The sequence below is a fragment of the Streptomyces sp. NPDC087901 genome, from assembly GCF_044742205.1.
In the GTDB taxonomy this organism is placed as follows: Bacteria; Actinomycetota; Actinomycetes; order Streptomycetales; family Streptomycetaceae; genus Streptomyces.
On the sequence record NZ_JBIUUC010000005.1, the window covers coordinates 396,590 to 453,210 of the forward strand.

Consider the following 56,621-nt stretch of genomic DNA (forward strand, 5'->3'; position numbering starts at 1 on the left):
TTGTCGATGTGGGTGCCGTCGAGGAGTTCCCGGGTGGTGTCGCCGTCCCACCAGGACAGGAAGTTGGCGCTGGAGGGCTTGCGGCTCGCGACGACGGTGCCCTTGGGGCTGCGCACCCCGTCGGCCGCGGACGACCAGGACTCGGCGCCGGCGCTGCCGGACCAGATGTCGTCGCTGACACCGCGTCCGTTGTCGCCGTTGGCGGGCGTCGACCAGATCAGCTGGCCGGTCTTCGCGTCGGCCATCCAGGACGAGGGTTTCGAACTGTCCTCGTCGACCTTGAACTCCTCGAGACCCGCGCGGGACGGGTCCAGGTCGCCGACGTGCATGGCGTCGCCGTGGCCGTTCTTGGTGGTCCACAGGGCGTTGCCGTTGTCGTCGACGGCCATGGCGCCGTAGACGATCTCGTCCTTGCCGTCCGCGTCGACGTCGGCGACCGACAGCTGGTGGTTGCCCTGGCCGTCGTATCCCTTGCCGGAGTTGGTCGAACTGTTGGTGTCGAAGGTCCAGCGCCGGGTGAACGCTCCGTTCCGCCAGTCCCAGGCGGCGATCACCGTACGCGTGTAGTAGCCGCGGGCCATGATCAGCGAGGGCCGGGAGCCGTCGAGGTAGGCGGTGCCGGCGAGGAAGCGGTCGACGCGGTTGCCGTAGCTGTCGCCCCACGAGGAGACGGTGCCGCGCGCGGGGACGTAGTCGACGGTGCCCATGGCGGCACCCGTCCTGCCGTTGAACATGGTCAGGTACTCGGGTCCGGACAGGACGTAGCCGGATGAGTTGCGGTAGTCGGCCGACGCGCTGCCGATCACCGTGCCCTTGCCGTCCACGCTGCCGTCGGCGGTCTTCATCGCGACCTCGGCCTTGCCGTCGCCGTCGTAGTCGTACACCTGGAACTGGGTGTAGTGCGCGCCCGATCGGATGTTCCGGCCCAGGTCGACACGGAACAGGCGGGTGCCGTCGAGCTTGATCCCGTCGACGATGGTGTTGCCCGTGTAGCCGGACTGGGAGTTGTCCTTGGCGTTGGTGGGCTGCCACTTCAGTACGAAGTCGAGTGCGCCGTCACCGTCGAGGTCGCCGACGGACGCGTCGTTGGCCTCGTAGGTGTAGGCCACGCCGTCGGGGGTCGTGCCGCCGGCGGGCGGGCTGATGGGCACGTCCTTGTAGCCGCTGCGGAACTGCACGGCGTGGACGGAGTCGCTCTGCTCGACGCCGCCGACGATCGCGCGCACCGTGTAGTCCGCCGAGTCGGGGGCCCCGGCATGGAAGTAGTTCGTCGAGCCGGTGACCGGCGAGGCGTTGACCTTGGTGCCCGCCCGGTAGACGTTGAAGGACACGTCGTCGGCGTCGGTGGCGAGCCAGCGCCAGCTGATCAGGTTGCCGGCGTCGGTGTGGACGCTGACGACGCCGCGGTCCAGCGCCTCCGCCTGGCGCAGGGTCGCGGCCTGCGAGGCCTGGCCGGTGGCGACCAGTCCGGCGGCGGCCAGCAGACCCGCCGTGACGGCGCCGATCAGGGTACGGGTGCGGGTGCTGCGGCGTCCGCGGGGGGAACGGGGATGCTCAGGAGCCACGGTGCGTGCCTTCCGGAGTGGGGGTGGGTCGGGTACCTCTCAGTGCCCGCCGGGACCGAAAAGGTTGCCGCCCGTGCGTACCGGATCTGAGGCGGCAGCCCGGAGAAGCGTTCACCCGTATGCCGCGGCGCGGTGGCGGGCCGGGCGGGGTGTGCGCAGGCTGTCCGCAGAGCTGCCGATTCGCAGGGGCGGCGGAGCCAGATGGGGGTACGACGTGCCGGACGCCGGTGCACCGGTCCCAGGGATGCCCCGGGCCGACGAGATGGCGAAGGCGCTCCTGGACACACTGTTCAGCCAGTCCGCTGTGGGACTGCACGTCCTGGACACGGACCTGCGCGTGGAACGCGTCAACGCCCTGTCCGACGCGGTCGCGCCCGAGCGGATCGTGGGACTGTACTTCACCGAGGCGTACCGGCTCCATGACCCCGGGGAGTCGGAAGAACTGCTGCGCGGCGTGCTGGAGAGCGGTGTGCCCGTCCTGAACCATGTGATCCTCGGCCAGCTCATGGGGGCGCCCGGGCCCGACCGCAGTCTGCTGGTCACCGTCCACCGCCTCGACGACCCGGCCGGCCGGCCGCTCGGGCTGCTGGCCGCCGTCGTCGACGTCAACGAACGGGAGAAGTCGCGCGCCCGGGTGGACGCGCTGGCCGCGGTCCGCAGGAATGTGGGCCACTCCCTCGACATGGAGACGATCTGCCAGGGTGTCGTCACGGCACTTATGCCGGAGTTCGCGGACTTGGCCGTGGTCGAGGTGGTCGACGAGGTGCTGCGCGGTTCGAGCGCACCGCTCAGCCCTGTGCGACTCGATGTCCCCCTGCGCCGCGCGGCGCAGGGGGGGTCCGACGGGGACACGGCGGTGGGGGTGATGCGGCAGCTGCCGGCGGGTACGCCGTACGCGCTCGCCGCCGGCGATCTGCGGCCCCGGCTCGTCCAGCTCGGCCCGGGCACCCCGTGGCTGGACTCGGATCCGGTCACCTCGCACATGGTCACGTCGACCGGCGCGCACTCCCTGATCGTGGCGCCGATGAAACTCCACGGGGCCTTCCTCGGCCTGGTGAGCCTGTACCGCTTCCCCGGTTCCGAGCCGTTCGACGAGAGGGACCTCACGCTCGCGCTGACGGCAGCCGCCCATACGGCGCTGAGCATCGAGACCTCGCGGCGTTACGCCCACGACCATGTGATCGCCTCGACCATCCAGCGCAGGCTCCTGCCCCAGCTCAACGGCGACCGGATCGCCGTCGAGACCGCGCATGTGCTGCTTCCGGGACGCAACAGCGGCTGCTGGTTCGACACCATCGGGCTGTCCGGTGCCCGGACCGCGCTGATCATCGGCAACGTCGCCGGGCACGGGCTCCAGACCGCCATCACCATGGGGCAGCTGCGTACCGCTATCCATGCCCTGGCCGGTCTCGACCTGGACCCCGACGAGGTACTGGCCCGCCTCAATGACACGGCCGACCGCCTCGCGCGGGAGCGCCGGTCGCTTCCGCCGGGTGACTCGCTGCACCGCCAGCCGCTGACGGCGACCTGTCTGTACGCGGTCTACGACCCCTTCGCCCGGACCTGCACGGTGGCTCGGGCGGGGCATCCGGCGCCGGTCGCCATCCATCCGGACGGCCGTCCGATCGCCCTCGACGTGCCCGAGGGGCCGCCGCTGTTCTCCGACGACAGCGCACCGTTCGCCACGGCGACGATCACACTCGACGAGGGCAGTGTGCTGGCCTTCCTCACCGGTTCGCTGCTGTCCGGCGACCGGTCTGTGACCAGGGTGCAGGACGCGCTCGCCTATCCGGACCGCCCCCTCCAGGACCTGTGCGACGCCGTCGTCTACAACCAGCCCCCCGACGCCCACCCGGACGGTGCCGCGCTCCTGCTCGCCAGGACAGGTGTCGTCCCGCCCGACCGGGTCGCGACCTGGGAACTGGCCCACGACCGGACCACGCCCGCCATCGCCCGCACCCTGGTCCGCGACCGGCTCGAGGGCTGGAACCTCGACGAGGAGACGATCGAGGCGACCGAGCTGATCGTGAGCGAGCTGATCACCAACGCGGTCCGGTACGGAACTCCGCCGCTGCATCTGCGGCTGCTGCTGGACCGCACCCTCACCTGCGAGGTCCACGACACCAGCCCGGTGGCCCCGCATCTTCGCCATGCCCGCACCGTCGACGAGGGCGGCCGTGGCCTGTTCATCGTCTCCCAGCTCGCCACGCACTGGGGCACCCGGTACGGCACCGACGGGAAGGCCCTGTGGACCGAGCAGGAGATCCCGTCCGACGGCGCTTCCTGACGGGCAGGCACGGGCCTCGGGCGGCTCCGGCTCGCAGCATTGTCCGGGGAGACGGAGCATGAGGGCATGGGCACGGGCATGGGCACGGGCATGGAGACCTTCCGCGAGAAGCCGCACCCCCTGCGTGCCGTCGCGTTCGTGCTGGCCGCCCTGTGCACGCTGGTGATGGCCCTGACCGCGACTGCGCGCAGCACCCTGGTCTCGCCGTCCTTCTATCAGTCGGTGCTCGACGGCCAGGGGGCCTATGACCGGTTGTACGACGAGGTGCTCGTCGACCCCGAGGCGTCGGGCGTCACCAGGGACCTCCTCGCGCGGCTGCCGGTCCCGGAGGCGATCATCACCTCGAACATCAAGGTGGTGCTGCCTCCGGAGAAGGTCCGTGACCTGACCCACCAGCAGATCGACAGCGTGGTCGGCTATCTGCGCGGTGACGTCGACACGCTCCGCCTGACCGTGGATCTGCGGCCGGTCGCCGCCAACCTCGGCGACCTCACCCAGATCTACTTCGGCGATCTCGTGGCCTCGCTGCAGAATCGCGCCGAGCCGGACTTCGCCGCCTTCTCCGCCGATCTCGACCGGGCGCTGGAGGGTCTGGTGGCCGGGCGGATCCCGGACGGTCTGCCGGCGCTGCCGCTCTCCGCCGGGCAGGCCGAGCAGGCGACGGACGCGCTGCTGCGGTCCGTACCGGCGGACAGCCGGGCCGCGCTGCGTCCCGAGGTCTCGGTCGCCCTGGCCGAGGGCGATGTGGCCACGGCGCTGGCGGCGGTGGCCCCCGAAGCGGTGACGGCACGGACCCGGGCCTCGGCGGCCGAACTGCGGGCCACGGTCGGCGAAGGCACCTGGGACGTGACCCAGGCGCTCGCCGCGTCGGGGAACGATCTGGACGCCGTCCACCGGGCGCGCGCGGTGACGCACGAGGGTCTCGGTCTGGTGGAGGCGATCGCGGCCGTGCTGGGCGTGGCCTCCCTCGCCGTGCTGTGGTTCGCGTCCGCGGCCGGTTCCGGCAGGAGGCTGATGGTGATGGGCTGGGCCCTCGCCTCGGGCGCGGTCCTCACCGGACTCGCGGTTCTGATCGCGCGCCTGCTCACCGGCGGACGGGTGGTGACCCCGCCGGACTCCTGGCCGTCGAGCGTGACCGCCCTGGTGGACGACCTCCAGCATGCCGCCTTCGACCGGATCGCCGTCACCGCGCTGACCGCCGCACTGGTCCCGCTGGTGATCGGAGCGCTTCTGGTGGCGGCGGGCTGGGCCGTCCGGACACGGCCCCGGGCCGCGTTCACCGTGCCGCGCGTCCGGGCTCTGGCCGCGGGGGCCGGCTGCGCGGCGATGGCCGGGGTGCTGCTCGTACCCCTGGGCGTGAACCAGCCCGTGCCTCGCGCCTGCCAGGGCAGCGCCCGGCTGTGCGAGATGCGGTATGACGAGGTGGCTTACGTGACGTCGCACAACGCCAACTCGACCACGTACGACCGCTTCATCGGACCGCTGCAGGACCCCGACATCACTGCGCAGCTCGACGCGGGTGCGCGTGCGCTGCAGATCGACACGTACCACTGGGAGACGTCGCAGGAGATCACGGAGCGGCTGGACACCCCCGACTTCTCCCCGGAGCAGCGGCGGCTCATCGCCTCGGCGATCGACCGGCTCAACCCGCCGCGGAAGGGCCTGTGGCTGTGTCACGCCGTGTGCCGGGCGGGGGCGATCGAGCTGGTGCCCACCCTTACCGCGCTGGGCACCTGGATGCGGGAGCATCCGGGCGAGGTGGTCACGCTGATCGTGCAGGACGCGATCAGCGGCGAGGAGACCGAACGGGCCTTCCGGCAGGCCGGACTCGATGACCTGCTCCACACACCGGACCCCGACCCGGACAAGGCATGGCCGACGCTGGGCGAGATGGTCGACAGCGGCCGGCGCCTCGTGGTCTTCGCCGAGAAGGCCGACGGGCCCGCGCCCTGGTACCGCAACTTCTACCGGTACGGGATGGAGACACCGTTCGCCTTCCGCTCCCCCGCCGAGATGAGTTGTGTCCCGTACCGCGGGGACACCGGCAAGCGGCTGTTCCTCTTGAACCACTTCATCACGGTCGCGGGCGGCAGCCGGCTGGACGCGGGAAAGGTCAACGCCCGTGACTGGGTGCTGGACCGGGCTCACCGGTGCGAGCGGGAACGGGGAAGTCCCGTGAACTTCGTCGCCGTCGACTACACGACGATCGGGGATGTGCGCGGGGCGGTGGCGGCGCTCAACGAGGAGCGTGCGGCGGCCGCCGGCACCTCCTGATGCGGACACGGGTGCGGCGCACCACGGCGGTCGGGCCGTGGTGCGCCGCGGTCAGGCCATCGGCGGCCGCCCCGGGTTCAGTGGGCGGGCCGCCGACGGGTCAGCGGTGGCCGCCGTAGTGGTGGCCGCCGTAGCGGTGGCCCCAGGACTTGGAGTCGACCTTGTGGCCGTTGGCGTCCCGCAGGGTCGCCGTGTCGCTGTTGTCCCAGACGTAGCGGCGGAGGTCCTGGTAGACGTCGGTACGGCTGTCGCGGCCGACACCGGTGTGCACACGCACCGAGGAGCGGCCGGGCAGACGCAGGTCGAACCTGTAGGTGCGGTGGCTCTCGTCACGCAGGGTCCAGCCGCGCAGGTTGACCGAGTGGCGGCTCGTGTTGGTGACGGTGACCCACTCGCCGTTCAGGCTCCGGTTCGAGCCGTTGTCCCGGCCGGGGCTGTTGTACTGGATCTTGCCCAGAACAACGGCCGAGCGGGAATCGTGGCCACGGCCGTGGCCGTGGTCGTGGTCGTCTGCGACCGCCGGGAGGGCGGCGGCGGCGACCAGCGCGCCGGAAGCGAGAACAGCAGCGGTGATCCGTCGTGCGGAACGGGACATGAAGACCCCTCAAGTGCAGGCTCGGACCCTGCGGTCCGGGCGTTGTTCGGCCCCGGCGTGGTGCCGGGAAGGCAAACCTTGGCCCCAGTCGCCCGGCGCCCGGACACCACTCCGGCACGTGTTACGAGATGCAGACATTTCCGTCACACGCGGTTGTACGCGACATCCACCGAAACCTCCGGGTACCTGTCAATCGCTGTCCGCTGCACCCACCCGCACGGCACCGGGTTGACGGAAGCCGGCACACCTCCACGCCTCCGCCACACTTCCTCCCCACCTCGGCCACCCGGGCCCCAGGACCCGTAACAGCGGCCGCCCGGCCGGATCTGAACGCCCGTTCCGTTACCCCGGGAAAGCAGCACGGAGGTTCCCTCGAACATCGATCGAAGCCCGTGATTGCGCGGATCCGCCGGGAGTGGTTGAGTGGTACTCAAGGTATGAATCGAGGTTCAGAACATCATGGCCTACCGATCCACCGCCCGTACCGAGGCGACCCGGCTCGCTCACCGGGCGCGACTCCTGGACGCCGCACGGGAGCTGCTCACCGAGGGCGGCTACGCCGCGGCGAGCATCGCCGCGCTCGCCGACCGCGCCGGCGTCGCCACCGGCAGCGTCTACAACCACTTCGCCTCGAAGCAGGAGCTCCTGGCCGCGGTCTTCCGCCATGTCGCCGGTCACGAGCTCGCCGCGGTGCGTGAGGCGGTGGAGGCGGAAAGCGGGGCGGCGCAGCAGGTGCGGGCGCTGGTGGAGGTGTTCTCGTACCGTGCGCTGCGCAGTCCGCGCACGGCGTGGGCGCTGCTGGCCGAGCCCGTCGATCCGCTCGTCGAGCAGGAGCGGCTGACCTACCGGCGCGGCTACCACGCGCTCGCCGAGTCGGTCGTCGCCGCGGGTGTGGCAACAGGTGAACTGCCCGCCCAGAACCCCCGGCTCGCGGCCGCGGCCGTCATCGGCGCGGTCAGCGAGGCGCTGCTCGGCCCGCTCTCCCCCGTCGGCGAACGCACCGACCCGGGCCCGGTCGTGGACGGCATCACGGCGCTGTGCCTCAGGGCCGTCGGGGCCCCCGCCGGCTGACCCGGGCGACCCGCTGCCGCTGCGCGCCGAACGTCCCGAACCCCAGACAGGAGTCCCGCCATGACCACCACCGCAACCCCGGCCGTCCCACACCCCGAGGCCGGCGCACCGCACCGCACGCACGAGGTCACCAACCAGGCGCCGCCTCGCACCGGCCTCGACGAGTACGGCACCAACACGCCCCTCACCGAGGCTGTCGACGCGTACGGTGCGGGGTGGCACGGGCAGGAGCTGCACGGGATCGGCCGGCTGGTCGGCTCGGAGGCGTTCCAGCACAACGCCGAGCTCGCCCACACCTCCCCGCCCGTCCTGCGCACCCACGACCGGTACGGCAACCGGGTCGACGAGATCGACTTCCACCCCGCCTATCACGAGGTCATCGGCGCGGCCGTGGAGCACGGCGCACACACGGCGGGTTGGGCCGATCCCAAGCCGGGAGCCGCCGTCGCACGGGCGGCGACGTTCATGCTGTTCGCCCAGATCGAGCCGGGCCACGCCTGCCCGATGTCGATGTCGCACGCCGTGGTCCCGGTCCTGCAGCGCGATCCCGAGGTCGGCCGGGACTGGCTGCCCGGACTGCTGAGCCGTTCGTACGACCCGCGGCCGCTCGCCCCGGCCGCCAAGCCGGGCCTGACCTTCGGCATGGGGATGACGGAGAAGCAGGGCGGGTCCGACGTCCGCGCCAACACCACCCGGGCCGTGCCGGTAGCCTCCGACGCGGACGGCCGGGCCCACCTTCTGACCGGCCACAAGTGGTTCTTCTCCGCCCCACAGTCGGACGCCTTCCTGGTTCTGGCGCAGGCAGAGGCGGGCCTCACCTGTTTCCTGGTGCCCCGGGTGCTGGCCGACGGGACACGCAACACCGTCCGGGTCCAGCGGCTGAAGAACAAGCTCGGCAACAAGTCGAACGCGTCCAGCGAGGTCGAGTTCGACGACACCTGGGCCGTGCGGGTCGGCGAGCCCGGCCGGGGTGTTCCCACGATCATCGAGATGGTCAACCACACCCGCCTGGACTGCGTGCTCGGCACCACGGCGGGCATGCGCCAGTCGGTGTCCGAGGCGATCTGGCACGCACGCCACCGCAGCGCGTTCGGCGCGCGACTGGCCGACCAGCCGGCGATGACCGCGGTCCTCGCGGACCTCGCACTGGAGACGGAGGCCGCGACCTGGACGTCGATGCGGCTGGCCCACGCGTACGAGGCGGACAGCGGCGAGCAGGAGGCGATGTTCCGGCGGCTGGCGACCGCGGTGTCAAAGTACTGGATCTGCAAGCGGGGCCCGCACCACGCCTACGAGGCGCTGGAGTGCCTGGGCGGCAACGGCTACACGGAGGACTGGCCGCTGGCGCGCCGCTACCGCGAGCAGCCGGTGATGGCCGTGTGGGAGGGCTCGGGCAATGTCATCGCCCTCGACGTGCTGCGTGGGATCGCCCGGACCCCGCAGTCCCTGGAGGCGTTCTGGGCCGAACTGGACGGCATGTCCGGGGCGAGCGCCGTACTGGACGCGCACATCGGCCGGGTGCGGCGGGAGCTCGCCGAGGACCTGCGCGACCCGGTCGCCGCGCAGACCCGGGCCCGGGCCACGGTCGAGGGCATGGCGCTGGCGCTGCAGTCCTCGCTGATGCTGCGTCACGCCCCGGCGCCGATGGCCGAGGCGTTCGTCGAGGCCCGGCTCGGTGAGGGCCGTGGCCACCAGTACGGGATCCTGCCGCGGGGCACGGACGCGGCCGCGGTCGTGGCCCGGCACATCGGCGAGGCCTGAGCCCGCGGCCGCGGGCCGGGGCCGCGTCTGCTGCGCCTTCAGCGCGAAATCGGTGCCCTGCGGGCGCGGGCCGGGGCCGCCCGGTCGATCGCCTCTGCCCGGCCGGCCGTGTCCGTCACGGTCCGGCCGGCCGGGCGGGGTGGTCCGCGGGCCCGGCCCTGCGCCTGCCGGACCAGCCGAGCAGGACCACCGAGCAGACGGCGGCGAACGCGCACCAGGTGGAGATGAACTCCAGACGCCACAGCGCGGCGCAGACCGCGGCCCCGCCCGCGACCAGCACGCCCAGCCATGCCAGCACCCGGTCGCCGGACAGGAGCAGCGATCCGACGGTGGCCAGGAGGTAGCCCGCCACGAGCAGTTCCGGCCGCGGCAGGTCCAGGACGTACCCGAGGGTGTGCCCGCGGATCTGCGCCGTCACCGGCCGGGCCGCCAGGCTGTACGCGAGAGCGGCCGAGGTCGCCGCCCCCGCCGCCAGCGGGACCACGAGCCGGCGCCGCGTGTGCGGCGGGGCGGCGCACATGACGCCCAGCGGCACCCACAGTGCCAGGACCGGCAGGGCGATGACCGCCCAGGCCACGGTGGCCGGACCGGCACCGCCGTCCGACCGCCAGACCACGGACTCGATGATCTGATGGGCCCCCAGGAGCAGCGGCAGCGCCGCCAGCGGAAGGTCCCGGGCCCGGCGGGTCCGGGCCACGCAGGCCGCGCCAATCGCCGCGATCGCCGTACCCGCGACGAGATCGGCGGTCGCACTCCAGCACATGGCGCCACCCAGGGGTTCGTCATATCCGTCGGCCGGTCTCCGCCGCGGCCGCTCCCCCGGTCACGCTACGGCCCGGCCGGGCGGGTGCCGAAGCATGACACTCCCACTTCTTGACCGGTGCATGCCGTTGACGTACCGTCACCGCTGTTCTCATACAAGAACTCGGTTCACCATACGGAACATCAGGAACGTCGTTCCGATGGTCGAGGGATTGCCTACCACCGCACCAACCCACTCATTGGTGCCTGCGGAGGACACCGCAGGCGGTGAAAGGAATACCCGTGCGTACCAGAAATCAGCATGCCAGACGCAGAGGCAGCCGGGCAGCCGCCTCGTTCGTCGCGATCGCCTCGCTCGTTCTCGCGGGACTCACGGCACTCTTCGCGACCGGTTCCGCGACGGCGGCCCCCGCAGCCGGCTCGTACAGCCTGTCGAACGCGGGCAGCGGACTGTGTCTGGAGGTTCCCGGCGCGGGAACCTCCGAAGGCGTCCAGCTCGGACAGCGGTCCTGCAGCGGCGCGGCGAACCAGTCGTGGCAGCTCAAGGCCTCCGGCAGCGGCTACACCCTGACCGCCGCGCACAGCGCCAAGTGTGCCGGGGTCCGCGACGCCTCGACGAGCGCGGGCAAGGCCGTGGAGCAGCAGAGCTGCACCGGCGGAGCCGGCCAGGTGTGGACGCTCGCCCAGGTCAGCGGCGACACGTACCAGGTCGTCAACGCCAACGGCGGCAAGTGCCTGAACGTGAAGGACAGTTCGGCCGCGGCCGGCGCCCTCGTCCAGCAGAACTCCTGTGACTCGGTGACCAGCAAGCGCTGGACGTTCACCGCGGCCGGTTCGACCCCGACCGACCCGCCCACGGATCCGCCGACCGACCCTCCGACCGACCCCGGCTCCCCTCCCGCGTGGCCGACGGCCACCAGCAGCCAGGCCGTGACCTCGACGATGAAGGTCTCCGGCACCTACGACGGCGGTCTGAAGCGCTTCTACGGGAGTGGCGACCTGGGCAGTGACAGCCAGGACGAGGACCAGCCGGCCCTGATCGAGCTTGCGGACGGCGCCACGCTGCAAAACGTCATCCTCGGCTCCCCCGCCGCCGACGGCGTGCACTGCCTGGGCGCCTGCACCCTGAAGAACGTGTGGTGGGAGGACGTGGGCGAGGATGCCGCCACCTTCCTCGGCAGCTCCTCCTCGCTGGTGCGCACGATCGACGGCGGCGGCGCGAAGCTGGCGGACGACAAGGTGTTCCAGCACAACGGGGGAGGCACCCTGATCATCAAGAACTTCCAGGTCAGCGACTTCGGCAAGCTCTACCGCTCCTGCGGCAACTGCTCGACGCAGTACGGCCGGCACGTCCAGGTGCAGAACGTATGGATCACCGCGCCGGGCGACGGTCTCGTGGGGATCAACCCCAACTACGGTGACACCGCCCGCCTCTCCGGCGTGACGATCTACGACGACGGCGACCGGGACATCGACATCTGCACCAAGTACAAGGGTGTGACGAGCGGCGAGCCCACCAAGACGGGCACCGGCCCGGACAGCACGAACTGCCTGTACGCCACCTCCGACATCACCTATGTCGACTGATCACCGGTGACGTACCGGGCCCGCCCGCCCCGGACACCGGGGCGGGCGGGTCCACGACCGTGGCGATGCCCCGCCGGCAGCAGCCGGACCGGTGTCAGGCCGTCGCGTCCGACCAGGCGTACGGCGGCGGCACGGGCCCGTCCCCGGATCCCGCACCTGCCTGCCCCAGCTCGCGGTCGGCCACACTCATCAGCTGACCGGCGACATCGCGCATCGCGCGGCTGGCCGCCAGTTCGTCACCGATGGCGGGCACGTCCGGGTCCTGCGGGCTGCATCGGGCGACCCCGTGGCCGGTGAGTCTCGCCGTGCCGGTGTCCAGCACCGCCTCCGCCTTCGTCGTCCCGTCGTCCTCCGACAGATCGACACGGACCGTCCACTCCATCGTGCGATTCATCGCGCACCTCCCGGGCCGCACCGGCAGGCGGGCGCCCGCCGCCGTACGGGTCCATTCCCAGCATCCACCCAACCGGCCCCGCACGCCCGTTCCGGCTCGGCCTGCGCGGATCCCCTGACCGAAATAGGATGCAGGGACCACGCCCGCAGCCGCCGGGCCGCGGCCCTTGCCCTCCGGGTCACCAGCGTCGGGCTCCCGGACCGACCCGCCACGACGGAACTGTGGCGCAGATGGCCACCACCTGCCCTGCGGAGAGGCCCATGAACCGGCGTCGCCCTCCCCGCCCGGCCAGTGCCGAGGAACTGCTCACCACCCTCCAGCACCTCACGTCGCAGGCGCGCCGGGAGGTCGAGCTGCATCAGGCGCGGGTGGAGCTCGCCGAGGCACTGCAGCGCGGGATGCTCCCCTCGGTCCTGCCCGACCTGCCCGGCCTGCAGACCGCCGCCCGGTACACCCCCGCGCAGAGCGGCCTGGACATCGGCGGTGACTGGTTCGACGGGTTCCTGCTGCCGGACGGCTCACTCGCCTTCGCCATCGGGGACGTGCAGGGACACGACGTCGAGGCGGCGGCCTTCATGGGCCAGATCCGGATCGCGATGCGCGCGCTCGCGACCACTGCCACCGATCCGGGCGAAGTCGTACGCCGGACCAATGACCTGCTGCTGGCCGTGGACTCCGGCCCCCTGGCCACCTGCACCTTCGTCCGGCTCGATCCGCGGACCCGGGAACTCCAGAGTGCCCGTGCCGGTCATGTGGGCGCGGTGTGGGCCACGGCCGACGGGCGCTCCGGCGTCACCGAGGACGAGGGCGGTCTGCCGCTCGGGATCCAGAGCGGTGAGGAGTACCCGGTCACCACCCGGCGGCTCACGACCGGCGGGGCCTTCGTCCTGCTCACCGACGGTGTGATCGAAGGGCCGTCGTACCCCATCGACGAGGGACTGGACGCCGTCGTGCGGCTGGTGAGCTCGCGCGTCGGCGACAGTGCGGACGAGCTGGCCGACGCGATCCTGGGGACGGCGGAGCGTACCGGGCACACGGACGACGCCGCCGTGCTCGTCCTGCGCCACGAGGCATTTCCCGCCGTCTCCGGATGAGGCCGGGGGGACCGGCGCGTGTCACGCGGCCGCCTCTCGTCACAGCCGGTGTCTGATGAGAACCGTGATCCGCAGCGAGAGGCACCGACGCACGGCCGTGGCATTACTGCGCATCCTGGCCGTCGCCGGTGCCTACTACGTGGCCGCGGACCTGGGGCTGCTCCGTAAGGTGACCGTCCACGGGGCGGTGATCACTCCGTTGTGGCCACCGACCGGAATCGCGCTGAGCGCCCTGCTGTACATGGGGCTGCGCGTCTGGCCCGGGATCGCGCTCGGCTCCCTGCTCGTCATCGCCACCCTCAGCGGATCGGTGACGGCGTCCACCGCCCTCGTCGTGGCGGGCAACACGCTCGCGCCCGTCTGCGCCTTCCTGCTGCTGCGCAGAGTCGGCTTCCGCACGGAGCTGGACCGGCTGCGCGACGGTGTCGTCCTGGTCTTCCTCGGCGCGATGGCCGGCATGGTCATCAGCGCGACCACGGGAACCGTCGTGCTGCTGGCCGACGGCAAACTCCCCGACGGGTTCTGGTCGGTCTGGGCGGCATGGTGGGCCGGGGATGTCATGGGCGTCCTCGTCGTCACCCCGCTGCTGCTCGTGCTGCGCAAGGCGCGGATGCCGCGCGCCTCCGACCGGTGGGCGGAGGCGGGGGCGCTGCTGGTCGTCGCGGTGGCGGGCTCGCTGCTGGCCACGCGCAGTTCGCTGTCGATGCTCTACCTGCTGTTCCCGATCCTCATCTGGGCGGCGCTGCGCTTCCAGCTCGCCGGCAGCGCGCCGTGCGCCCTGCTGATGTCCGTCATGGCGATCATCGCGGGCACGGAGCGAGTGGGACCGTTCGCGGACCACACCATCATCGAGGTGATGATCAACCTCACGATCCTGAACGGGGCCGTCGCGCTCACCGCTCTGCTGCTGGCCGCCGTGGTCGCCGAACAGCAGAATGTGCGGCGCCGGATCGAGCAGGCCTGCGAGGAGCTGGCCGATGTGGTGGAACAGCTCGCCCCGGGCAGATCCGCGGCCGCCTGGCCGTCCCGGGCCGGAGAGGAACGCGAGAGCCGCTGATCCCGCAGGAGCGGGGCCGGCCCGGGACGCAGCACGGGTTCACTGGGGCAGTTCCGGCCCAGCAAGCCGACTGGGAGGCGGCCGGAGGTCACCTGGGGAAGTTCAGGTCCAGGAAGTCGTTGCGGAACGTGCCTGCCGGGTCGTAACGGGCCATCAGCTTCTCGAAGTCCTCGTACCGCGCGTACAGGGTGCGCAGGACATCGGGGGCGGTGCCGAAGACCTTGCCCCAGTGCGGGCGGGCACCGAACGGCGCCAGCGCCTCCTCGATCTCCGCGAGCACCGGTGCGACGGCCTCGCCGTCGGGGACCCAGGTGAAGTGGAAGGCCACCGAATCACGGCCGGACGCGGGGCTCAGCCACAGGTCGTCGCCGGCCACGGTACGGATCTCGGAGATCTGCAGCAGGGGGATGATCCGCTCCCGGAGCCGGCCCACGGCCTCGTACGCGGCGGCGGCGTCCTTCCGGGCCACGAAGTACTCGGACTGCAGTTCGTCGCCGTTGCTCGGGGTGAACTCGAGCCGGAAATGCGGCAGGCGCCGGTGCCAGGCGCCGGGGACCCCCTCCTGCCGGGTGCAGTTCCCGGCCGGGACCCCGGGGATCGGGTGCCGCGGACCGTCGGCGAGCCGGGCGCCGAGCCACTCGGCCGGAGCCTGCTGCGGCCCCTCGTGCCCCACCCGCTGCTTGAGCCACACCTGGCCCACCGGCCCCGGCCGCCAGTCGGTGAAGACGCTGACGCTGTACGCGGCCGACATCACCTCGTCGAATCCGCCGGTCAGCACGGACTCGGGCAGGTCCTCGTAGACCCACTGCTGGACGTCGAAAGCAGGCACCAAATCCAGTGTCAGCCGGGTCACCACGCCCAGGGCTCCCATGGACACCACCGCACCGGGGAAGTCCGCGTCGCCGCGCCGCAGGGTGACCGTCCCACCGTCCGCCGTCACCATGTCCAGGGCCCGGACGGCCCCCGCGAGAGAGCGGTTCCCGACGCCCGAACCATGGGTTCCGGTAGCGCAGGCACCGGCCACCGAGATGTGCGGCAGCGAGCCCAGATTGTGCAGCGCGAAGCCGCTCTCGTCGAGCTCACCGGCGAACTCGCCGAAGCGGAGCCCCGCACTGACCGTGACCGCCCGCGCCGCCGGGTCGATGTCGACCGTCCGTGGCAGCCCGGCCACCGAGACGAGGTCTCCGGCGGTGTCGGCGACCGTGTTGAACGAGTGCCGGGTGCCCAGGGCCCGCACCGTGGTGGAGGCGGCGACCGTCTCCTGCAGTTCGGCCTCCGTACGGGGCATGCACAACCGCCTCGCCCCGAACGTGATGTTGCCGGCCCAGTTCGTCTCCGCGGGAGTCACCGTGCGTTCCTCTTTCGCTCGTGGCCGGGCACTGTCCCCGGCACCGCATTCTCCCAGACAGCGGCAGGTACAGCGGAGGCGAGCGGCCCGTAGCGATCAACCCTGGCACCACGCAACGTAGTTGGCGGGTGAAGGTACAAATCCGCACACCATCCGGTTCCGGCAGGACCCAAATACCAACAGCCGACCACAGAACCTGAGATCCGGTACGGAACGGGACGAGTCCCGGATCATCTCGCATGTCTGAACTTCACTGGAACTCCAGCGAAATGGCACGTGTGTGGATATCGTGCACCGAGCGATGGCGCATCCGTCAGTCCACAGGATCGGCGGATGCGTCCCGTTTGTGGCAATGCAACTGTGACTGGGGGGTTCATGGGGCATGTCGAGCTACCCGAATCCGAAATATCAGGACCCGTGGGACTGGCGGGGGCGCCTCGTCCACGGACCGCTTCGCACAGGCCTCGCAGCCAGGAGTTCGACCGGCTGCGGCAGGGCCGGACCGTACAGCGCGACCGTTCCGCCCGGCCTGGGCCGAGAAGAAGACCGGGCCGGTATCTGCCACTCGTCATCGGCTTCGACCTGTTCGGTCTGGGGATTCCCGCCTGGCTCGTCCTGCGCACCGACGGACAGCCCAGGGCCCTGGCCGGCGCGGCCGCAGCCGCGATGGTGTGGTCAGGCGTACGGGCCGCGCGCGGCCGGTACGCGGTGCGGGGCACGGGCCGGCCACCGGGTGCACCGACCGCCACCGGGGACTGGCTGCTGCTCATCGGACTGATGGCGGTGCTCTGGACCGTGGCCGACGGCACCATCGATCCGGCGACGGCCGTCGTGGCGCTGATTCCGGGCCTGCTGACGACGGCGGCGGTCTCCGGAGTGCGGCGGCTGCCGTGGTCCGGTCGGTACCGGACGGTCCGCCGCGTCCTGGTGGTCGGCGAGGCCTCGGGGGTGGACCGGGCGGTGCGGCTGCTCGATTCCCGGGCGGATCACGGCTACCTCGTGGTGGCCGCCGTGCCCGTGGGGACGTCGGCCCTGACCTGCGAGGCTCCGGTGCCGGGGCGGCTCGCGCCCGAGCCCGCCGACGACGACGCCTCGACGGTACTGGGTGCGGCCTTCGCCCACGAAGCGGACATGGCGCTGGTGGTGCCGGGGCCGCAGCTCGCCGAGGAGCGGTTGCGGCGACTGTCCTGGGGGCTGCACGACGGCGGGCTCGACCTGTCCGTGCTGTCACACCTCTCGGAGGTCGCCGACAGCCGGGTCCGCCCCTCGTCGGCGGCCGGGCTGACCCTGCTGCACATCGTGCCGCCGCTGCGGCACGGCCCGCAGCAGGCACTCAAGGCCGCGGTCGACCGCACCGGCGCGGCTCTCGGCCTGATCGCCCTGGCCCCGCTGCTGCTGATGATCGCGGCCGCGGTCCGGCTGACTTCGGCCGGACCGGTCTTCCACCGGCAGATCCGTAAGGGGCAGCACAACCGGCCGTTCACCATGTGGAAGTTCCGCTCGATGGTGGTGGACGCCGAGCAGCACAAGGCGCAGCTGGTGACGTCGAACGAGAACGACGGTCCGATGTTCAAGATGCGCCGGGATCCCCGGGTGACCCGCGTCGGCCGCCTGCTGCGCCGCTCGTCCCTCGACGAGCTGCCCCAGCTCTTCAACGTACTGCGGGGTGACATGTCCCTGGTCGGCCCGCGGCCGCCGTTGCCGGACGAGGTGTCCCGCTACGACGAGCGTGAGCTGAGGCGGCTCGCGGTCAGGCCGGGCCTGACCGGCCTCTGGCAGGTCAGCGGACGGTCCGACCTGTCCTGGCAGGAGACCGTCTCGCTCGATCTGTGGTACGTCGACAACTGGTCGGTGGCCACGGACATGGGACTCATGGCCCGTACGCTGCGCGCCGTCACCGACGGCCGCGGGGCGTACTGAGCACGGGCGGCGTCGGATGAGAGAGACGAGAGCGGGCCGGGTGGGCGGTCGCGCAGTCGCGACGGTCCACCCGGCCGCAGGGTCCGGCCCCGGGAGCGGGTCAGACCTGTGCGCCCTGTCGTTCCAGCCACCAGGCGTAGGTCCGCGCGATTCCGTCGCGCAGCGGGATCTGCGGCTCGAAACCGAGGGAGGAAAGCCGGGACACGTCCAGGAGCTTGCGCGGAGTGCCGTCCGGTTTGGCTGTGTCCCAGTCGACCCCGCCCTGATACGACGTCACTTCCGCGATGGTGGAGGCGAGTTCACGGATCGTCAGGTCCGTGCCGGAGCCGATGTTGACGGGCGCGTCACCGTCGTACCGCTCCAGCAGCAGAACGCAGGCGGCGGCCAGGTCGTCGACGTGCAGGAATTCACGTCGGGGGCTTCCGGAGCCCCAGAGCGTGACGGCCGGGGCGTCGCTCTGCCGCGCCTCGTGGAAGCGGCGGATCAGTGCGGGCAGGACGTGCGAGGTCTCCAGGTCGAAGTTGTCGCCCGGTCCGTAGAGATTGGTCGGCATGGCGCTGATGTACGAGGCGCCGTACTGGCGGCGGTAGGACTGGGTCTGCACGATTCCCGCGATCTTCGCGAGGGCGTAGGCCTCGTTGGTCGGCTCCAGGGGGCCGGTGAGCAGTGCGGTCTCGGGGATGGGCTGCGGGGCCAGTCTGGGATAGATGCAGGACGAGCCGAGGAAGAGCAGCCGCTCGGCCCCGGCGGCGTGCGCGCCTGCGATCACGCTCAGCTGGATGCGCAGGTTGTCCTCGATGAACTGCACGGGATACGTGCTGTTGGCCATGATTCCGCCGACCTTGGCGGCGGCGAGCACCACCGCGTCGGGACGCACATCACGCAGAAAGGACCCGGTCCGCTCGGCGTCGCGCAGGTCGAGGCGGTCGCGCCCGCGGGTGATCACTTCATGGCCGTCGGCGGTCAGTCGGCGCACCAGCGCCGAGCCCACCAGACCGCGGTGGCCGGCGACGAACACACGGGCGCCGGGGCGTAGCAGGGACGGGACGGATTCCTGGGGAGGGCCGGGGAGATCAGTCGTCATGGCTCGGATTGTGCCAGCAGCTGTATGACGCGGTGACGTTTTGCCGCAGATCACTCAAACTCTGAAATTTCGGCGTTGCCCGACCGCCTCTCAGGCGGCCGCAGAAGGGGGAGACATGGCGAAGACCGCGCTCATCACCGGCGTGACCGGACAGGACGGTTCGTACCTGTCCGAACTGCTGCTCCAGAAGGGATACACGGTCCACGGCCTCATACGCCGCTCGTCGAGCTTCAACACCGAGCGGATCGACCACATCTACCAGGGCCCGGAGGAGGAGAACCGCTCGTTCGTGCTGCATCACGCCGATCTCGCCGACGGGGTGGCCCTGGTGAACCTGATGCGCGACATCCGGCCCGACGAGGTCTACAACCTCGGCGCGCAGTCGCACGTCCGGGTCTCCTTCGACGCCCCGCTGTACACGGGTGACGTCACCGGTCTGGGGACGATCCGGCTGCTGGAGGCCGTGCGCGCCAGCGGCATCGACACCCGTGTGTACCAGGCGTCCTCGTCGGAGATGTTCGGCGCCAACCCGCCGCCGCAGAACGAGCAGACCCCCTTCCATCCGCGCAGCCCGTACAGCGTCGCCAAGGTCTACTCGTACTGGGCAACCGTCAACTACCGTGAGGCGTACGGGATGTACGCGGTCAACGGGATCCTGTTCAACCATGAGTCGCCGCGCCGGGGCGAGACCTTCGTGACCCGGAAGATCACCCGCGGGGTGGCCCGGATCAAGGCGGGTCTGCAGACGCATCTGCACCTGGGGAACCTGGACGCGGTGCGCGACTGGGGGTACGCCCCCGAGTACGTCGACGCGATGTGGCGGATGCTCCAGTGCGACACCCCGGACGACTACGTGGTGGCGACCGGCGAGGGGGTCAGCGTCCGGCAGTTCCTGGAGTACGCCTTCGAGCACGCCGGTCTCGACTGGCGCGAACACGTCCGGTACGACGCGAAGTACGAGCGCCCCAGCGAGGTCGACGCGCTGATCGGGGACGCGTCCAAGGCCGCGGAACTGCTGGGCTGGAAGCCCGCCGTGAAGTCGCAGGAACTGGCCCGGATCATGGTCGACGCCGATGTCCGGCAGCTGGCCGACCAGCTCACCGGAGCCGCCGTGCGGGTGGACCGATGAGCTGCCACGGGCGTCTCAGACGCAGCCGCAGCGGTGTGTTCACCGCCGTTCTCGCCCTCACGGCCGGAGTCCTGACAGCTTCCGCGGTCACCGCTCCCCCGGCCGCCGCGCTCACTCCGCCGGTCGGCTTCACCGCCGACAACCTCGCCACGTACCAGACGAACGGCATCGTCTGGTCCCTCGCCGAGGCGAACGGAGTCGTCTACGCGGGCGGCACCTTCAGCAATGTCCGCCCGGCCGGCTCCCCCGCGGGCAGCAACACCACCTCGGCGGTCAACTTCGCGGCGTTCAACGCGGCCACCGGCGCGCCCGCCGGCTGCTCGCTCTCCTTCACGCGCAGCAGCGGCACGGCGACGGTGCGGGCGTTCGCGGTCTCCCCCGACAAGTCCACGCTGTACGTGGGCGGTTACTTCAACGCGGTGAACGGGACCGCCGCCAACGGCCTGGTCGCGGTCAACACCGCCACCTGCACGCCGCGTCCAGGGTTCGCACCCAGCTTCGGGGCGACCGTGCGGGCCCTCGACGTGGCGGCGAACGGCACGGTCTACGCGGGCGGCGACTTCCAGAGCGTCAACGGCCAGACGCGCCGCTTCTTCGGCGCGGTCACGGCCGCCGGTGCGCTGACGGCCTGGAATCCGGACGCCGATGATCCCGGCAGGACGCTCAAGGTCACCCCGGACGGGCAGAGCGTGCTCATCGGCGGGGACTTCGTCACGGTGGGCGGCGCGAACTCGCACGCTCTCGCGGTGACTTCCGCCGGTACGGGCGCGCTGACCCGCGCGTACACCAACAGCTTCATCCCGTCGTCCGCCGTGATCAAGGACATCGTCACCGACACCGCGTCCGGAGGGTGGTACGTGGGCGGCGAGGGTGTCGGCGGCGCCTCGTTCGACGGACGTCTCGCCATGGATCTCACCACGTTCGACCAGCGCTGGCGGGACACCTGCCAGGGCGCCACACAGGCGCTGCGGGTCTACCGGGGGGTGCTGTACGCGGGCAGCCACGTCCACGACTGCTCCACCATGGGAGGTTTCCCCAACCAGGTCCGCAAGCACCTGACCGCGCAGTCCGTCGACGATCCGGCGATGCTCGGCTGGCTGCCGGACACCAATGACGGCATCGGTGAGCCGGTGGGACCGCGGGCACTGACCGTCTCGTCCCGCGACGGACGCGATTTCCTCTGGGTGGGCGGCGAGTTCACCACGGTCAACGGAGTCGCGCAGCAGGCACTCACCCGGTTCGCCGACTCCCCGGACACCGGGGCGCCCTCCGCGCCCGTGGTCAGTCTCTCCGCGCCACGGGCCGGCGCGGTGCGGGTGAGCTGGCGGGCGAGTCTGGACCTGGACGACAGCCGGCTCACCTACCGGGTGTACCGCAACGGCGGATCGACGCCGGTGCACACCACGACCGGCTCCTCGCTGTTCTTCAGCCGGCCGCAGCTGACCTTCACGGACACCGACGTCGTGGCGGGCCGCAGCTACGCGTACCGGATCACCGCGAGCGACGGCACCAACACCAGCGCGCTCTCCGCGAACGCCTCCGTCGTCGCGTCCGGTTCGGCGAGTCCGTACGCGGAGCGTGTGCTCGCCGACGGGGCGGACCTGTACTGGCGTTACGACGAGGCGGGCGGCTCGTTCGCCTCGGACGCCTCGGACAACGCCGACGGCGGCGTGTACATGAACACCCCCTCGTACCGCTCGACCCCGTCCGCCGTGACCGGCTCCACAGCTCTCTCCCTCAACGGCACCGACGAGTACGTCTACAGCGACCGGCTGCACCACTACACCTCACCGACCCCGTACTCCATCGAGACGTGGTTCCGCACTGGCACGACCCGCGGCGGGCGGATCGTCGGGTACGGCAGCAACATCGGCACCGCCCAGGGGCACACCAGCGGGATCTCCGACAAGATCCTCTACCTCACCGACAACGGGCGTCTCGCCTTCGGCGTCCAGGTCGGCAGCTCCAGCAGCCGTCCGACGATCACCTCGGCCGGCTCGTACAACGACAACGTCTGGCACCACGCGGTCGCCACCCAGGGCCCGTCCGGCATGCGCCTGTACGTGGACGGCGTACAGGCCGGCACGAACGCCACCACCGGCAACCGGTCGTACAACGGCTACTGGCGGGTGGGCGGGGACGCCATGACCACCGCCTGGCCGAACCGTCCCACCAGCACCTACTTCGCGGGACAGGTCGACGAGACGGCGGTCTACCCGTCGGCGCTGACCGCCGCTCAGGTGGCCGCACACCACAATCTGGCCGACACCCCGTCCGGGCCCGGCGACACCACGGTCACGCTGGCGCCGACGGAGGACGCTTACGTCAACGGTGTCGCGGCGAACACCACCTACAACGACAGTCAGCTCGCCTCCCGGGGCACCACGCCGTATCTCGGGTACCTCCGCTTCACCCTGCCTGCCGCCCCGGCCGGGCAGGAGCTCAAGAGCGCCCGGCTCACCTTCCGTACCTCGTCGGACTCCACCGCGGGCTCGGCCGACAGCCACACTCTCGTGCCGGTCACCGGCGCGTGGACCGAGTCGGCGGTCACCTACAACACCCGGCCGTCGCTCGCCGCGACGGCGCTGGGGACCATCTCCGGCGCGACCGCCGTCTCCACGGACTACTCGGTGGAGCTGAACGCGCCGGCGCTGGGCGGAGCCCTGGGCTCCGCCTACTCACTCGCCCTCACCAGCAGCGGGACGGACAGTCTCCGCATCTGGTCGAGCGAGGTCGCAACCGCGGCCTACCGGCCGCAGCTCGTTCTCACCTTCGGAGCTGAATGATGAACGAAAGTACGGGGCGCAGACCTGGCGCACGCGGCCGCACGCGTGCCGCGGCCGCCGCGCTCTGCCTGCTCGCCGGGGCCCTGAGCGCCGCCGCTGCCGGGGGCTCCCCGGCAGCGGCCCTCACCCCGCCGGTGTCGATCACCGCGGACGACCTGTCCACCTGGCAGACCAACGGCATCGTCTGGTCGATGGCCGCGTCGGCCGACGGGGTGGTCTACGCGGGCGGCACCTTCTCCACCGTACGGCCGCCGGACGCAGCGGCCGGCACGTCCGAGCAGCCGGCGGTGAACTTCGCCGCGTTCGACGCCGCGACCGGCGCGCCGACCGGCTGCAGCCTGTCGTTCACCCTCTCCTCGGGGACCGCGACCGTGCGGTCCCTCGTACTGTCCCCGGACGGCGACACCCTTTACGCGGGCGGTCAGTTCGGGGCGGTGAACGGGGTCGGGGTCAGCAACATCGCGGCCGTCGACACGGCCACGTGCACCCCCCGCGAGGACTTCAAGGTCGCCGTGTCGGCGACCGTACGGGCGCTCGCCGTCACCGACGACACGGTGTATCTCGGCGGTGACTTCAACAGCGTCGCGGGGCAGACCCGCAACAAGTTCGCCGCCGTGACCACCGGCGCCCAGCTCAAGCCGTTCACCGCGAACACGGACGAGGTCGGCCGGGCCGTGGAGATCACGCCCGACGGTCAGCACGTGGTGATCGGAGGAGACTTCTTCACCGTCAACGGGACGAACTCGCACGCGCTGGCCGTGGTGGACGCGACCACGGGTGCCCTGGACAAGAGCTATCCGGGGTTCATTCCCAACACCTCGACGGTGCAGGACCTCACCTCGGACGCCACCCAGTTCTACACCGCCAACGAGGGCACCGGCGGTGGTGTCTTCGACGGCCGGATCGCGCTCGACCTCGCCACCTTCTCCCAGGTCTGGCGCGACACCTGCCTGGGCGCCACGCAGGCGCTGCTGGTGCACGACGGCGTGCTGTACAGCGGCAGTCACGCCCATGACTGCGCGTCCATGGGTGAATTCCCCGACCAGCCGCGCAAGCACCTGCTGGCCCAGGCGGTCGACGACCCGAAGCTGCTGCCGTGGTTCCCGGACACCAATGACGGCATCGGCGAGCCCGTCGGTCCGCGGGTGATGGCGCAGACGGACAAGGGCGGTCACCACTACCTGTGGGTGGGCGGCGAGTTCACCACCGTCAACGGCGCCGCGCAGCAGGGGCTGACCCGGTTCGCCGACGGCCCCGACACGGGGGCGCCCTGGGTGCCCAACGCCAGTGTCTCCACGGTCCGTACGGGCGAGGTGGACGTGAACTGGCAGACCAGCTTCGACACGGACGACGGGGCGCTGACGTACCGGATCTACAAGGACGGCGCGAGTACTCCCGTCCACACTGTCACGGGGTCCTCGCTGTTCTGGGACCGTCCGCAACTGACGTGGACGGACCAGGACGTGGCACCGGGTGAGACGCACACGTACCGGATCAGTGCGAGCGACGGCACCAACACCAGCGCCAAGTCGCCCGCGGTGACGGCTGTCGTGGCGTCAGCGGCCGAGGCGTACCCCGCCAAGGTGATCGCCGACGGCGCTTCGCTGTACTGGCGCTACGACGAGGCCACCTCGACGTTCGCGGCCGACGCCTCGGGCGGCCTGGACAACGGCTTCCTGCGCAACGCGCCGTCCTACCGCCAGACTCCGGCCGCTATCGCCGGACCGTCGACCGCGATCGGTTTCAACGGCACGGATGAGTACGCCTACAGCAACAGGCCGCATGCCCAGCCGACCACGTTCTCCACGGAGACGTGGATCAAGACCACGACCACCAGGGGAGGGAAGATCATCGGCTTCGGCAATCTGACCATGGAGAACAGCGGAGTGCACGACAAGCAGGTGTACATGCGCAATGACGGACGCCTGATGTTCGGGGTCTACAGCGGTGGCTACCGGACGGTGACCACCTCGGCCGCCTACAACGACGGGGCCTGGCACCATGTGGTGGCCACCCAGGGCTCCGGAGGCATGGCGCTCTACGTGGACGGGCAGCTGCGCGCCTCCAACTTCCTGTACACCGGCAACCGGAACTACCAGGGCTACTGGCGAGTCGGCGGGGACAACCTGGCCGGCTGGCCGAACCGCCCGACGAGCAACTTCTTCGCCGGTCAGATCGACGAGACGGCGGTCTACCCGACCGCGCTGAGCGGTGCGAAGGTAGCCGCCCACTACGCGCTGAGGACAGGTGAATGAGGTATCCGTTCCTGGCCGGCGCCGCCGTCATCGTGATGACGGCGGCGCTGGCCGCCTGCGGCTCGTCCTCCGACGAGAAGGCGGAGAAGACGGCCGCCGCGGGTCCGGCGGCCTCGTCGGGCCCGGAGGCCGGCTCCGGGAGTCCTTCCACCACGGATCCACAGACCTCCTCCGCCACCAGCGAACCCCCGAAGCTGCCTGAGACCGAACTCACCCCGGCCACCGGCTCGTTCACGAAGAAGCAGAAGGAGTACCTCGTCGACCGGGTGCCCAAGGGCATGGACCCGGCCGCCGTGCTCCAGACCGGACAGGAGACCTGCGACCGGCTGACCTATCTCGTCAAGGTGGACCGGGACACGGCCGTCGGCGCGATCGTCACGGGTGAGATCGCCGACGCGAAACCGGCTGTCGCGCACCTGTGCGTCCAGCACCAGGACCTGGTGGAGCGGGCGGCCGGAGGCTACGCCGACGGGACGTACGAGGGCAGGCAACTGCGTCCGGGGCGCTACCGCGACGTCACCCCCGCCAAGACCTGCAGCTGGCAGATCGCCGGGGCGAACGGGAAGGACCTGGCGTCGGGCTCCTCCGACGACGGGAAGCGGACCGCGATCACGATCCCGGCGGCGGCCCGCTCCTTCACCTCCACAGGCTGCTACGCCTGGCTGCTCGAAGGAGACAACGGATGAGCAAGCTGCCCATAGCCGTGGCGATCCCCACGAAGAACGAGGGGCTCAACATCGCCGAGGCGGTGAAGTCGGTCCTCGGCCACTTCGAGGCGGTCGTCGTCGTCGACTCGCACAGCAACGACGACACGGCGAAGATCGCCGCGGAGTGCGGGGCCGAGGTCGTCCTGTACACCTGGGACGGCGGGCACCCCAGGAAGAAGCAGTGGTGCCTGGACCATGTCCGCACGGACCTGGACTGGATCCTGCTGCTCGACGGGGACGAACGGCTGAGCCCCGGGCTGCTGGCGGAACTGCGGCAGGTCTTCGCCGATCCGGCCGCGCCGAGGCCGGCGGCGTACGACATCCCGCTGGGATACTGGTTCTCGGGGAAGCGGCTGCGGCACGGATACACCATCCGCAAGCGCTCGTTGACCGACCGTACCCGCAGTCACTATCCGGAGGTGGGCGACCTCGCCGCGCCCGGCATCGGCGAGGTGGAGGGGCACTACCAGCCGGTGGCGGAGAGTGCGGGGTCCCTCCGCAACCCGATCGAGCACCAGGACCTCGACCCGGTGACCGCCTGGTTCGAGCGGCACAACCGGTACTCGGACTGGGAGGCGTGGCTGGAGCACCATCCCGACGTGAAGGAACAGGTGCGCCGGGTCAAGTCCCGGCAGGGGCAGCTGTTCCACAAGGCGCCGTTCAAGCCGCTGGTGTCCTTCGCGTACATGTACCTGTACCGGCGGGGATTCCTGGACGGGCGGGCGGGGTTCGACTTCGCCCTGGCGATGAGCTTCTACCGATGGCAGATCGCGCTCAAGTCGCGTGAGACGCCTACTGCTTGAGTCATCCGCGCTTCCGGCGGACCACGTCCTCGTAGGTCCGCCGGAGCGTCCCGGTCACGACGTCGATGGTGAAGTGCTCGTTGACCAGCTCCCAGGCGGCCTGCCCCGCCTCGGCGTTGGCCTCGGGCTCCAGCAGTTCCAGGACGGCCTGCGCGACCTTCTGCGCGTTGGTCTCGTCCTCACCCACCCGGCTGTCGATCACCCGGCCGGCTCCGGCCTGCGCGACGTCCGGGCCGAGGCCGCAGGTACGGGTGATGACCACGGGCGTGCCGACGGACATCGCCTCGAGGACCGAGACGCCGAGGGGTTCCTCGATCGACGGCAGTACGTACACATCGGCCTGTCGTCCGGCTGCCAGCACCTCTTCGTGGCCGAGCGGCCCGACATGGTCGAGCGAGTCCAGTACGCCCAGGCTGCGGGCCAGTCGCAGCGTGCCGGGGAGGGCGCCGGTGTCGGGACCGGCCAGGACGAAGCGCGCGTCCGGGTGGGTCGCGAGGACCGCGGGCATCGCGGCCACGAAGTCCTCCGGCCGCTTGCGTTCCTGGATCCGGGCGAGGAAGAGCACGGTCGGCGGGCGGGCCGGGTCGCGGGCGGGTTTGAGCTCCTGCGGGCGCACGCCGTTGACCAGTCGCACCGTCCTGGTGAGCGCGACGGGGGCCGCGACGGCGTTCACATCGATCCGTTCGGCCTCGGTCAGGTGGAGCACCGCGTCCGCGCCGCGCAGAACCTTCCGTACCCCCAGCAGGTCGGTCAGTTGTGCCACGCGCTTCTGGGTGGGGTCCACCATGCCGTGCGTCTGGACGACGAGCGGGGTTCGGGTGGCCAGCGCGAGCAGCGCGGCGGGCAGCGTCACCAGGTCGCGCATCAGGTGTACATGGACGAGGTCGGCGCCGCGCATCATGCGGCGCGCCGACATCAGGAGCGCCCCGGAGGTGATTCCGCTGACCTCGAACATCGGCAGCAGGTGACGGGCCTGGAAGAGGTGGACGGGCACCCCCTCCACGGCGCCGGGCAGCGGACCGTCGAAGCCGTCGCCCAGGGCCATGATCCGGGCGTCGTCGCCCCCGGCGCGCTGGACCTTCGAAAGGTTCAGGGCGACCCGGGTCGGACCACCGAAAGCATGGTCCGGGGTGTGCAGCGTGACGATGTGCAGGATCTTCACCAGGGTTCCCCTCAACCTCGGCCGGCTGTTCACAGACTAGTCATCACATCACCTCAAGTGGGTTGATTCGTTAAGGTGTTCAAAGGGTCACAGGCTCGCGGAACGGGGGAACGATGACGTCCGTGCACGGGGCACCGCCGTCCGCGCCCGTACGGGGCGGCAGCCCGCGCCCGTCGGTCGAGCCGCCCGCCAAGCCGATGTCCTGGGCGATGCTGTCGCGGGCGATGGCCGTGCCGCTCATCCTGGGGCTGGTCTGCTTCCTGCCTGCGCTGATCGCCGCCCAGCCCGGGACCGGTTCCCGGGACACTGCGTACTGGCTGCAGCTCGTGCTGACGTGTTACTCGGGGGCCCGGCTGGCCACCATGGTCCTGTCCACGCGGCGGCGGCTGCTGCAGGGCGTCTTCTGGATGTTCGTGTACATCGCGATGGGCGTGGCGCCGTTCGCCCAGGCGGTCATCGGTCAGACGCCGACGCCGGCGGTCGGGCCGCGGGCCGACCTGGTCACGGCGATCGCCCTGATCCTCGTGGGGTGTGCGGCCTTCGATCTCGGGGCACTGCTGGCGTCCCGGCGTCCACTGCGGCGGCGCGCCCCAACCCGTGAAGGCGGAGGCGGCGGCGGCCCTGCCACGGCGCACCCGGTCAGGCTGCGGCTGCTGGTGCTGCTCGCGTTCGCGGCGAGCGGCTACTACGTGCTGAAGCTCGGCGGGCCCGCCGTGTTCTTCTCCAGCAGGCAGGAGATCAGCGCCTCGGTCGCGGAGAGCGGGGTCGCTTCCGGGGAGTCCAATGTGGGCTCGGCGTTCCTGAAGGGTTTCGGTACGGTGCCCGCACTGCTGGCGCTGCTCTTCTACACCCGACGGCTGGTGACCTCGCGCCGGGCGCGGCGCGCGCCGTCCACCGTCCTGGTGTGGATCGCGCTGGCAGCCGTAAACCTGGTAGTGAACAACCCGATTTCCAACGCCCGTTACTGGTTCCTGACGGTGCTGGTCTCGCTTTTGTTCACGGCGTTCCCCAGCAGTGCGGCGATGTACCGCTCGGTGCTGGCCATGGGGGTGATCGGCGCCCTGGTGCTGTTCCCGTACGCGGACCGGTTCCGCTACGACGACACCGGGTACCGGCCTGTGCAGTCCTCTTCGGTGTTCGAGCCGCTGGCCACCAAGGACTACGACCAGACGGTGATGTTCGCCAACACCATCTCGTGGGTCGATACCCGTGGTCACACGTACGGCCGCCAACTGGCGGGCTCCGCTTTCTTCTTCGTGCCGCGGGCGGCGTGGAGCGGCAAGCCGGAGGACACCGGGGTGCGCGTCGGGCAGTGGATGGGGATGAACATGACCAACCTCTCCGCGCCGCTGTGGACCGAGCTCTGGGTCGACTTCGGGGCGCCGGGCATGGTCGGCGGTCTCGCCCTGATCGGTTACGCCGCCGCCCGCACCGACCGCCGGTACGCGCGGGCGGTGTCGCGCGACGGCCCGGGGCCCGGCAGTGTCCTGGCGATCACCGCGCCGCTGATCGCGGGATACACCTTCATCCTGCTGCGCGGCCCACTGCTCCAGGCCGTGGGGAAACTGGCCATCGCGGCGCTGTGCCTCGCGCTGGTCACCAGTTTCACGGACCGGAGCCGGCGGCGGTCGCACTGACCGGGGCGAGCCCGGGCTCGCCCCGGCGGGTCAGCCTCGCCACCCGGGTCCAGGTGGCGACCGCCTTGCAGACGGAACCCAGGCACAGGCCCCAGGCGGCGCCCGTCACTCCGCCGAGGAGATAGCCGCCGGTGAGGAAGGCCACCGCGGCAAGGGAGAAGACCACCTGGATGGAGAGCGTGGTGCGTGGATCGAGGAGTCTGAGCGCCAGCAGTCCGCAGGTGCCGACGGCCATCGCGGCGTACTGACTGCCGGTCGCCGGGAGCAGTGCCGCGGCCGTCGGCCAGGTGTCACCGAGCAGATGCCGGCCGACCGAGCCGGGCAGCAGGGCGAGGACGGTGGCCCAGCCGGCTGCGGTCAGTGCCAGGACGGCGGCCAGCGCGGCGGTGGCCCGCACCCTGAGCCGTTCGGTGGCGAGCCGTCCGATGAGCGGGGGGCCGAAGCCGGTGGCCGAGGTGAAAAGTACGTTGAGCGGGCCGAAGAGGGTGGTGGCGCCGCGCAGGGCGCCGACGAGGAGGGGGTTGCCGACCGCGCCGAGCCCGAGCACGGAGAGCTGGCTGGTCGCATTGCCCACGCCGAACTCGACGACGAACCGCCGGCCGAGGTGCCCCTTCCTGAGCAACGGTCTCAGCAGCACCGGGGTGCCGGCCGTCCTGCGGTGGAGCATGGCCGCGGAGAGCAGGAGCGCGGGCAGGGCGGAGAGGCCCCAGACAACGACCAGCCGCGCCGCCGGGGTGCCCTGCGGCTGTACGGCCAGCGCACCGAGGACACAGACCAGCCGGAGCGTGTCGGCGGCCAGCGCAAGATGCTGTGCGTGCAGGGTGGCGAAGGCGTAGCGGGCGGTGTCCTGGGCGAGGACGGCGGGCAGCACGATCCCGAGCATGGTCAGGGCGCGCGCCGTCTCCCCCGGCAGCATCGCGCAGACGGCGGCGAGCAGGCCGCCGACGGTGGCCGAGACGAGCAGGGTGAACCCGAGCGCGGACCGGCAGGCGCCGCGTGTCTCGTCACTCGCCCCGCGGCGCAGCACCAGTGGCTGGCCGGTGTAGGCGCCGGACACCCCGAGGAGCACGGTGAAGACGAGGTAGACGGCAGAGAAGCGGGCGAAGTCGGCGACGGTGGAGAGCCGGGCGGCCACCACAAGCACCAGGATGTTGGTGAGCGCGGCCACCCCCTGGTCCGCGACCGAGCAGACGACCGCGGTGCGTGCCCTCATCTGTGTCCCGCGGTGCTGCTGTGGTCGCTGCCGCCGCGCCCGTCGCCACTGTCCAGTGTGCGCAGACCGAGTGTCTCGGTGGGGTCGCCGGTGTGCCCGGCGCCGTCCGCCCGGTCGGGGCCGTTCGTGTCCCCGCCGTCGCGGCCGTCGTGGCCGCGCGGAGGTGTCTGCCTGCCGCGGCCTCGGCGTTTGGCCGTCTTCCGGCGGGACCGGCGCTCCAGGCGTCCGTAGCCGGGGTGGAGCAGGGTGCCGAGCACGGAGCCGCCTGCCGCGCCGATGATCTCGCGGATCCGCTCCAGGTCGCTGCGGTGCACCTCGCGCGGGTCGCAGACCACCACGACACCCTCGACGCGGTCGATGAGCGCGACGGCGTCGGCATACGAGAGCACGGGCGGGGCCAGCACGATGACGACGGCTCCGGGCCGGCCCCCCTCGGCCAGGATGCGGCCGACGGGCGCGGAGGTCAGGGCGCGCGGCACGTTGTCCGTACGGCGGCCGGCGATCAGGGTGAACGCCCCCGATCCGGGTACGTCCACGTTGGTGCGGCTGTCCGACGGCCAGGTGCGCTCGTCACGTTCGGCGGCCCAGCTGGGCCGGCCGCCGCGGCCCGCCGCGCCAAGCTCCGTGGCCAGGGACGGGGCCCTCAGATCGGCCTCGACCAGCAGGACGTCGCGGCCCATCTCGGCGAAGGCGGCCGCGAGGTTGGCCGCGGCGGCGGTCGCCATGGCGTTGTCCCCGCGGGGCGCCGTGACCAGGAGCCGGCGGCGCTCGGTGAACGAGGGGTCGTACGCGAGCCGGAAGGCCACCGCCCGGTACTCCTCGGCCAGTCTGCTGTCGCCGCGCCCGATGGCGAGCAGGGTTCCGGCCGCGGCTCGTTCCCTGGGCAGGGTGCCGAGCAGCGGGGCGCCGAGCGAGCGGACGAGCTCCCTGGTGGAACGGACTGCGGGGTCGAAGACGAGCCGTACCCAGGACAGCAGCAGGCCGAGCGCCAGGCCGACCACGCCGCCGAGTCCGAGGAGCAGGGGCAGCCCGGCGCCGCTGGGCGTCTCGGGTACGACGGGCTTCTTGTTCAGATAGCCCGGTGTCGTGTCGAGCGCGCGCAACTCCGAAATTTTCTGGCTCAGTTCGGAGATGGAGACGATGAGGTTGGCCCGTGCGCTGGTGACGTCGTTGCCGACGGTGCCGGTCTCCTGCTCGGCCAGCCGGTCGCGTTGTTCGGTGAGCGGCTTCAGCTGGGCGCGGTAGCCGTCGACCATGTTGTCGATGCTGTTCTCGGTGCGCTCCCGGCGTATCTCCAGATAGGCCTCGGCGAGTGCCTGGGCGCGGGCCTTGGCCTGTTCGGGCGCGCGGCCGGTGTAGGAGAACCTGAGGACCAGCGTGTTGGGCGGGTTGGTGACCTGGAGTCCGGAGAGCAGCGTCCCCACCTCCACGGCGTCGCCGGACTTCGCCAGCGAGCCGACGGCCACGGTGCCCACGGCGTCGCTGACCGCGGTCTGGCGCTCGGAGCCGATGTTGATGCCCTTGTCGGCCGAGGCGCCCGCGGCGAAGGGGTCCGAGGTCGCGGAGCGTACGGACACCTCACCGGTGGAGGTGTAGGTGTCCTCGCCGCTCAGGGCCAGCCAGCCGGCGCCGAGCAGTCCGACGACGACGCCGCACGCGAGCAGGGCTCGGTAGCGCAGGAGCTGGCGGAACTGGTCCCGCAGCAGCGCGGGTTCGTCCTGGTCCTCCAGGGCGCGGATCGGGTGGGTCATCGGCGGTCTCTCCCTTCGGCGTCCTGAAGGACCTCGGTGAGCAGTGCGTCGAAGCGGGCGAGCCCGGCTTCCCGGCCGAGGTGGCTGGCCACGTACCGGGGTCCGTGGGAGCCGAGTTCGTCGGCTGCGGCGGGTTCCTCGATGAGCTTGCGGACCGCTGCGAGTACCGCGGCCGGGTCCTCGGGCGCGACGAGGAGTCCGGCGCCCGAGCGCTGCACCTCCTGGGCGGTGCCGCCCCCGTCGGCCACGGAGGCGATGACGGGGCGGCCCGAGACGAAGTACGAGGTGAGCTTGGAGGGCACGCTCATGTCGAGCACGGACGCGCGCTGGGTCACGGCGAGGACGTCTGCGGCGGCCAGGACGTCGGTGAACTCGTCCGCGCTGGCGGGCGGCAGGAAGTCGATGTTGGTCAGGCCGGACGCGCGGGCGAGCAGGGCCTCGCGCTGATTGCCGTCCCCCATCAGGACGATGCGGATCCCGGGGGCGAGCCGTGCCGCGTCGACAAGGACCTCCAGCCCCTGTTTGAGCCCCATGTTGCCGGAGTGCAGGACGACGGGGGTGCCCTCGCGCCAGCCGAGGCGGGCCCGGGTCGTGGCACGGTCGGCCGAAGGCGCCTGGACGTGGCTCCAGTTGGGGACCAGCCGGATGCGGTCCGGGTCCACCCCGTAGGCGGTGACCCGGGGGACGAAGCTCTCGTGGATGACGCCGACCAGCGTCGCGGCCCCGAGCGCGTACCGCTCGGCCCGTGAGGCGAGGGCGGCCGCCCGGCCGCCGCCCCTGATGCCGCTCTGCGCGGCGGCGGCGCCCATCAGGTCCTGCACGACGGGTATGTAGGGGACGCCGTGTCGACGGGCCAGCCGGGCGCCGATGACGCCACCGGCGAGGCTCGGCAGCTGGGAGATCACCGCGTCGGGCCGCAGTGCGGGCGGGGCTGCGAGGCCGTGCGCGAGCACGCTCGCCTCGAAGGCGGCTCTGCGCAGGGCGCTCTGCCGGGGCGGCACATAGTGTCTTCGCCGGTGGACCGTGACGCCCGAGCGCCGCTCCTCGGCCCGCCACACCCCCCGGTAGGGCGCCTCGGTCCGCCAGGACGGGTAGTGCGGCATGCCGGTCAGCACATGCGTGTCGGCCCCTGAGCGGGCCCAGTGCTCGGCGAGCTGGGCGGCGTACGGGCCTATGCCGGTCAGCTCCGGCGCGTAGTTCGTCGAGACCACCAGCAGACGGCGGCCGTCGAGCGGTCTGTGGTGCTCTGATTCTGGCATCGGACGATCGCCTTCCCCCGGAGCCACCTGTGTTCCCCCCAAGGAACAGCCCCAAAAGTGAGCTTATCCGTTCACGAGATGCGCAAGTGGTCTTCACAGTAAGGTCGTTGCACGATCAACACCGATACCGATATCCCACCGGACCGGATGCCATGTCCGGACACCTTCCGGTGGGACACGGACATCACGTTCACACCGTGGGGGGAGAGAACGGATGGTGCACAGGGTCGGCTACGCGCCGGGGGTCTACGACCTGTTCCACATAGGCCACCTCAACATCCTGCGACATGCCCGCAGTCAGTGCGACTACCTGGTCGCGGGGGTCGTGTCGGACGAGATGGCCGCACTGGCCAAGGGCCACAAGCCGGTCATTCCGCTGCCGGAGCGGCTGGAGATCGTCCGGAGCGTGCGGTACGTGGACGCGGCATTCGTCGAGACCGTGCCGGACAAGGTCGAGACCTGGCAACAGGTCAGGTTCGACGTCATCTTCAAGGGGGACGACTGGCGCGACACGGAGAAGGGAAAGCGCCTCGAACGCGACTTCGCCGAAGTCGGCGTGGAGGTCGTCTACTTCCCGTACACCGTGCACACGTCCAGCACCCAGCTGCGCCGGGCGCTGGACACGCTGGTCAGTCTGCCCGGAGCGCTCTCAGCTCCCTGAACCACTTGCCGAGGAACGCCACCAGGAACAGCGCGTGGACGGCGGCGAGCACGGCGTATCCGGTCCGGAACGCCGTCTCGTCGCCGAGCAGCAGGAACACCAGGCAGAACACCCCGTAGTCGGCCGGCAGCAGCGCCACGGCCCGCAGCCGGGAGACCGGTGCGGGCACTGCCGCCCCGCCCGCCGGAGCGGGACCGGCGGCCGCCTTGCCCAGCTGCTCACGCAGCAGCCCCGCGCAGAACGTGAGCACCGCGACGAACAGGAAGCCGAGCGGCAGAAGCAGCCAGCCGTCCGCCGGCAGACCGAAGTAGCGGTGGAACGAGATCAGTACGACGGTGTGGACCAGGATCATCTTGGCGCAGTCGACGACGTGGTCCAGCCATTCTCCGTCCGGCCCGCCGCGGCCGGTGAGCCGGGCGAGCTGCCCGTCGGCCGAATCGAGCGCGAAGCCCACGGCCAGCCCCAGGTAGACCAGGACGGCCAGCCCCCAGGAGGGGCGGACCAGGGCCACCGCGGCAAGGGCGGCGAAGGTGAACGCCGCACTCACCAGGGTGACCTGATTGGGTGTCATACCCAGGCGGAACGCGGCGGCCGCGAAGATCCGCCCGGCCGGCCGGTTCACGTACCGCGAGTACAGCGACACTCCCTTGGCCGACTTCTGCGCCCCGCGCAGCTCACGCAGCACCGTACCCGTGCTTTTCATACGCCCCCCAGCGTGTCGCCGTTCCCCACAGCTCCGGCGGCATCTCGGACCTCGCCGCCGGAGCCGCATCATGGCACGCGCATCCCCGCGCGGGGGCGGGATCACCACGAACCGGCGCGGACCGGCCAGGAGGGGCGTCGTGCGGGTGCCCCGGGTCAGGCGGTGGCGGTCCGGCACTCCGGGTGGCCCCAGCCATGATCGTTCTTGGCGATCATGTCCTTGGCCGCGTACGCCTTTCCGCAGTGGCACCGGCCGGAGAACTTGGCGCGGATGGTCGCTCCGGCCCGGGCCGCGCTCCCTGTCTTCTTCGTCGCGCCGCCCGCCTTCCGTCCCTCGGTGGCACGGGAGGGCGCAGGAACCGGCAGGTCCGCGGAGCCCTGCGAGGTGCCTGCCGCGCGCTGCGCGACGGCCACTTCGCTGGCAGCCTGGTCGGCCAGGGCGTTCAGCGGGTCGCCGTCCACCTGATGGGCCGGCACGTAGACGAACTCGACGGCCCGGCCGGTCAGCAGGGAGTCGATGCGGGCCACCAGGTCGCGGTTGGCGACGGGTTTGCCGGCCGAGGTCTTCCAGCCGTTGCGCTTCCAGCCCGGCAGCCACTTGGTCACCGCGTTCATCGCGTACTGCGAGTCCATCCGGACTTCGAGCGCCACGGCCGGGTCGAGTGACTCCAGCAGTTCCTGGAGGGCGGTGAGCTCGGCGACGTTGTTGGTGGCCGTGCCCAGCGGCCCCGCCTCCCACCGCAGCGGCCTGCCTTCCGCGTCGGCCACCACATAGGCCCAGGCCGCGGGCCCCGGATTACCCTTCGACGCCCCGTCACACGCGGCGATCATGCGCTCGTTCATACCCCTGATCATGCCAGCCGGCCGGCCCGGCTCACGCCGGTCCCGAAGCACGGTGTCCGCACCACGCCTTGCCAGGGCCTTCGCGCGCACCCGACCCCGCGAGCCCGGCATGATCCAAACCTGAGGCCCTGGGCGCCGCACCCGCCCCACCTGCCACTCTCACCGTACGTGACGCTTCGGGGTGCGCTGCTCACGCAGCGCTGCTTCTCTGAAGGGGCCCGCTCTTCCCTACCGTTCAAGGAGCGACGATGAGCGTTGCAGGAGAAACCGGCCGAGCCCAGCAGATGCGCGAGAAGGCCAGGCACATGACCGAGGCCGCGGAGCGCACGAGCGATCCGGAGCAGCGGCGCCGGCTCCAGGAGAAGGCCCGGAAGCTGCACGAGCAGAGCGAGCAGCAGGACGTCCGGGCCGGCAGCGACCGCCCCGCCTAGTCACCGCGGCGCACACGCGAACGATGGGCTGCCACCCTTCCATGAGGGGGTGGCAGCCCATCGGCGTACGTGCGCCGCGCATGCGCCCGCCCAGGACACCGAAGGCCCGCCCAGGGGAGGTTGATCACCGCTCCCTACGATGGATCCTCACGAGGACGCCGCGTCGTCGTCACACAGGAGCGAGGACCATGCATGAGCCACCACCCGGTCACCGTGGTCACCGGCGGCAGCCGCGGCATCGGAGCCGCGGTCTGCGTACGTCTGGCGTCCGACGGCCATGACATAGCCCTGGGCTACCGCTCCGACGCGTCAGCGGCGGAGAGTGTCGCCGCGGTCGTACGGAAGGCCGGCAGGCGCTGTGTCGCGGTTCGGGTGGACACGACCGACGAGGCCGCCGTCGACCTGCTCTTCGACACCGCCGCGGCAGAGCTCGGCCCGGTCACCGGTCTGGTCAACAACGCCGGGGTCGGCGGCCCGACGGGACCGCTCGCCGACGCCGACGCGGCCGGGCTCCGGCGCGCCCTCGACGTCAACGTCGTCGGCTACCTGCTCTGCGCGAGGCGCGCCGTGCGCGACATGAGCCGGTCGGGCGGCGGGGCCATCGTCAACATGTCGTCGGCGGCAGCCACGCTCGGCAGCCCCGGCGAGTACGTCCACTACGCCGCGGCCAAGGCAGCCGTGGACACGATGACCGTCGGACTCTCCAAGGAGGTCGCCGCCGCAGGGATCCGCGTCAACGCGGTGGCCCCGGGGATCATCCGGACCGGTTTCCACGCGGACCCGGAACGCCCCGACAAGGCTGCCGCCGGGATCCCCCTGGGCCGGCCGGGAGCGCCCGAGGAGATCGCCGGCGCCGTCGCGTGGCTGCTCTCGGACGACGCCTCGTACGCCACCGGCGCGATCCTGAGGGTGGCGGGCGGCCGCTGACGTCCGGTTGTACCGTGCAGCGGTGACCGGTCCCGGCGGGCTTCCGCTGCTCTTCCTCGATGTCGACGGCCCCCTCATCCCGTTCGGTCCGCGCACCGGCGGGCACCCCGTGTACCCGGGAGGGCGGCACCCACCGGCAGCCGGGGCGAATCCGCTGCTCGACAGGATCGACCCGGCTCTCGGGCCCCGGCTCACCGCGCTCGCGTGCGAGCTGGTCTGGGCGACGACGTGGGCGGACGAGGCGAACGCGGTCGTCGCACCGCGACTCGGGCTTCCGGAACTCCGTGTGGTCACCTGGCCTGCCCCTTCGGAGGAGGATGAGCGGGATGCCCGGGCGGGACTCCACTGGAAGACGCGCACTCTCGTCGACTGGGCCGCGGGGCGCGCCTTCGCATGGGTGGACGACGAGATCACCGAGCGGGACCGGCACTGGGTGGCGGCCCACCACGGCGGGCGGGCCCTGCTCCACCGCGTCGATCCCGGACTCGGCCTGACCGACGCCGACCTGCGGCTGCTCGACATCTGGCTGCGGACGGTGTGAGGGCCGCACGCCCGGGTCACACCGGGGCGGTGCCGCGCACCAGCAGAAGTGCCACGTCCGCCCCCGCGACGACGGCCGCCGCGGCGAGCGGCGCCTTGCGCCAGGTCCGGGCGAGCAGGAGCCCCGCGAGCGCCACGGGAGCCGCGACGGCGAGCGTCACCACTCCCCACGGGCCGGCCGGGCCCGCCGGGCCGAGGGCCAGGACCACGGAGGCCGCCACGAGGGGGACCGGCAGCAGCAGTCCGGTGGCGGTGGCGCCCAGCCGGTGCGGAAGGCCGGTCACACCGTTGCTCAGATCGTCCTCGATGTCGGGCAGGACATCACCGAGGTGAGCCGCCAGCCCCAGCAACGCACCGGCGGTCACCGCCCACCACGTCGGCCCGGGGCGGGAGGGCAGGGTCAGTGCGGCCACGGCGGGCAGGGTGCCGAACCCGATGACGTACGGGAGCCAGGACAAGGCCGTGGCCTTCAGCTTCAGGTTGTACGCCCAGGCAGCCGCCACGGCCGTCAGATGCAGCACGCCGGCGAGCGGGCCACAGGCCAGGGAGAGCGGAACGCACAGCAGGGCGGCGGTGAACGCCGCCGCCCAGACCGCTCCCCTGCTCACCGCCCCCTCGGCCACCGGTTTGCCTCTGCGTCCGGAGGCGGCGTCCCGCCGGGCGTCGAAGGCGTCGTTGCACCAGCCCACGGAGAGCTGGCCGCTCAGCACGGCGGCGACGAGGAGGGCGCAGCGGATCCCGTCGAGGCCGACGCCCGCGCCCAGGGCGCCCGCGGTCGCGGTCACCGCGACCACCGGCCCCGGGTGGCAGGAGCGGGTCAACGCTGCTGCGCGGCGGAGCGGCCATGCGGTCGCGGCGTAGGCGCGGGACGGGTCCGGAGTGCCCATGCCGTGATCGTAGGTACTCCGGACACCGCGAACCTGACAGCCGCACGGGTTGTTTGCAGTGTTTTGTTCCTCATGTGGGGCAAGGTTGGGCCATGACGCCTGAGAAGCAGGGCCCGGGATGACCCGGATCGCAGCCGTGCACGGCACCCTGGCCCCGTACCGTCACACCCAGCGCGAGGTCACGGACATGGTGGCCCGCACCTGTCTGCCGCCGGGGGCCGACCGTCGGGTCCTGGACCGCCTGCACGAGAACGCCCGGGTGCGCACCCGGAACATGGTGCTGCCGCTGGATCGCTACGCGGAGCTGGACGGTTTCGGCGACGCCAACGACGTGTTCATCAGGGCGGCGGTTGACCTGGGTGCCGAGGCGTTGCGCGGGGCGCTGCGGACGGCGGGGCTGCGGCCCGCCGATGTGGACCTGCTGATGTTCACCTCCGTCACCGGGGTGGCGGCTCCCTCCGTGGACGCCCGGCTGGTGGGGCGCCTCGGCCTGCGGCCGGATGTGAAGCGGCTGCCGGTCTTCGGGCTCGGCTGCGTCGCCGGGGCCGCCGGCATCGCGCGGCTCCACGACTATCTGCTCGGCCGGCCCGACGACGTTGCGGTGCTGCTCTCGGTCGAGCTGTGTTCCCTCACCTTCCAGCGCGGCGACGCGTCGCCCGCCAACCTGGTGGCGACCGCACTGTTCGGTGACGGTGCGGCCGCCGTGGTGGCGGTCGGCGAGGGCCGGGGGTCCGCTGCCGGGCCCGAGGTGGTGGCCACCCGCAGCCGGCTGTATCCGGACACCGAGCACGTGATGGGCTGGGACATCCGTGATTCCGGCTTCAAGGTGGTGCTCGATCCGGGCGTGCCGGATGTCGTGCGCCGCTATCTGGCGGACGACGTACGGGACTTCCTGGCGGAGCACGGGCTCAAGCCGAAGGACGTCGCCCACTGGGTGTGCCACCCGGGCGGTCCCAAGGTTCTGGAGGCCGTCACCGATGTCCTCTCGCTCCCCGACGGCGCGCTCGACGTCACCTGGGACTCACTGGCCGAGGTGGGGAACCTGTCCTCGTCCTCGGTGCTCCACGTCCTGCGGGACACGCTGGAACAGCGGCGGCCCGAACGGGGTTCGCCCGGCCTGCTGATGGCCATGGGCCCCGGATTCTGCTGCGAACTGGTGCTGCTGCGCTGGTAGGTCGGAGGACACATGATCTGGTACAGCGCACTGGTGCTGGCCGTGGCGGGCGAACGCCTCGCCGAACTCGCCGTCGCCCTGCGCAACACGCGCTGGGCGCTGGCCAGGGGCGGGACCGAGTCGGGTCGCGGTCACTATCCGGCGATGGTCGCCCTGCACACCGCACTGCTGGCGGGGTGCCTGGCCGAGGCCGGACTGGCGGACCGGCCGTTCGTGCCCCTGCTCGGCTGGACGATGGCAGCCGTGGTGGTGGCCGCACAGGCCCTTCGCTGGTGGTGCATCCGTACGCTCGGACCCCGGTGGAACACCCGCGTCATCGTGGTCCCGGGGCTGCCGCTGGTGACCGGCGGACCGTACCGCCTGCTGCGCCACCCGAACTACGTCGCCGTCGCCGCCGAGGGGATCGCGCTCCCGCTCGTCCACGGCGCGTGGGTGACCGCGGTGCTCTTCACGGTGCTCAACGCGGCGCTCATGGCCGTACGTGTCCGGTGCGAGGAGGCGGCGCTCGCCTCCTCGCCGGCCGGGGGCGTGCCGGCGTGATCGATGTCCTGGTCGCGGGCGGCGGCCCGGCCGGCCTGGCGGCGGCGATCCGGGCGGCCTCGCTCGGCATGGAGTGCGTCGTCGTCGAACCCCGCACCGCCCCCGTCGACAAGGCGTGCGGCGAGGGCATCATGCCCAGCGGGGTCGCGGCGCTACGGGCCCTGGGCGTAGAGGTCTCCGGCCACCCGTTGCGCGGGATCCGCTACCTGGAGGGCGCGCGCAGCGCGGAGGCCGAGTTCCGTGGCCGGACCGGGCTCGGTGTCCGGCGGACCGCACTGCACACCGCGTTGCACACGCGGGCGGTGGAACTCGGCGTGCGGATCGTGCCGGACAGGATCGCGGACGTGCGGCAGGGCCACGACCGGGTGGCCGCCTGCGGGCTGACCGCCCGCTGGCTGATCGCGGCCGACGGGCTGCACTCGCCCGTGCGCCGCGGGCTCGGCTTGGACGGCCCCGGCGCGGCGGTGCGCCGGTACGGGCTGCGCCGGCACTACCGCGTCACCCCGTGGACGGAGTTCGTGGAGGTCCACTGGTCCCGGCACGGCGAGGCGTACGTGACCCCGCTCGGGGACGGCCTGGTGGGCGTGGCCGTGCTGAGCGGGGAGCGGCTTGCGTACGAGAGGCATCTGGCGGCTTTCCCCCGCCTGGCCGCCATGCTCCTCGGCCGGGACACGGGCCCCGTGCGGGGAGCCGGCCCCTTGCGCCAGCAGGCGCGGGCGCGACAGGCCGGACGGGTCCTGCTGGTCGGCGACGCGGCGGGCTATGTGGATGCGCTGACCGGCGAGGGGGTCGCACTGGCCGTGGCGACGGCCCGTGCGGCAGTGGACGCGCTGGCATCCGGCCGCCCGCAGGACTATCCGGCCAGATGGGATCATCTGACCCGCCGTCATCGACTGCTCACCGCAGGACTGTTGGCGCTCGCCCGGCGTCCCGCCACGGCGCGGATGATCGTTCCCGCGGCGCACCGGGCTCCGGCCCTGTTCCGTGCGGCGGTCCGAGCCCTGCAGTAGGAGTCCCGGCCGCGCACCGAAAGGCGGGGGCGGGGAAGGGGCGGGGCCGTACGGAATCCGGGCAGGCGCAGGTCAGCGGCCCGACTGGTGGCCTCGTACCCCCCAACAGCACATGATCATCGTGAAGTTGCTGTGGCAGACTTCACCGTAGGAACGGTTTCACCTCATCTGTAACGGAGTTCGCCATGACGGCAGAGACGTCCCAGACCCCGATAGACACCAGCAGGCCGCAGTCGGCGCGCGTCTACGACGCACTCCTCGGTGGCAAGGACAACTACCCCGTCGACCAGGCCGTGGCGCAGCAGCTGCCCATCGAGGCGAAGATCGGCGCCCGGCAGAACCGTGCGTTCATGCACCGTGCCACGGCCTGGCTGGCCGGAGAGGGCATCGACCAGTTCCTCGACATCGGCACGGGCATTCCGACGGCGCCGAACCTGCATCAGATCGCCCAGGAGATCAACCCCGTCTCACGGGTGGTCTACTGCGACAACGACCCGATCGTCCTGCGTCACGCCGAGGCGCTGCTGATCAGCCGGCCCGAGGGCGCCACCGACTACGTACCGGCGGACGTACGCGAACCGGACACCATCATCGAGGCGGCGCACAAGGTGCTGGATTTCCGGCGCCCCGTCGCCCTCTCGATGCTCGGCCTGCTGCACTTCCTGCCCGACGACGTCGACCCGGTCGGCATCGTCCGCACGCTGACGAGCGCACTGGCCCAGGGAAGCCATGTGGTGCTGTCCCAGGGCGCGTCCGACGTCAACCCGGAGCGGGGGCAGCAGGGCGCCGACGAGTACGACAAGGGCGGCATCCGGCTCGCACTGCGCACCCGGGACGAGTTCGCCCGGTTCCTCGACGGGCTGGACATCGCCGAGCCCGGCCTGGTGACGGCCCCCGAGTGGTTCCGCGGGACGCCCGCACCGGAGCGGGAGCACAGCGGACTGTACGTGGCCGTCGCCCGCGTTCCGTAGCGGAACAGCGGAGCAGTCGAAGAAGGAGAGATACCAGGATGGATTCGGAACAACGCCCCACCGCCGCATCAGTTTTCGACGCCCTCGGTGCCGAATACGAGCGTGCGTTCGCGGGCTCCGCCGCGCACCGCGCGTCTCTGGAGCTCCTGCTGGAGCAGCTCGATCCGGGCAGCCGGGTGCTGGACATCGGCAGCGGCACGGGACGGCCGACCGCCCAGGCCCTGACCGACGCCGGCCACGAGGTGCTCGGCGTCGACGTCTCCCCCGTGATGGTGGACATCGCGTCCCGGCAGGTGCCCGCGGCCGAGTTCCGCTGCGCGGATATCCGTGAACTGCCTTTGGCGGACGGGAGTTTCGACGCGGTCTGCGTGTACTTCTCGCTCCTTCAGCTCTCGCGCGCCGAGCAGGCGGACGTACTGCGTCTGACCGCTCGGGCGCTTCGGCCCGACGGGCATCTGGCCGTGGCGACGGTGCCGCTGGACGTGGAGGGGGTGAGCGGCACGTTCATGGGCCAGCCGGTGCAGGTGACCAGCTTCGGCGAGGACGCGTTCACCGAGCTGGTGACAGGGGCCGGATTCACGGTCCTTGCGCAGGAGACCGACCTGTTCGTCCCGGACCATCCTGCGGCGGTGCCCGAACCGCATCTCTTCGTGCTGGCGCGGCGGCGCAGCTGACGCGGCTCGGCAGACGCGGGCTCGGCAGACGCGGGCTCGGCAGACGCGGGCTCGGCAGACGCGGGCTCGGCAGACGCGGGCTCGGCAGACGCGGGCTCGGCAGGCGCGGGCTCGGCAGGCGCGGGCTCGGCAGGCGCGGGCTCGGAAAGATTTTCTCGCGGATGTGTCACGTTTCCCCACCGGGGCGTTTCAGTGCAGTGCCGGACCGGCCACCGAGGCCGGCGAGAACACACCGGCACCCGCCGCATGAGGAGCCTCCACCATGTCCGTCGCCCACGTCGTCGTCACTCTCGTCGCTGCCGCCATGGCCGGGTACTCGGCCGGCGCCCTGCTCTTCCGCGCCCAGTGGGTCGTCCAGGCCCTGACCGACTACAGCGTCCCCCGCTCCTGGTGGACCTGGCTCGGTGCGGCGAAGGCCGCCGGGGCCGTGGGCCTGGTCGCCGGATTGTTCGTACCGGTCGTCGGGTTCCTGGCCGGGGCCGGCCTAGTGCTGTACTTCGCCGGTGCGGTCGTCACGGTGATCCGGGCCCGCTGGTACACGCACATCCCCTTCCCCCTGGTGTACGCGGCGCCGGTCGTCGGGGCCATGGTGCTGGGGCTCGCAGCCTGAACCGCCCGGCCTCGGGCGGCGGGGAGGGCGGCCGGTTCAGGAGTCACGCAGCCCTCCCGGGTCGCGGTGGGAAGCGATGTGCAGCGCGATGCGTCCGTGGCTGTGGCGGTCGATCCCGGCGGCGAGAGCCTCCCACTCCGCGAGCTTGAACTTCCTCGCGTCGGCCAGGTGCTGCCGTCGGTGGCCGGCCCGCGCCGCATCCGAGAGGATCGCGTACAGCGCCACGACCGGATCGTGCCGGTCGTTGTCGAACACCAGCAGGGCGATGTCCGGCCAGCGCAGTTCGTGCGTGGTCACCCACGCGATGCGGCCACCGGGAGAGCGTCGTTCCTCGCGGACGGTGACGGACTCCCGGTCCACTGTGATCCGGATGCCGCCGGCGCCGACGGTGACGGGACCGCTGGCCGCGTCCGGTGCCGCCTGACGGCCTCCGGGCGTGGCGGCCCCCGTCCCGGAGCCCGGCGGTGTGGAGTCCGTCCGCTGCCGGGGCGGTGCGGCCCTCGTGCCAGGACGCGTCGGCGGCCCGGCGATCCGTACGGAGAGGAACAGGTCCCCCGCCGACACCGCACCTTTCCCCGGCGTGCCCCGGCCGCGGAGCCGCAAGGTGCTCCCGTGCCGCACCCCGACGGGGATGCGCATCGTGACGGTCCGCGGGCCGCGACGGCCCAGGCCGCTGCCCCAGCACCGCGGGCACCTCCGTCCCACGCCTACGGTGCGTACCCCGGTGCCGGAGCAGTGCGGGCAGCGGGACCGGGCCCGGTAGCCGACGGACGTCGTGCCGCCCCCTTGGCCTGCTCGGGGGTCAGCAACACCTGGGCACGCACCGGCCCCCTCGAATGACTGCCCCACACGGCGAGCCCGCAGGCGCCGAGCATGAACAACGAGCCGACGACCATACCCACCCGGCCCGCAATGTCTGGGGCCCGGCCCACGTCCTCGACCTCGTCCCGGGTGAACCTGTGGTGGGAGGACCCGGCGTCTCCCTCGGTTGCCGGGACCGTCACACAGGTGTCGCCGACGACAACACCTACGTCGCCGGCGCACCTGACACCTGCGCCGAGCAACATGCCGAGCCCCCAGACAAGGATCAGGAATCCGACGACAAGCATCCCCAGAGACCTTTCGCGCCTCTTACTGTTCGCCACTGCTCCCCCAACCGACGTATGCGCCTCGGTCCACGGCCCGCGCCCGGTCCGCGTTTCGGTGACACGCCGGCGCACGGGCATGTCTGTTCTGACGCGCTTCTCCTGTACGGCAGTTGCACCTGCCCAGGGCCGAGCGTGCCGGGCCCGGCCAGGTGTGTTCCGGTGCGGTGCTGCCCGCCACTGAGATGCCGAACCTCGCACGAGGCAATACCGTCCAGGTGGCTCATACCGCGCTTCGGGAGGTGCTGATGCGGAAGGCGAGTCACGCTCGATGCCGCGCCTCTCACGGATTCCCTCGGGGGACGGCGGGCCAGGGATGTGCGCCGGGGGCCCCGCCCGTTGCGGCGTTCACCCATGCGGCGGTTCGTCGCGCGGCGGCCGTTCTGCTCACCGTCTCACTCGCGCTCTTCGCGCTGCCCCCGCCTTCGTACGCCGCTCCCCTTCTCCGGCCATCGGGCAGCGGCGGCGCCGTCGCCGTCGCCGTCGCCGAAGGGTGCGGCGAGGGGCCCGCGTCGTGCCACGGCGGCGTGAAGTGGCTGTACCGGTACAACTACTCGCTGGGAGCGCACCCTTTCACCAGCGCCCACGACGTACGCCGGCAGCTCACCGACAACTTCTGGCTGTTCCCGGTGAGCGGTGGATGTCCGGCCCGGATCCGGCCGGCGGACGAGTGCGATCTGCTGGGCGGAAACCCGGTCCGGGTGGAGGCCGTCGGTGACACCGACCTGCAGATCGCGACCCTGCCCGGCCACGATCTGGGCGACGGTCTGCACATCCGGTTCGCGTTCACGCGCACCTTCGGCTTCCACTACCTGGTCGTGAGTGCCTGGCAGGACCGGCCGACGCGGTGCACGGAGGGGGTGCTGTGCGGTGCGGCGAGCCGTGCGGGTGCCTGGGTGCTCTGGAAGGTACTTTCCGGCACGCTGGCCATCACCGCGTACGCCGCCTGACCGGCCGGGCGATTCGCCGCGCGGGGCTCTACTTCCGGGTGCCGCCGCCGATGCCGTCCGTCTCCTCTTCCGGTGTCGCCGCGTCCAGTGCGGCCGTGAGCCGGTCGAGGCGGTCCCGCAGCTCGTTGATCTCGTCGAGGTCGAAGCCTGTTGCGGCGGCGATCCGGCGAGGCACGAGCAGTGCCCGCTCGCGCAGGTCCGTGCCCTCGTCCGTGAGGTGCACGTGCACGGAGCGCTCGTCGCGGGCGCTGCGTTCGCGCCTCACCAGGCCCGCCGCCTCCAGTCGCTTCAGCAGCGGCGACAGCGTGCCGGAGTCGAGCCGCAGGTGCTGCCCCAGCACCTTCACCGGCAGCTCGCCGCGCTCCCAGAGCACCAGCATCACGAGGTACTGGGGGTAGGTCAGCCCCAGATCCTTGAGCAGCACCCGGTAGACGCTGCCGAAGGCGCGCGAGGCAGCGTTCAGGGAGAAGCAGATCTGCTGGTCGAGGCGGAGGTAGTCGGCCTCGGACGAGGCCTCGCGGGTGGAGCTGGGCGTGGCGGTCATGGGTTCAGCATAGCGCCGCACCCGCCATTTGATTGTGCACAACTGAGTTGTGTGCTTCACTTCAGGGGAAGCGGCCGGACATCGCCGCCGGAACATGACCTTCGAGAGGGAACGGTTTTCATGGAATCGATCTACACCGCCGTCGCCACCGCCACCCACGGACGTGACGGCCGCGCCGTGAGCTCCGACGGCAAGCTGGATCTGCAGCTGGCCGTCCCGGTGGAGATGGGCGGAAACGGTCAGGGCACGAACCCGGAGCAGCTGTTCGCCGCCGGGTATGCCGCGTGCTTCGCGAGCGCCCTGGGCCTCGTGGGCCGTCAGGCGAAGGTCGATGTGACCGACGCCGCCGTGACGGGTGAGGTCGGCATAGGCAAGCAGGGCGAGGGCTTCGGTCTCGCGGTCACGCTGCGCGTGGAGCTTCCCGCGTCCGTCGACGAGGCCACCGGCCGCAAGCTGGTCGAGCAGGCTCACCAGGTCTGCCCGTACTCGAACGCGACCCGCGGCAACATCCCGGTCGAGCTCGTCATCGAGTAGTCGAGCAGCGGATTCACGGCGGCGACGGGCACGCGTCGCCGCCCAGCCCGCGGCGGAAGCCTCCGGGTGGGGCGTGCGTCAGGCGTGGAAGCCGTTGCAGACGACGGAGGCGTACGCCGAGGGCCCATCCTCGACGTGATAGATCACGACGGTCCAGTCGCCCCGGTCGTCCCCCACCGGGATCGCGTCGACGGCGCGGTCACCGAAGTGGGCCCGGAAGTCGTCGGGATACCTGAGCCTGACGGTGCCGCCGGAGGACCAGCGCGCGTAGAGGTCGACCGGCTTACTGGTGAAACCGATGCCCTTGCTGACCGCCGTGAGCGGCCGGCCGGTGGCACGGTCGGTCTCATGCGGGGGCCGTACCCCGACGGAGACGTAGTAGGGCTTGGGCCGTTTGCCCTCCCCGACGTCCTTGGGGCGCATCGACACCGTGGCCGTGTCCGAGCCGGTCGTGTGCGTCACGGAGGACGTCAGGCCGTCCGGCGGCGATTCCTCGGGAAAATCGTCCGGATCACAGGATCCACTCCCCAGGGCGGCCTGGTACGAATCCGGCGACAGGGTCCAGCGGTCGTGCGAGACACGGTCGTTCGCCAGGTAGTCCGGAGGCCCGGCTGCCGGACTGTCACCGCCCGGACTCCTGCCCGCCGGACTGGACGCGGCCGGCTGCCCGGACAGGGTGGCCTCGGGCCTCGCCGTGCCACCGCCCTCGTTGCCCGATTCGGGGAGCAGCCAGACCGTCAGCGGTGCGGCGAGCGCCACCGCGCACACCGCGAGCCACGTCGTGCCCCTCGGGGCGCGGCCGGGACGGCGCTGCGGGTCCGGGCGGTCGGACGGGGCGGTGGTTCCGGGCGACCGCGTGGACTCGGTCACCGCAGGTCCCCCGACCTCCCGCGTGGCCGGCCCGCCTTCCTCCGGCCGGGTACGGACCCCCGTTCCCGCGGCCCGCAAGGTGTCCGGCTCCGGCCCCGTTCCCGGCTGCGGGTGCGCATTGGACGCCGTGGACGTCATGGCTCCGTGCTCGAGCGCGGGGCCGACCGCCTGCGCCACGGCGCGGTAGTGGGGATCCGACGCCAGCGGGGAGTCCACCGCGCATCCGGCGATCACGGCGGCCGGGTCCGGCCGCTGCGCCGGATCCTTGGCGACGCACGCGCGGATCAGCACGGCCAGTTCCGGCCGCACCCCCTCCAGGTCGATGTCCTCGTACACGGTCCGGAAGTTCACGGCCGCCGCGTCGCCTGCACCGTACGGGGGCCGGCCGGTCGCCGTGTAGGCGAGGGTCGCGCCCAGCGCGAAGACGTCCGCCGCTGGCCCCACCTCGTTGCGCAGCAGCACCTCGGGGGCGGTGAAGCCGGGCGTCCCGGACGCCACCCCCTCCCGTGTGAGGATCGTCTGCTCCAGTCCCCGCGCGATCCCGAAGTCGATGAGCTGCGGCCCCTGCGGCGAAAGAATGACGTTCTGCGGTTTCAGGTCCCGGTGCGTGACTCCGTACACATGGACGGCGGCCAGGCCCTCGGCCAGCGCGGCGAACAGGCGCAGCGCACTGTCCGGCGGGAAAGGTCCGCTCGCACCGACGGCGCCGCGCAGGGTGGGCCCCGAGACGTACTCGGTGGCCAGCCAGTAGGGGGACGTGTCGAGCGAGGCCTCGATCAACTGTGCCGTGTACGCGCTGCGCACGGTCTCGACCGTCGTGACCTCCCGCCTGAAGCGGACCAGCGCGTCGGGATGATCACTGATCTCGTCGCGGATGACCTTCACGGCCACCAGCCGTCCACCGGGAGACCGGCCGAGGTACACCTGCCCCATGCCGCCCGCCCCGAGACGGGCAAGCAGCTGGTAGGCGCCTATTCGCGCGGGATCCTGAGGTCGCAGTGCATCCACGGCCCGACTGTGCCACATCCGCCCGCGCGGCGGACCGGCAGGCGACAACTCACGCCGTACTTCCGGGCGATGGCCCACCGGCACGGGGAATCGGGAAGAACCGCCACACCCTCCTACGGTGCATCCCACCGGTTCAGCCCTCGGCGTCCGCCCGCTCCCCCGATGCCGCCCCCGCATCGCGGGCCGAGTCGGCGATGGCCTGGAGCGCGGCGACATGTCGGACCAGGGCGTCCCTTCCGGCCGGCGTGAGCGAGAGCCATGTACGGGGACGCCTGCCGACATGCCCCTTGCGGATGTGGACATAGCCGGGGGACTCCAGGGCCGTGGCGATCTTGCTCAGCGCCGAGTCGGACAGGCCGCAGCGGTCGCGGACAGTCGCAAAATCGGCCTCGACGCATGCGGAAAGGAAGGCCGCGACCGCCAGCCGGCTGGGGTGGTGGACGACCTCGTCGAGGGCGGGCCCCGGTCCTGGGTCGCCGGCGGCGGTCACACGCCCGCCTGGATCCCGCGCCGGGTCCGGCCGCCGCGTGCGGCGACCCGGCCCCAGGTTCCTAGTCCGACGACCACGGCCACGACCGCCGTGGTGACACCTCCACCGGCCCCGAGCAGGGCACAGACGGCCCACGCCGCACCGGCTGCGACAAGTTGCACGAGGACCTCGACCAGGTTGCCGCGCCGGAAGCGGGCGGAGAGCGGAAGCCGTACTCCGGTGGCGTGCGTCCGGGTGCGCATGAGCAGCAGGGACACGGCCCAGATGACGACGGCACCCGCCCACACCGGGCCCGGACGGCTCGTGTGGGTGAGCCCGTTGCCGACCACCACGACACCCGCCGCCACGGCGAGAGCCGCCAGCGGGCCGTACCACCAGGGGCAGGCCACCTTTCCGGGCAACGCCTTGGCGGACTCGACGGAGGCCAGCGCCTGGACCGCAGCCCGGGCCGACATCTCCTGGTCGTGCGGAGCGGACGTAGCGCCTTCGTGCATGGACATCGACTGCAACACCTTCCGGACAGAAAACCCTGGGTTGCATCATCGCATGTACTTTCCTGCATGGAAAGTACATGCCGATCGGACAGGACCGCACCGGTCCGGATGCCGTCGGCACTCCGGGGCCTCAGCGAGGAAGCGAGAGCTGCGTGGACACGCGTACAGCGGAGGACAGCAGCCCTTCCCGGACCTGAGAGGTCCGGTACATCCGGTCCGACCGGAAGGAGATCCCGAGGGACCCGACCTGATCGCCGCTGTACACGGGCACCGCGACGCAGGTGGTTCCGCGGGCGTACTCTTCCCGGTCCATGACCAACGGCGCTGCCGACGAGGCGTCGAGCTGCTGGATCAGTTCGTCCTCGCGCGTGATGGTCCGGGGTGTGAGTCCGGCGAGGGAGTGCCGGGACAGATAGTCGGCCCGCGCCTCCTCATCCAGTTCGCGCAGCACGCTCTTGCCCAGGGCGGTCGCATGCCCGGCGTCCTCGAAGCCCGCCCAGAGGTCGACCCGTGGAGTCCTGGCGCTGTCGACGATCTCCATGACCCGGATCTCGCCGTCCACGTACAAGGTCAGATAGACCGCGGCCGAAAGATCGTTCCGCAGCGCGGTGAGAACGGGGCGCACGCGCCCCGGCAACTCCTGGCCGTCGCGTCGCCCACCCGGCCCGGTGCGCGTGGCGGCAAGGGCGTACGTCCCGTCGCCCAGATCCGTCACGAACCCATCCCGGGCCAGCCCGGGCAGCAGCTCATGGACCGTGACCAGGGGAAGCCCCGCTTCCCGGGCCAGCTGCTGTGCGGTGGCCTCGCCCGCTCGCGCCCCGACGGTCTCCAACAGGCGGAGCGCACGCCTGACGGCCGTGACAGGCTCAGGTCCGGCTTGGTCGGCCATGTCCCCAAGCATCACCCCGGGGCCCGGGAGCGGCAAGGCGTCCCGCCGCGGGGCGCCGGCGAGGCCCTCGGCGCACGGGCCGTCGGGTCGACGTGACCTCGGACCGCCCCCCTCGCCCACCGCGCCCGGGACCGCGGGACACCCCGGCGAACCACCGCACACCCACCCGCGCAAGCGGCCCGCCCCGGCCCACCGCAGCACCAGGAGCGACAGGGAGTGGCGGCACCTGCGTCCCGACCCCTTCGGGTCAGCCCGTGACGATTCCGGCGACGAGGTTGATGGTGGTGGCGAGGATGCTGGCGCCGAACACGTACGACAGCAGACAGTGCCTCAGGACGATCGCGCGGAGCGCGGTGCTCGACACGTTGGTGTCGGAGACCTGATAGGTCATTCCGAGGTTGTAACTGAAGTAGAGAAAGTCGACGTAACGCGGCGGGTCTTCGGAGTTGAAGTCGATCCCGCCCTTCGGCACCCGGTAGTAGAAGTACGCGTAGCGGGTGGCGTACATCAGATGGAGTGCGGCCCAGGCCATGAACACTCCGCACAGCGCGGTCGCGGCCGCGGCGTGGTTCAGGTCCGACCGGCCGACCAGGAGCAGCAGCACGATGCCGACCAGCCCGCACAGGGCTGCTGCGACGACGACGAGTTCCTCCGCGACGGGGCGGAACTCCTCTCGCCGGGCGTTGCGACGGGTGGTGGCGGGATCCATGGGCCACAGGACGAGCCAGCCCGCCCCGACGAAGAGCGTCTGCACCGCGGTGATGCCGGCGAGCAGACCCAGCGGGCTGTTGGTCAGCCTGCCGACGACCACGCCGATCACCGCTCCGGCGACCGCCGAACCGGCGAGTCGGGGAACGGCTGACAGCGGCAGCAGATGCCTGGGGAACTTCAAGATCGACCGCCTCGCCGGCTCGATGAAGGTCTCGGACGTCCCGTACGGCCACGGACCCGCCCGGAGGCCGCGAAGGCCGCCGTCCCGTGGCAGTACAACCCGATTCCGAGACCTTCGCCACAGGGAAGGAACCCCACCGTCGCCCGGCACCGGAGTCCGGCGCGGCAAGGTCTCTCCGGCCGGATGGCGGGGGTGTGTCCCCAGGCATAGCCTGCCGGAAAGCGTCGTTCTGTCAGCCACCCCACATGGTTGAAGGGTTGAGAAACTTGAGCGCCAACGGTGACGGCCAGGAACCCCGGGAGCCCGAAGTCGGCCCCGCTCCGGAGGGCAATCCCGAGTTTCGGCCCTACCACCACCCGGCGGCGGGCTGGGGCGCGGCCAAGAGCGTGAGCCGCTTCCTGGTCCGCGAGGGAGCACTGGTGGACGGTCCACGGGCGATCATGCGGATGAACCATGAGAACACCGGGTTCGACTGCCCCGGATGCGCGTGGCCCGACGACACCAAGGGGCTGCACCTGGACATCTGCGAGAACGGCATCAAGCACGTCACCTGGGAGATGACCCGTAAGCGCGTCGGACGCGAGTTCTTCGCCGCCCACTCGGTGACCGAGCTGGCCGGATGGAGCGACTTCGACCTGGAGAACCAGGGCCGGCTGACCGAGCCGATGGTCTACGACCCCGGGTCGGACCACTACGTCCCGATCAGCTGGAAGGACGCGTTCGAGCTGGTCGGGCGTACTCTGCGCGAGCTGGACAGTCCGAGTCAGGCCGCGTTCTACACCTCGGGGCGGCTCGGCAACGAGGCCACGTTCCTGTACCAGTTGATGGCCCGCGAGCTGGGCACGAACAACCTGCCGGACTGTTCCAACATGTGTCACGAGGCGAGCGGCCGCGCCCTCACCGCATCCCTGGGTACGGGCAAGGGGACGGTCGACCTCAAGGACTGGGAGTCCGCCGACGCGCTGTTCATCCTGGGGGTCAATGCCGCCTCCAACGCACCGCGGATGCTCACCGCCCTCGCCGAGGCCCACCGCCGCGGCGCCCAGATCGTGCACGTCAACCCTCTGGTCGAGGCGGCGGCCACCCGCACCATCGTGCCGCACGACTTCGTGGACATGGCCCTGTTCAAGCCGACCCGGACCAGCACCCTGAACCTGCAGCCCCGCATCGGCGGCGACATGGCGCTGCTGCGCGGCATGGCCAAGGTGATCCTGGAGCAGTCCGCGACCGACCCCAAGGCGCTGGACCAGGAGTTCATCGACCGTCACACCGCCGGATTCGAGGAGTACCGCACGCTGTGCGAGGACACGCCGTGGGAGGAGATCGAGACCCAGTCCGGTCTGAGCCGCGCCGCCATCCTCAAGGCAGCGCGCGTGTACCGCGAGGCCGACCGCTCCATCGTCAGCTGGTGTCTCGGCCTCACCCAGCACGAGCACGGCGTCGACACCGTCCGGGAGATCGTCAACCTGCTCTTGCTGCACGGCAATCTGGGACGCGAAGGGGCGGGCCCCTCCCCCGTACGAGGACACAGCAACGTCCAGGGCAACCGCACCTGCGGCATCGACCACCGCCCCACCGAAGCGTTCCTGGACCGCCTCGGTGAGGTGTGCGGCATCGAGCCGCCCCGTGAGCACGGTCTGGACACCGTCCGCACCATCCAGGCGATGCACAGCGGCGATGTGAAGGTGTTCATCGGCATGGGCGGCAACTTCGCCCTTGCCGCGCCCGACACCCCGTACACCTACGAGGCGCTGCGCGCCTGCGACCTCACCGTCCAGGTGAGCACCAAGCTGAACCGCAGCCACATCGTCCACGGCGGCCGGGCCCTGATCCTCCCGTGTCTCGGCCGCACCGAGAAGGACCATCAACGCAAGGGGATCCAGAGCACGTCCGTCGAGGACTCGATGAGCATGGTCCATCTGTCGATCGGCATGAAGCGCCCTGCCTCGCCGCACCTGTTGTCGGAACCGGCCATCGTCGCCGGCATGGCGCGCGCAGCCCTGCCCGACAGCGTCACTCCCTGGCACTGGTACATCGAGGACTACGACCGCATCCGGGACACCATGGCCCGTGCGCTGGACGGCTTCGAGGACTTCAACCGCCGGGTGCGCCTGCCCCTCGGCTTCCGCATCAAGCAGCCCGCCCGCGAACTGGTCTTCCTCACCCCGTCCGGGCGCGCCGAGTTCTCCGCCGCCGTCCTGCCCGACGTCGTTCCCGCGGCAGGCACCCTCGCCCTGGGGACCATGCGGTCCCACGACCAGTGGAACACCACGATCTACTCCGACAACGACCGCTACCGCGGCATCAAGAACCTGCGCACGCTCGTCTTCATGAACCGGGCCGACATGCGCGAACGCGGCATCGCCGACCTCGGCCCCGTCGACATCACGAGCACGGCGAAGGACGGCAGCCGACGGTCCCTCAACGGCTATCTCGCGATCCCGTACGACATCCCCCGCGGCTGCGCAGCCGGCTACATGCCGGAGATGAACGTGTTGTGCGCGCTGAGCGACTACAGCACCCAGAGCGACCAGCCGATCATGAAGCACGTCAAGGTCACCATCGGCCCCGCCGTCTGAGCGGGAGCGGGCGGAAAGCCCGGCGCCCGGCAGCAGTTGCTGTCGTGCCGGAGGAGGTACGGCCCGTTGCCGTACCGCCTCCGGCCATATGAGCCGGCCACATGATCGTTCGGGTTCTAATCGACCCGCACTTCGGTGTTCTGACCTGCGTGCAGCAGCCATCGACCGTCGTCCTGCTTCGTCATGACGTAGAGCGGAGAGCCTTCCGATTCGCCGTCCGGCGAGTGGTGGACCTGCCGGACCTTGACGGCCGCCACGTCGGGCCGCAGGAATTGCGTGTGCACTGCCTCGTAGGTGATCTCACCGTCCCAGCGGGCTGCGGGCAGCACGGCACGGGTGAACTCGGCGATCGCCTCGAAGCCGATCAGGACCTTGCCGTGGCCGGTCGTCCAGAGGGCGTCGGGGTGGAAGAGTGCGAGGAAGCCTTCGACGTCTTTGGCGCGCTGAGCCTGCTCGACCGTGGTCACGACCTGTTCGATGGCTTTGATGTCTGCGGATTCTGTGTTCATGCGGATCACTCTGGGACCTCAAGCAGACTTGAGGTCAAGCCCTGCCCAGTGGCGTACTCTCGATCAATTTCCGCACGTGCCCAGGCCTGCCGGCACCGGCACCGGCAGGCCTGCGCTCCGGTGCCGTCAGTCGCTGTAGACGCCGACCTCTTGGAGCGAGTAGCCCCACTTGGTGCCGCGCTCCAGGCCGTGGATTCGTACGTAGCGGGCCTGAGTCCGGGTGAACCACGCTGTGTCCAGGCCGCCGTCACCAGCGGTCGTCGACCATGCCGTCTGCCAGTTCTCGCCGTCCTGCGACAGCTCGACGCGGTACGACTTCGCGTAGGCCGCCTCCCAGTCGAGAGTGACGCGCTTGACCGGCTTCGCGGATCCGAGGTCGATCTTCAGCCACTCGTCGTTGTTCCACTCGCTGGCCCAGCGGGTGCCCTCGTCTCCGTCCACGGCCTGGCCGGGAGCGAAGCTGACGGCCGGGTTCCACCACTCCGATGTGGACGCCGAGGCGGCCGCACCCGAGGCCAGATTCACCCCGGACTTGTGCTTCTCGGCGTTCCCCCAGGTGCGCAGGTAGGACTCGGCACCCGTGAAGAGATCGTCCACCACCTCCTGGCCGCCGACGATGCGGATGTCCTCGATCCAGTCCGGGACCATGCCGTAGTGCGCCGCGCCGTCGGTATTGAAGTCCCATGTGCGCTCGCCGGTGGTCTGCTTGTCGATCACCGAGCCGCCGTCCGTGCTGCGGAAGGGGTACTTCACCGGGTTGGGGGTGTCCCCTCCCCGCGGGGCGGGCCAGCCGCCGACGCCGTTCATGTCGGTGCCGTAGCCGTAGCCGACCTGGTACTTCTCGCGCAGCGCGTCCGTACGTCCGGCCTCCGCGCTGAACGCCGCGGAGCCGCTCATGTACTGGGCGGCGAATCCACCGAGCTTGTAGAGCCGCTCGGTCCACCCCAGGTCCATCCAGCTGTGCGAGGAGATGACGCCCGGGTACGACTCGGACTCGAGGACGTCGAAGGCCTGATCCGCGGCCTTGACGCTCATGTGGTCGAGCTCCAGCATCATGTGACGCTTCATCAGTCCACGCACCGCGTACTCCCCCAGGCCGGTCAGCCCGCGGGTGTTGCACTGCGCGTCCGAGGCGTACGCGGGGACGGCCACCCCGCTCGGCAGCAGCTTCTCCGCCTCCGCCGCCACCGCGTTGCCGATGGGGTTGTCGTGCTGTGGACCGCGGCAGGTCTCCGTCTTCCAGAAGGTTCCGGTCGACAGGAACTGGCCCACGTTGATCGCCGTACCTAGGGCTCCGGAGTCGTACCGCACCCCGCACAGGGCGTTGTCGAACTTGTGGCACAGGAACATGCTGCTCACGCCCAGTTCGTGCAGCTCGTCCAGGCCGCGGTCGATGTCCTCCTTGCTGCACTGCGCAATGTCCAGGATCTGCTTGCAGCCGAACGGCTCGGACGTCTCCACCCCCAGGACGACAGCCAGCTTGCCCTGCTCGATGACCTCGCGGGCCTGCGCGCTGCTGGTGACGATCCGGAACCAGCCCTTGCCGGTGCCGCCGTACATCTTGTCGATGAAGGCCTGCATGTCGTACGACTTCTTCGCCTCGAGACGGATGGCGGTCATCTCGTCACAGCTACGGTCCTTGAAGAAGTAGACCGAGCAGATCACGCCGTTGGTGACGAGGTCGTTGACCAGCACCCGCTGGCCGCCGCGCCATGCCCGCTCGATCTCGGCGTAGTAGTTCTGCTGGTGAGTCAGCGAGTCATGGGCAGGCCAGTCCTTGAAGGTGGGCCACCCGTCGGGATCGTGCCTGCCGTCGCCGCCCTTGGTGACGAAGTCGAAGATGGCGAGCGAGCCGTCGGGGTAGTGCTCGGGGCAGTCCTTGAGCGCATCAGCGACGCCCTGCTCCGAGAACGGCTTGCCGCAGATCAGCCGGCCACCGAAGCCCTCGTTGGCCATGATGTGGTCGTGGGCGTCGACGAAACCTCTCACGCGGCCCTGGGCGTCGGTGCCTTTGAAGGGCTCGCCCGTGACGTCGATCTGCGCATCGGGCGCGGGCCGCGCGGTCGGGGTCCACCAGCCGCGGTCGGGCTCTGCCGCGGAGCTCGGCATCGGGCCGAGCACCAGGGACATCACGGCGAGGAGCAGTGACACCACCGTGAGGGATCTGAATCTGCGACGCGGAGGTTGAGCCATGGTCATCACTCACTTCGATTGGCATGCCCACTGCAGTTACTGACGGGTTTTCA

The 56,621-nt window shown here is 71.3% G+C and carries 50 protein-coding genes (1 of these 50 cut by a window edge); 27 read left to right on the forward strand and 23 right to left on the reverse strand.

Features of this window, described 5'->3' with window-relative positions; genetic code table 11:
- Positions 1-1,565 carry the 5' portion of a rhamnogalacturonan lyase gene (locus tag ACIOEW_RS18940; RefSeq protein WP_362555689.1) on the reverse strand. Its footprint begins 325 nt before the window's first position, so the window shows 1,565 of its 1,890 coding nt (coding positions 1-1,565); it begins with the start codon at positions 1,563-1,565; its stop codon lies off the left edge, out of view.
- A 244-nt stretch (positions 1,566-1,809) separates the two neighbouring features.
- Between ACIOEW_RS18940 and ACIOEW_RS18945 the strand changes: the two genes are divergently transcribed.
- Positions 1,810-3,852, forward strand: coding sequence for a SpoIIE family protein phosphatase (locus ACIOEW_RS18945; protein WP_401964760.1), 2,043 nt, complete (start codon positions 1,810-1,812; stop codon positions 3,850-3,852).
- A 90-nt stretch (positions 3,853-3,942) separates the two neighbouring features.
- On the forward strand, positions 3,943-6,126 hold the full coding sequence (locus ACIOEW_RS18950; RefSeq protein ID WP_401964973.1) for a hypothetical protein: 2,184 nt from the start codon (positions 3,943-3,945) through the stop codon (positions 6,124-6,126).
- 100 nt (positions 6,127-6,226) lie between these two features.
- On the opposite strand, the gene ACIOEW_RS18955 is transcribed toward ACIOEW_RS18950, so the two are convergent.
- Positions 6,227-6,721, reverse strand: a complete 495-nt coding sequence (locus ACIOEW_RS18955) for a lamin tail domain-containing protein (protein WP_362550430.1) — start codon at positions 6,719-6,721, stop codon at positions 6,227-6,229.
- A 459-nt stretch (positions 6,722-7,180) separates the two neighbouring features.
- Between ACIOEW_RS18955 and ACIOEW_RS18960 the strand changes: the two genes are divergently transcribed.
- Together ACIOEW_RS18960 and ACIOEW_RS18965 are read left to right on the forward strand one after the other, a co-directional pair.
- Complete coding sequence (locus ACIOEW_RS18960) at positions 7,181-7,792, forward strand: TetR/AcrR family transcriptional regulator (protein WP_401964761.1); 612 nt, start codon at positions 7,181-7,183, stop codon at positions 7,790-7,792.
- Between the two features lie 60 nt (positions 7,793-7,852).
- Complete coding sequence (locus ACIOEW_RS18965; RefSeq protein WP_362550436.1) at positions 7,853-9,553, forward strand: acyl-CoA dehydrogenase family protein; 1,701 nt, start codon at positions 7,853-7,855, stop codon at positions 9,551-9,553.
- Between the two features lie 115 nt (positions 9,554-9,668).
- Here ACIOEW_RS18965 and ACIOEW_RS18970 read toward each other — a convergent pair whose 3' ends face one another.
- On the reverse strand, positions 9,669-10,316 hold the full coding sequence (locus tag ACIOEW_RS18970) for a DUF6629 family protein (RefSeq protein WP_362550439.1): 648 nt from the start codon (positions 10,314-10,316) through the stop codon (positions 9,669-9,671).
- Positions 10,317-10,597: 281 nt separating this feature from the next.
- On the opposite strand from ACIOEW_RS18970, the gene ACIOEW_RS18975 reads away from it, so the two are divergent.
- On the forward strand, positions 10,598-11,902 hold the full coding sequence (locus ACIOEW_RS18975) for a pectate lyase (protein ID WP_401964762.1): 1,305 nt from the start codon (positions 10,598-10,600) through the stop codon (positions 11,900-11,902).
- A 94-nt stretch (positions 11,903-11,996) separates the two neighbouring features.
- Here the strand turns inward: ACIOEW_RS18975 and ACIOEW_RS18980 are convergent, their stop codons facing one another.
- Complete coding sequence (locus ACIOEW_RS18980; protein ID WP_362550445.1) at positions 11,997-12,296, reverse strand: DUF1876 domain-containing protein; 300 nt, start codon at positions 12,294-12,296, stop codon at positions 11,997-11,999.
- Between the two features lie 260 nt (positions 12,297-12,556).
- Here ACIOEW_RS18980 and ACIOEW_RS18985 point away from each other — a divergent pair, with 260 nt between their 5' ends.
- Both ACIOEW_RS18985 and ACIOEW_RS18990 read left to right on the forward strand, forming a co-directional pair.
- Complete coding sequence (locus tag ACIOEW_RS18985; protein ID WP_362550448.1) at positions 12,557-13,390, forward strand: PP2C family protein-serine/threonine phosphatase; 834 nt, start codon at positions 12,557-12,559, stop codon at positions 13,388-13,390.
- A 64-nt stretch (positions 13,391-13,454) separates the two neighbouring features.
- Positions 13,455-14,447: an MASE1 domain-containing protein gene (locus tag ACIOEW_RS18990; protein WP_401964764.1), complete on the forward strand. Its 993-nt coding sequence runs from the start codon at positions 13,455-13,457 to the stop codon at positions 14,445-14,447.
- An 88-nt stretch (positions 14,448-14,535) separates the two neighbouring features.
- Here ACIOEW_RS18990 and ACIOEW_RS18995 read toward each other — a convergent pair whose 3' ends face one another.
- The gene (locus tag ACIOEW_RS18995; protein ID WP_401964765.1) at positions 14,536-15,795 is read right to left on the reverse strand and encodes an FAD-binding protein; all 1,260 of its coding nucleotides are present in this window, start codon (positions 15,793-15,795) and stop codon (positions 14,536-14,538) included.
- A gap of 417 nt (positions 15,796-16,212) precedes the next feature.
- Here ACIOEW_RS18995 and ACIOEW_RS19000 point away from each other — a divergent pair, with 417 nt between their 5' ends.
- Positions 16,213-17,715: a sugar transferase gene (locus ACIOEW_RS19000; RefSeq protein WP_401964767.1), complete on the forward strand. Its 1,503-nt coding sequence runs from the start codon at positions 16,213-16,215 to the stop codon at positions 17,713-17,715.
- A 100-nt stretch (positions 17,716-17,815) separates the two neighbouring features.
- Here the strand turns inward: ACIOEW_RS19000 and ACIOEW_RS19005 are convergent, their stop codons facing one another.
- Entirely contained in the window at positions 17,816-18,799 is a 984-nt protein-coding gene (locus ACIOEW_RS19005) for a GDP-L-fucose synthase family protein (RefSeq protein WP_401964769.1), read from the reverse strand.
- Positions 18,800-18,914: 115 nt separating this feature from the next.
- On the opposite strand from ACIOEW_RS19005, the gene gmd reads away from it, so the two are divergent.
- Genes gmd through ACIOEW_RS19030 form a run of 5 tightly spaced genes read left to right on the forward strand, consistent with a single transcriptional unit; the run spans position 18,915 to position 26,479 of the window.
- Complete coding sequence (gmd, locus tag ACIOEW_RS19010) at positions 18,915-19,928, forward strand: GDP-mannose 4,6-dehydratase (RefSeq protein ID WP_362550463.1); 1,014 nt, start codon at positions 18,915-18,917, stop codon at positions 19,926-19,928.
- Positions 19,925-22,714, forward strand: coding sequence for a LamG-like jellyroll fold domain-containing protein (locus ACIOEW_RS19015; RefSeq protein WP_401964771.1), 2,790 nt, complete (start codon positions 19,925-19,927; stop codon positions 22,712-22,714). Before gmd ends, ACIOEW_RS19015 begins: the two co-directional genes overlap by 4 nt.
- Positions 22,711-24,969 carry a LamG-like jellyroll fold domain-containing protein gene (locus ACIOEW_RS19020; protein ID WP_401964772.1) on the forward strand — a complete coding sequence of 753 codons (2,259 nt, stop codon included), beginning with the start codon at positions 22,711-22,713 and terminating at the stop codon, positions 24,967-24,969. Before ACIOEW_RS19015 ends, ACIOEW_RS19020 begins: the two co-directional genes overlap by 4 nt.
- A complete protein-coding gene (locus tag ACIOEW_RS19025) occupies positions 24,966-25,655 on the forward strand; it encodes a hypothetical protein (protein WP_401964774.1) in 690 nt (229 codons plus the stop codon). The genes ACIOEW_RS19020 and ACIOEW_RS19025 overlap by 4 nt, the downstream gene beginning before the upstream one ends.
- On the forward strand, positions 25,652-26,479 hold the full coding sequence (locus ACIOEW_RS19030; RefSeq protein WP_401964776.1) for a glycosyltransferase family 2 protein: 828 nt from the start codon (positions 25,652-25,654) through the stop codon (positions 26,477-26,479). Before ACIOEW_RS19025 ends, ACIOEW_RS19030 begins: the two co-directional genes overlap by 4 nt.
- Before the next feature lies 1 nt (position 26,480).
- On the opposite strand, the gene ACIOEW_RS19035 is transcribed toward ACIOEW_RS19030, so the two are convergent.
- Entirely contained in the window at positions 26,481-27,641 is a 1,161-nt protein-coding gene (locus ACIOEW_RS19035) for a glycosyltransferase (RefSeq protein ID WP_401964777.1), read from the reverse strand.
- A 113-nt stretch (positions 27,642-27,754) separates the two neighbouring features.
- On the opposite strand from ACIOEW_RS19035, the gene ACIOEW_RS19040 reads away from it, so the two are divergent.
- A complete protein-coding gene (locus ACIOEW_RS19040; protein ID WP_401964778.1) occupies positions 27,755-29,278 on the forward strand; it encodes a hypothetical protein in 1,524 nt (507 codons plus the stop codon).
- Here ACIOEW_RS19040 and ACIOEW_RS19045 read toward each other — a convergent pair.
- The 3 genes from ACIOEW_RS19045 to ACIOEW_RS19055 are packed head-to-tail and all read right to left on the reverse strand — an operon-like array spanning position 29,247 to position 33,501.
- Entirely contained in the window at positions 29,247-30,491 is a 1,245-nt protein-coding gene (locus ACIOEW_RS19045) for a hypothetical protein (protein ID WP_401964780.1), read from the reverse strand. The genes ACIOEW_RS19040 and ACIOEW_RS19045 overlap by 32 nt on opposite strands.
- Positions 30,488-32,242, reverse strand: a complete 1,755-nt coding sequence (locus tag ACIOEW_RS19050) for a lipopolysaccharide biosynthesis protein (protein WP_362550481.1) — start codon at positions 32,240-32,242, stop codon at positions 30,488-30,490. The genes ACIOEW_RS19045 and ACIOEW_RS19050 overlap by 4 nt, the downstream gene beginning before the upstream one ends.
- On the reverse strand, positions 32,239-33,501 hold the full coding sequence (locus tag ACIOEW_RS19055; RefSeq protein ID WP_401964782.1) for a glycosyltransferase: 1,263 nt from the start codon (positions 33,499-33,501) through the stop codon (positions 32,239-32,241). Before ACIOEW_RS19055 ends, ACIOEW_RS19050 begins: the two co-directional genes overlap by 4 nt.
- 214 nt (positions 33,502-33,715) lie before the next feature.
- Between ACIOEW_RS19055 and ACIOEW_RS19060 the strand changes: the two genes are divergently transcribed.
- Positions 33,716-34,162, forward strand: a complete 447-nt coding sequence (locus tag ACIOEW_RS19060) for an adenylyltransferase/cytidyltransferase family protein (protein ID WP_219568850.1) — start codon at positions 33,716-33,718, stop codon at positions 34,160-34,162.
- On the opposite strand, the gene ACIOEW_RS19065 is transcribed toward ACIOEW_RS19060, so the two are convergent.
- Together ACIOEW_RS19065 and ACIOEW_RS19070 are read right to left on the reverse strand one after the other, a co-directional pair.
- The gene (locus ACIOEW_RS19065; protein ID WP_401964784.1) at positions 34,131-34,865 is read right to left on the reverse strand and encodes a CDP-alcohol phosphatidyltransferase family protein; all 735 of its coding nucleotides are present in this window, start codon (positions 34,863-34,865) and stop codon (positions 34,131-34,133) included. The two genes, ACIOEW_RS19060 and ACIOEW_RS19065, sit on opposite strands and share 32 nt — an antisense overlap.
- A 155-nt stretch (positions 34,866-35,020) precedes the next feature.
- A complete protein-coding gene (locus tag ACIOEW_RS19070; protein ID WP_362550490.1) occupies positions 35,021-35,707 on the reverse strand; it encodes a ribonuclease H in 687 nt (228 codons plus the stop codon).
- A 248-nt stretch (positions 35,708-35,955) separates the two neighbouring features.
- Between ACIOEW_RS19070 and ACIOEW_RS19075 the strand changes: the two genes are divergently transcribed.
- The 3 genes from ACIOEW_RS19075 (at position 35,956) to ACIOEW_RS19085 (ending at position 37,606) form a co-directional block, all read left to right on the forward strand.
- A complete protein-coding gene (locus tag ACIOEW_RS19075; RefSeq protein ID WP_350993463.1) occupies positions 35,956-36,138 on the forward strand; it encodes a DUF6381 family protein in 183 nt (60 codons plus the stop codon).
- Between the two features lie 192 nt (positions 36,139-36,330).
- On the forward strand, positions 36,331-37,065 hold the full coding sequence (locus ACIOEW_RS19080; protein ID WP_362550493.1) for an SDR family oxidoreductase: 735 nt from the start codon (positions 36,331-36,333) through the stop codon (positions 37,063-37,065).
- Between the two features lie 22 nt (positions 37,066-37,087).
- On the forward strand, positions 37,088-37,606 hold the full coding sequence (locus ACIOEW_RS19085) for an HAD domain-containing protein (RefSeq protein ID WP_401964785.1): 519 nt from the start codon (positions 37,088-37,090) through the stop codon (positions 37,604-37,606).
- Positions 37,607-37,622: 16 nt separating this feature from the next.
- Here ACIOEW_RS19085 and ACIOEW_RS19090 read toward each other — a convergent pair whose 3' ends face one another.
- The gene (locus ACIOEW_RS19090; RefSeq protein ID WP_401964786.1) at positions 37,623-38,492 is read right to left on the reverse strand and encodes a UbiA family prenyltransferase; all 870 of its coding nucleotides are present in this window, start codon (positions 38,490-38,492) and stop codon (positions 37,623-37,625) included.
- Positions 38,493-38,610: 118 nt separating this feature from the next.
- Here ACIOEW_RS19090 and ACIOEW_RS19095 point away from each other — a divergent pair, with 118 nt between their 5' ends.
- The 6 genes from ACIOEW_RS19095 (at position 38,611) to ACIOEW_RS19120 (ending at position 43,471) form a co-directional block, all read left to right on the forward strand.
- Positions 38,611-39,666: a type III polyketide synthase gene (locus tag ACIOEW_RS19095; protein WP_401964787.1), complete on the forward strand. Its 1,056-nt coding sequence runs from the start codon at positions 38,611-38,613 to the stop codon at positions 39,664-39,666.
- 12 nt (positions 39,667-39,678) lie between these two features.
- Positions 39,679-40,206, forward strand: a complete 528-nt coding sequence (locus ACIOEW_RS19100) for an isoprenylcysteine carboxylmethyltransferase family protein (protein ID WP_362550503.1) — start codon at positions 39,679-39,681, stop codon at positions 40,204-40,206.
- Positions 40,203-41,216 (forward strand): NAD(P)/FAD-dependent oxidoreductase, encoded by a 1,014-nt coding sequence (locus ACIOEW_RS19105; protein ID WP_401964789.1) that lies wholly within the window; start codon positions 40,203-40,205, stop codon positions 41,214-41,216. The genes ACIOEW_RS19100 and ACIOEW_RS19105 overlap by 4 nt, the downstream gene beginning before the upstream one ends.
- Positions 41,217-41,401: 185 nt before the next feature.
- Positions 41,402-42,187, forward strand: coding sequence for an SAM-dependent methyltransferase (locus ACIOEW_RS19110; protein WP_401964791.1), 786 nt, complete (start codon positions 41,402-41,404; stop codon positions 42,185-42,187).
- Positions 42,188-42,225: 38 nt separating this feature from the next.
- Entirely contained in the window at positions 42,226-42,861 is a 636-nt protein-coding gene (locus ACIOEW_RS19115) for a class I SAM-dependent methyltransferase (protein ID WP_401964792.1), read from the forward strand.
- A gap of 262 nt (positions 42,862-43,123) precedes the next feature.
- On the forward strand, positions 43,124-43,471 hold the full coding sequence (locus tag ACIOEW_RS19120) for a DoxX family protein (RefSeq protein WP_362550515.1): 348 nt from the start codon (positions 43,124-43,126) through the stop codon (positions 43,469-43,471).
- Between the two features lie 36 nt (positions 43,472-43,507).
- On the opposite strand, the gene ACIOEW_RS19125 is transcribed toward ACIOEW_RS19120, so the two are convergent.
- Together ACIOEW_RS19125 and ACIOEW_RS19130 are read right to left on the reverse strand one after the other, a co-directional pair.
- A complete protein-coding gene (locus ACIOEW_RS19125) occupies positions 43,508-44,176 on the reverse strand; it encodes a DnaJ C-terminal domain-containing protein (RefSeq protein ID WP_362550518.1) in 669 nt (222 codons plus the stop codon).
- A 2-nt stretch (positions 44,177-44,178) separates the two neighbouring features.
- Positions 44,179-44,580: a hypothetical protein gene (locus ACIOEW_RS19130; RefSeq protein ID WP_401964793.1), complete on the reverse strand. Its 402-nt coding sequence runs from the start codon at positions 44,578-44,580 to the stop codon at positions 44,179-44,181.
- Positions 44,581-45,029: 449 nt separating this feature from the next.
- Between ACIOEW_RS19130 and ACIOEW_RS19135 the strand changes: the two genes are divergently transcribed.
- Positions 45,030-45,566: a hypothetical protein gene (locus ACIOEW_RS19135; protein ID WP_401964974.1), complete on the forward strand. Its 537-nt coding sequence runs from the start codon at positions 45,030-45,032 to the stop codon at positions 45,564-45,566.
- A 28-nt stretch (positions 45,567-45,594) separates the two neighbouring features.
- Here ACIOEW_RS19135 and ACIOEW_RS19140 read toward each other — a convergent pair whose 3' ends face one another.
- Positions 45,595-46,110, reverse strand: a complete 516-nt coding sequence (locus ACIOEW_RS19140) for a MarR family transcriptional regulator (RefSeq protein WP_362550523.1) — start codon at positions 46,108-46,110, stop codon at positions 45,595-45,597.
- A 120-nt stretch (positions 46,111-46,230) separates the two neighbouring features.
- Between ACIOEW_RS19140 and ACIOEW_RS19145 the strand changes: the two genes are divergently transcribed.
- Entirely contained in the window at positions 46,231-46,644 is a 414-nt protein-coding gene (locus ACIOEW_RS19145; protein ID WP_362550526.1) for an organic hydroperoxide resistance protein, read from the forward strand.
- A 78-nt stretch (positions 46,645-46,722) separates the two neighbouring features.
- Here the strand turns inward: ACIOEW_RS19145 and ACIOEW_RS19150 are convergent, their stop codons facing one another.
- From ACIOEW_RS19150 to ACIOEW_RS19170, 5 genes are all read right to left on the reverse strand, one after another.
- The gene (locus ACIOEW_RS19150; protein ID WP_401964795.1) at positions 46,723-48,522 is read right to left on the reverse strand and encodes a protein kinase; all 1,800 of its coding nucleotides are present in this window, start codon (positions 48,520-48,522) and stop codon (positions 46,723-46,725) included.
- A gap of 133 nt (positions 48,523-48,655) precedes the next feature.
- Positions 48,656-49,012 carry a transcriptional regulator gene (locus ACIOEW_RS19155; protein ID WP_362550532.1) on the reverse strand — a complete coding sequence of 119 codons (357 nt, stop codon included), beginning with the start codon at positions 49,010-49,012 and terminating at the stop codon, positions 48,656-48,658.
- Positions 49,009-49,512: a hypothetical protein gene (locus ACIOEW_RS19160; protein WP_362550535.1), complete on the reverse strand. Its 504-nt coding sequence runs from the start codon at positions 49,510-49,512 to the stop codon at positions 49,009-49,011. Before ACIOEW_RS19160 ends, ACIOEW_RS19155 begins: the two co-directional genes overlap by 4 nt.
- Before the next feature lie 124 nt (positions 49,513-49,636).
- Complete coding sequence (locus ACIOEW_RS19165; RefSeq protein WP_362550538.1) at positions 49,637-50,395, reverse strand: IclR family transcriptional regulator C-terminal domain-containing protein; 759 nt, start codon at positions 50,393-50,395, stop codon at positions 49,637-49,639.
- Positions 50,396-50,642: 247 nt separating this feature from the next.
- Entirely contained in the window at positions 50,643-51,287 is a 645-nt protein-coding gene (locus ACIOEW_RS19170) for a DUF1345 domain-containing protein (protein ID WP_401964797.1), read from the reverse strand.
- Between the two features lie 245 nt (positions 51,288-51,532).
- Here ACIOEW_RS19170 and ACIOEW_RS19175 point away from each other — a divergent pair, with 245 nt between their 5' ends.
- Entirely contained in the window at positions 51,533-53,866 is a 2,334-nt protein-coding gene (locus tag ACIOEW_RS19175) for an FdhF/YdeP family oxidoreductase (RefSeq protein ID WP_401964798.1), read from the forward strand.
- 116 nt (positions 53,867-53,982) lie between these two features.
- Here ACIOEW_RS19175 and ACIOEW_RS19180 read toward each other — a convergent pair whose 3' ends face one another.
- Together ACIOEW_RS19180 and ACIOEW_RS19185 are read right to left on the reverse strand one after the other, a co-directional pair.
- Positions 53,983-54,375, reverse strand: a complete 393-nt coding sequence (locus ACIOEW_RS19180) for an SgcJ/EcaC family oxidoreductase (RefSeq protein WP_401964799.1) — start codon at positions 54,373-54,375, stop codon at positions 53,983-53,985.
- A 126-nt stretch (positions 54,376-54,501) separates the two neighbouring features.
- The gene (locus tag ACIOEW_RS19185) at positions 54,502-56,574 is read right to left on the reverse strand and encodes a discoidin domain-containing protein (RefSeq protein ID WP_401964800.1); all 2,073 of its coding nucleotides are present in this window, start codon (positions 56,572-56,574) and stop codon (positions 54,502-54,504) included.
- Between the last annotated feature and the right edge of the window lie 47 nt (positions 56,575-56,621).

Coding starts and splice junctions, on each gene's coding strand:
- ACIOEW_RS19025 (WP_401964774.1), top strand. CDS start 24,966: ATGAGGTATCCGTTCCTGGCCGGCGCCGCCGTCATCGTGATGACGGCG.
- ACIOEW_RS18970 (WP_362550439.1), bottom strand. CDS start 10,316: ATGTGCTGGAGTGCGACCGCCGATCTCGTCGCGGGTACGGCGATCGCG.
- ACIOEW_RS19060 (WP_219568850.1), top strand. CDS start 33,716: ATGGTGCACAGGGTCGGCTACGCGCCGGGGGTCTACGACCTGTTCCAC.
- ACIOEW_RS18985 (WP_362550448.1), top strand. CDS start 12,557: ATGAACCGGCGTCGCCCTCCCCGCCCGGCCAGTGCCGAGGAACTGCTC.
- ACIOEW_RS19115 (WP_401964792.1), top strand. CDS start 42,226: ATGGATTCGGAACAACGCCCCACCGCCGCATCAGTTTTCGACGCCCTC.
- ACIOEW_RS19015 (WP_401964771.1), top strand. CDS start 19,925: ATGAGCTGCCACGGGCGTCTCAGACGCAGCCGCAGCGGTGTGTTCACC.
- ACIOEW_RS19080 (WP_362550493.1), top strand. CDS start 36,331: ATGAGCCACCACCCGGTCACCGTGGTCACCGGCGGCAGCCGCGGCATC.
- ACIOEW_RS19005 (WP_401964769.1), bottom strand. CDS start 18,799: ATGACGACTGATCTCCCCGGCCCTCCCCAGGAATCCGTCCCGTCCCTG.
- ACIOEW_RS19070 (WP_362550490.1), bottom strand. CDS start 35,707: ATGAACGAGCGCATGATCGCCGCGTGTGACGGGGCGTCGAAGGGTAAT.
- ACIOEW_RS19100 (WP_362550503.1), top strand. CDS start 39,679: ATGATCTGGTACAGCGCACTGGTGCTGGCCGTGGCGGGCGAACGCCTC.
- ACIOEW_RS19165 (WP_362550538.1), bottom strand. CDS start 50,395: ATGGCCGACCAAGCCGGACCTGAGCCTGTCACGGCCGTCAGGCGTGCG.
- ACIOEW_RS18980 (WP_362550445.1), bottom strand. CDS start 12,296: ATGAATCGCACGATGGAGTGGACGGTCCGTGTCGATCTGTCGGAGGAC.
- ACIOEW_RS19020 (WP_401964772.1), top strand. CDS start 22,711: ATGATGAACGAAAGTACGGGGCGCAGACCTGGCGCACGCGGCCGCACG.
- ACIOEW_RS19045 (WP_401964780.1), bottom strand. CDS start 30,491: ATGAGGGCACGCACCGCGGTCGTCTGCTCGGTCGCGGACCAGGGGGTG.
- ACIOEW_RS19030 (WP_401964776.1), top strand. CDS start 25,652: ATGAGCAAGCTGCCCATAGCCGTGGCGATCCCCACGAAGAACGAGGGG.
- ACIOEW_RS19110 (WP_401964791.1), top strand. CDS start 41,402: ATGACGGCAGAGACGTCCCAGACCCCGATAGACACCAGCAGGCCGCAG.
- ACIOEW_RS19120 (WP_362550515.1), top strand. CDS start 43,124: ATGTCCGTCGCCCACGTCGTCGTCACTCTCGTCGCTGCCGCCATGGCC.
- ACIOEW_RS19180 (WP_401964799.1), bottom strand. CDS start 54,375: ATGAACACAGAATCCGCAGACATCAAAGCCATCGAACAGGTCGTGACC.
- ACIOEW_RS19050 (WP_362550481.1), bottom strand. CDS start 32,242: ATGACCCACCCGATCCGCGCCCTGGAGGACCAGGACGAACCCGCGCTG.
- ACIOEW_RS19095 (WP_401964787.1), top strand. CDS start 38,611: ATGACCCGGATCGCAGCCGTGCACGGCACCCTGGCCCCGTACCGTCAC.
- ACIOEW_RS19185 (WP_401964800.1), bottom strand. CDS start 56,574: ATGACCATGGCTCAACCTCCGCGTCGCAGATTCAGATCCCTCACGGTG.
- gmd (WP_362550463.1), top strand. CDS start 18,915: ATGGCGAAGACCGCGCTCATCACCGGCGTGACCGGACAGGACGGTTCG.
- ACIOEW_RS19130 (WP_401964793.1), bottom strand. CDS start 44,580: ATGCTTGTCGTCGGATTCCTGATCCTTGTCTGGGGGCTCGGCATGTTG.
- ACIOEW_RS19055 (WP_401964782.1), bottom strand. CDS start 33,501: ATGCCAGAATCAGAGCACCACAGACCGCTCGACGGCCGCCGTCTGCTG.
- ACIOEW_RS18960 (WP_401964761.1), top strand. CDS start 7,181: ATGGCCTACCGATCCACCGCCCGTACCGAGGCGACCCGGCTCGCTCAC.
- ACIOEW_RS18945 (WP_401964760.1), top strand. CDS start 1,810: ATGCCCCGGGCCGACGAGATGGCGAAGGCGCTCCTGGACACACTGTTC.
- ACIOEW_RS19145 (WP_362550526.1), top strand. CDS start 46,231: ATGGAATCGATCTACACCGCCGTCGCCACCGCCACCCACGGACGTGAC.
- ACIOEW_RS18965 (WP_362550436.1), top strand. CDS start 7,853: ATGACCACCACCGCAACCCCGGCCGTCCCACACCCCGAGGCCGGCGCA.
- ACIOEW_RS19040 (WP_401964778.1), top strand. CDS start 27,755: ATGACGTCCGTGCACGGGGCACCGCCGTCCGCGCCCGTACGGGGCGGC.
- ACIOEW_RS19160 (WP_362550535.1), bottom strand. CDS start 49,512: ATGTCCATGCACGAAGGCGCTACGTCCGCTCCGCACGACCAGGAGATG.
- ACIOEW_RS18950 (WP_401964973.1), top strand. CDS start 3,943: ATGGAGACCTTCCGCGAGAAGCCGCACCCCCTGCGTGCCGTCGCGTTC.
- ACIOEW_RS19075 (WP_350993463.1), top strand. CDS start 35,956: ATGAGCGTTGCAGGAGAAACCGGCCGAGCCCAGCAGATGCGCGAGAAG.
- ACIOEW_RS19065 (WP_401964784.1), bottom strand. CDS start 34,865: ATGAAAAGCACGGGTACGGTGCTGCGTGAGCTGCGCGGGGCGCAGAAG.
- ACIOEW_RS18955 (WP_362550430.1), bottom strand. CDS start 6,721: ATGTCCCGTTCCGCACGACGGATCACCGCTGCTGTTCTCGCTTCCGGC.
- ACIOEW_RS19175 (WP_401964798.1), top strand. CDS start 51,533: ATGGTTGAAGGGTTGAGAAACTTGAGCGCCAACGGTGACGGCCAGGAA.
- ACIOEW_RS19140 (WP_362550523.1), bottom strand. CDS start 46,110: ATGACCGCCACGCCCAGCTCCACCCGCGAGGCCTCGTCCGAGGCCGAC.
- ACIOEW_RS19090 (WP_401964786.1), bottom strand. CDS start 38,492: ATGGGCACTCCGGACCCGTCCCGCGCCTACGCCGCGACCGCATGGCCG.